This is a genomic window from Chitinophaga sp. 05T412 (genome assembly GCF_056396465.1).
On the sequence record NZ_JBFTLN010000012.1, the window covers coordinates 1 to 57,671 of the forward strand.

Annotated in this window: 45 protein-coding genes (1 of these 45 running past the window's edge); 26 read left to right on the top strand and 19 right to left on the bottom strand. The window is 46.8% G+C overall.

Going from position 1 to position 57,671, the window contains the following annotated elements; all coding sequences use genetic code 11:
• The 3 genes from AC1DFM_RS24075 to AC1DFM_RS24085 form a co-directional block, all read left to right on the top strand.
• Window positions 1–2,529 (top strand): MBG domain-containing protein (locus AC1DFM_RS24075; protein WP_477079319.1); only part of this gene is annotated, 2,529 nt, incomplete at its 5' end.
• A 9-nt stretch (window positions 2,530–2,538) separates the two neighbouring features.
• The gene (locus AC1DFM_RS24080; protein ID WP_477079320.1) at window positions 2,539–3,456 is read left to right on the top strand and encodes a PorP/SprF family type IX secretion system membrane protein; all 918 of its coding nucleotides are present in this window, start codon (window positions 2,539–2,541) and stop codon (window positions 3,454–3,456) included.
• 244 nt (window positions 3,457–3,700) lie between these two features.
• The gene (locus AC1DFM_RS24085) at window positions 3,701–6,832 is read left to right on the top strand and encodes an AsmA family protein (protein ID WP_477079321.1); all 3,132 of its coding nucleotides are present in this window, start codon (window positions 3,701–3,703) and stop codon (window positions 6,830–6,832) included.
• Between the two features lie 6 nt (window positions 6,833–6,838).
• On the opposite strand, the gene AC1DFM_RS24090 is transcribed toward AC1DFM_RS24085, so the two are convergent.
• The 3 genes from AC1DFM_RS24090 to AC1DFM_RS24100 form a co-directional block, all read right to left on the bottom strand.
• A complete protein-coding gene (locus tag AC1DFM_RS24090; RefSeq protein ID WP_477079322.1) occupies window positions 6,839–7,795 on the bottom strand; it encodes an ester cyclase in 957 nt (318 codons plus the stop codon).
• Window positions 7,796–7,866: 71 nt separating this feature from the next.
• Window positions 7,867–8,451, bottom strand: coding sequence for a Crp/Fnr family transcriptional regulator (locus AC1DFM_RS24095; protein ID WP_477079323.1), 585 nt, complete (start codon window positions 8,449–8,451; stop codon window positions 7,867–7,869).
• Window positions 8,452–8,479: 28 nt separating this feature from the next.
• Window positions 8,480–9,652, bottom strand: coding sequence for an epoxide hydrolase family protein (locus AC1DFM_RS24100; protein ID WP_477079324.1), 1,173 nt, complete (start codon window positions 9,650–9,652; stop codon window positions 8,480–8,482).
• 203 nt (window positions 9,653–9,855) lie between these two features.
• Here AC1DFM_RS24100 and AC1DFM_RS24105 point away from each other — a divergent pair, with 203 nt between their 5' ends.
• Window positions 9,856–11,097 (top strand): amidohydrolase family protein, encoded by a 1,242-nt coding sequence (locus AC1DFM_RS24105; RefSeq protein WP_477079325.1) that lies wholly within the window; start codon window positions 9,856–9,858, stop codon window positions 11,095–11,097.
• A 7-nt stretch (window positions 11,098–11,104) separates the two neighbouring features.
• Here AC1DFM_RS24105 and AC1DFM_RS24110 read toward each other — a convergent pair whose 3' ends face one another.
• A complete protein-coding gene (locus AC1DFM_RS24110; protein WP_477079326.1) occupies window positions 11,105–11,860 on the bottom strand; it encodes a LytR/AlgR family response regulator transcription factor in 756 nt (251 codons plus the stop codon).
• On the bottom strand, window positions 11,823–13,670 hold the full coding sequence (locus tag AC1DFM_RS24115; RefSeq protein WP_477079327.1) for a tetratricopeptide repeat-containing sensor histidine kinase: 1,848 nt from the start codon (window positions 13,668–13,670) through the stop codon (window positions 11,823–11,825). The genes AC1DFM_RS24110 and AC1DFM_RS24115 overlap by 38 nt, the downstream gene beginning before the upstream one ends.
• A gap of 143 nt (window positions 13,671–13,813) precedes the next feature.
• Between AC1DFM_RS24115 and AC1DFM_RS24120 the strand changes: the two genes are divergently transcribed.
• The 5 genes from AC1DFM_RS24120 (at window position 13,814) to AC1DFM_RS24140 (ending at window position 21,532) form a co-directional block, all read left to right on the top strand.
• Window positions 13,814–15,037: a vWA domain-containing protein gene (locus AC1DFM_RS24120; protein WP_477079328.1), complete on the top strand. Its 1,224-nt coding sequence runs from the start codon at window positions 13,814–13,816 to the stop codon at window positions 15,035–15,037.
• A 223-nt stretch (window positions 15,038–15,260) separates the two neighbouring features.
• Complete coding sequence (locus AC1DFM_RS24125) at window positions 15,261–15,659, top strand: hypothetical protein (RefSeq protein WP_477079329.1); 399 nt, start codon at window positions 15,261–15,263, stop codon at window positions 15,657–15,659.
• A 176-nt stretch (window positions 15,660–15,835) separates the two neighbouring features.
• Entirely contained in the window at window positions 15,836–16,912 is a 1,077-nt protein-coding gene (locus AC1DFM_RS24130; RefSeq protein WP_477079330.1) for an efflux RND transporter periplasmic adaptor subunit, read from the top strand.
• A 26-nt stretch (window positions 16,913–16,938) separates the two neighbouring features.
• Entirely contained in the window at window positions 16,939–20,106 is a 3,168-nt protein-coding gene (locus AC1DFM_RS24135; RefSeq protein WP_477079331.1) for an efflux RND transporter permease subunit, read from the top strand.
• Window positions 20,099–21,532, top strand: a complete 1,434-nt coding sequence (locus AC1DFM_RS24140; protein ID WP_477079332.1) for a TolC family protein — start codon at window positions 20,099–20,101, stop codon at window positions 21,530–21,532. Before AC1DFM_RS24135 ends, AC1DFM_RS24140 begins: the two co-directional genes overlap by 8 nt.
• Before the next feature lie 109 nt (window positions 21,533–21,641).
• Here the strand turns inward: AC1DFM_RS24140 and AC1DFM_RS24145 are convergent, their stop codons facing one another.
• Window positions 21,642–24,017: an ABC transporter permease gene (locus tag AC1DFM_RS24145; RefSeq protein WP_477079333.1), complete on the bottom strand. Its 2,376-nt coding sequence runs from the start codon at window positions 24,015–24,017 to the stop codon at window positions 21,642–21,644.
• A 160-nt stretch (window positions 24,018–24,177) separates the two neighbouring features.
• Window positions 24,178–25,551 (bottom strand): S41 family peptidase, encoded by a 1,374-nt coding sequence (locus AC1DFM_RS24150; RefSeq protein ID WP_477079334.1) that lies wholly within the window; start codon window positions 25,549–25,551, stop codon window positions 24,178–24,180.
• 150 nt (window positions 25,552–25,701) lie between these two features.
• Here AC1DFM_RS24150 and AC1DFM_RS24155 point away from each other — a divergent pair, with 150 nt between their 5' ends.
• Window positions 25,702–27,090, top strand: a complete 1,389-nt coding sequence (locus AC1DFM_RS24155; RefSeq protein WP_477079335.1) for an aminopeptidase P family protein — start codon at window positions 25,702–25,704, stop codon at window positions 27,088–27,090.
• Window positions 27,091–27,102: 12 nt separating this feature from the next.
• Window positions 27,103–28,410 (top strand): hypothetical protein, encoded by a 1,308-nt coding sequence (locus AC1DFM_RS24160; RefSeq protein WP_477079336.1) that lies wholly within the window; start codon window positions 27,103–27,105, stop codon window positions 28,408–28,410.
• Between the two features lie 185 nt (window positions 28,411–28,595).
• Here AC1DFM_RS24160 and AC1DFM_RS24165 read toward each other — a convergent pair whose 3' ends face one another.
• Window positions 28,596–30,314 (bottom strand): peptide MFS transporter, encoded by a 1,719-nt coding sequence (locus tag AC1DFM_RS24165; protein WP_477079337.1) that lies wholly within the window; start codon window positions 30,312–30,314, stop codon window positions 28,596–28,598.
• 204 nt (window positions 30,315–30,518) lie between these two features.
• On the opposite strand from AC1DFM_RS24165, the gene AC1DFM_RS24170 reads away from it, so the two are divergent.
• Complete coding sequence (locus AC1DFM_RS24170; protein ID WP_477079338.1) at window positions 30,519–31,865, top strand: jacalin-like lectin; 1,347 nt, start codon at window positions 30,519–30,521, stop codon at window positions 31,863–31,865.
• Window positions 31,866–31,934: 69 nt separating this feature from the next.
• Complete coding sequence (locus AC1DFM_RS24175) at window positions 31,935–32,705, top strand: hypothetical protein (protein WP_477079339.1); 771 nt, start codon at window positions 31,935–31,937, stop codon at window positions 32,703–32,705.
• A 68-nt stretch (window positions 32,706–32,773) separates the two neighbouring features.
• On the opposite strand, the gene AC1DFM_RS24180 is transcribed toward AC1DFM_RS24175, so the two are convergent.
• Both AC1DFM_RS24180 and AC1DFM_RS24185 read right to left on the bottom strand, forming a co-directional pair.
• The gene (locus AC1DFM_RS24180) at window positions 32,774–33,220 is read right to left on the bottom strand and encodes a GNAT family N-acetyltransferase (RefSeq protein WP_477079340.1); all 447 of its coding nucleotides are present in this window, start codon (window positions 33,218–33,220) and stop codon (window positions 32,774–32,776) included.
• Between the two features lie 101 nt (window positions 33,221–33,321).
• Entirely contained in the window at window positions 33,322–34,722 is a 1,401-nt protein-coding gene (locus AC1DFM_RS24185; RefSeq protein WP_477079341.1) for a hypothetical protein, read from the bottom strand.
• 257 nt (window positions 34,723–34,979) lie between these two features.
• Between AC1DFM_RS24185 and AC1DFM_RS24190 the strand changes: the two genes are divergently transcribed.
• Window positions 34,980–35,564, top strand: coding sequence for a Crp/Fnr family transcriptional regulator (locus AC1DFM_RS24190; RefSeq protein ID WP_477079342.1), 585 nt, complete (start codon window positions 34,980–34,982; stop codon window positions 35,562–35,564).
• 82 nt (window positions 35,565–35,646) lie between these two features.
• Window positions 35,647–36,195, top strand: coding sequence for a cysteine hydrolase family protein (locus AC1DFM_RS24195; RefSeq protein ID WP_477079343.1), 549 nt, complete (start codon window positions 35,647–35,649; stop codon window positions 36,193–36,195).
• A 55-nt stretch (window positions 36,196–36,250) separates the two neighbouring features.
• Here AC1DFM_RS24195 and AC1DFM_RS24200 read toward each other — a convergent pair whose 3' ends face one another.
• Both AC1DFM_RS24200 and AC1DFM_RS24205 read right to left on the bottom strand, forming a co-directional pair.
• On the bottom strand, window positions 36,251–37,189 hold the full coding sequence (locus AC1DFM_RS24200; RefSeq protein WP_477079344.1) for a hypothetical protein: 939 nt from the start codon (window positions 37,187–37,189) through the stop codon (window positions 36,251–36,253).
• Between the two features lie 77 nt (window positions 37,190–37,266).
• Window positions 37,267–38,103, bottom strand: coding sequence for a hypothetical protein (locus AC1DFM_RS24205; RefSeq protein ID WP_477079345.1), 837 nt, complete (start codon window positions 38,101–38,103; stop codon window positions 37,267–37,269).
• A gap of 120 nt (window positions 38,104–38,223) precedes the next feature.
• Here AC1DFM_RS24205 and AC1DFM_RS24210 point away from each other — a divergent pair, with 120 nt between their 5' ends.
• Entirely contained in the window at window positions 38,224–38,790 is a 567-nt protein-coding gene (locus AC1DFM_RS24210; RefSeq protein ID WP_477079346.1) for a Crp/Fnr family transcriptional regulator, read from the top strand.
• Window positions 38,791–38,858: 68 nt separating this feature from the next.
• A complete protein-coding gene (locus AC1DFM_RS24215) occupies window positions 38,859–39,656 on the top strand; it encodes an alpha/beta fold hydrolase (RefSeq protein ID WP_477079347.1) in 798 nt (265 codons plus the stop codon).
• An 88-nt stretch (window positions 39,657–39,744) separates the two neighbouring features.
• Here the strand turns inward: AC1DFM_RS24215 and AC1DFM_RS24220 are convergent, their stop codons facing one another.
• The 4 genes from AC1DFM_RS24220 to AC1DFM_RS24235 all read right to left on the bottom strand — a co-directional run bounded on the left by AC1DFM_RS24220 (window position 39,745) and on the right by AC1DFM_RS24235 (window position 46,281).
• A complete protein-coding gene (locus AC1DFM_RS24220) occupies window positions 39,745–40,953 on the bottom strand; it encodes a Ca2+-dependent phosphoinositide-specific phospholipase C (protein ID WP_477079348.1) in 1,209 nt (402 codons plus the stop codon).
• 18 nt (window positions 40,954–40,971) lie between these two features.
• A complete protein-coding gene (locus tag AC1DFM_RS24225) occupies window positions 40,972–43,767 on the bottom strand; it encodes a TonB-dependent receptor (RefSeq protein WP_477079349.1) in 2,796 nt (931 codons plus the stop codon).
• 191 nt (window positions 43,768–43,958) lie between these two features.
• Window positions 43,959–45,209 (bottom strand): helix-turn-helix domain-containing protein, encoded by a 1,251-nt coding sequence (locus tag AC1DFM_RS24230; protein ID WP_477079350.1) that lies wholly within the window; start codon window positions 45,207–45,209, stop codon window positions 43,959–43,961.
• Window positions 45,210–45,258: 49 nt separating this feature from the next.
• Window positions 45,259–46,281 carry a serine hydrolase domain-containing protein gene (locus AC1DFM_RS24235; protein ID WP_477079351.1) on the bottom strand — a complete coding sequence of 341 codons (1,023 nt, stop codon included), beginning with the start codon at window positions 46,279–46,281 and terminating at the stop codon, window positions 45,259–45,261.
• Between the two features lie 129 nt (window positions 46,282–46,410).
• Between AC1DFM_RS24235 and AC1DFM_RS24240 the strand changes: the two genes are divergently transcribed.
• Window positions 46,411–47,208 carry an FG-GAP repeat protein gene (locus AC1DFM_RS24240; RefSeq protein WP_477079352.1) on the top strand — a complete coding sequence of 266 codons (798 nt, stop codon included), beginning with the start codon at window positions 46,411–46,413 and terminating at the stop codon, window positions 47,206–47,208.
• Window positions 47,209–47,324: 116 nt separating this feature from the next.
• On the opposite strand, the gene AC1DFM_RS24245 is transcribed toward AC1DFM_RS24240, so the two are convergent.
• A complete protein-coding gene (locus tag AC1DFM_RS24245) occupies window positions 47,325–47,753 on the bottom strand; it encodes a hypothetical protein (protein ID WP_477079353.1) in 429 nt (142 codons plus the stop codon).
• A 283-nt stretch (window positions 47,754–48,036) separates the two neighbouring features.
• On the opposite strand from AC1DFM_RS24245, the gene AC1DFM_RS24250 reads away from it, so the two are divergent.
• Window positions 48,037–48,834: an alpha/beta fold hydrolase gene (locus tag AC1DFM_RS24250; protein WP_477079354.1), complete on the top strand. Its 798-nt coding sequence runs from the start codon at window positions 48,037–48,039 to the stop codon at window positions 48,832–48,834.
• Between the two features lie 12 nt (window positions 48,835–48,846).
• On the opposite strand, the gene AC1DFM_RS24255 is transcribed toward AC1DFM_RS24250, so the two are convergent.
• Window positions 48,847–50,304: a hypothetical protein gene (locus tag AC1DFM_RS24255; RefSeq protein WP_477079355.1), complete on the bottom strand. Its 1,458-nt coding sequence runs from the start codon at window positions 50,302–50,304 to the stop codon at window positions 48,847–48,849.
• 316 nt (window positions 50,305–50,620) lie between these two features.
• Between AC1DFM_RS24255 and AC1DFM_RS24260 the strand changes: the two genes are divergently transcribed.
• Window positions 50,621–50,833, top strand: a complete 213-nt coding sequence (locus tag AC1DFM_RS24260) for a GDCCVxC domain-containing (seleno)protein (RefSeq protein WP_477079356.1) — start codon at window positions 50,621–50,623, stop codon at window positions 50,831–50,833.
• Here the strand turns inward: AC1DFM_RS24260 and AC1DFM_RS24265 are convergent.
• Complete coding sequence (locus AC1DFM_RS24265; protein ID WP_477079357.1) at window positions 50,830–51,519, bottom strand: hypothetical protein; 690 nt, start codon at window positions 51,517–51,519, stop codon at window positions 50,830–50,832. The two genes, AC1DFM_RS24260 and AC1DFM_RS24265, sit on opposite strands and share 4 nt — an antisense overlap.
• 92 nt (window positions 51,520–51,611) lie before the next feature.
• On the opposite strand from AC1DFM_RS24265, the gene AC1DFM_RS24270 reads away from it, so the two are divergent.
• The 6 genes from AC1DFM_RS24270 to AC1DFM_RS24295 all read left to right on the top strand — a co-directional run.
• Entirely contained in the window at window positions 51,612–51,968 is a 357-nt protein-coding gene (locus AC1DFM_RS24270; protein WP_477079358.1) for a VanZ family protein, read from the top strand.
• A 39-nt stretch (window positions 51,969–52,007) separates the two neighbouring features.
• Window positions 52,008–52,136 (top strand): hypothetical protein, encoded by a 129-nt coding sequence (locus tag AC1DFM_RS24275; RefSeq protein WP_477079359.1) that lies wholly within the window; start codon window positions 52,008–52,010, stop codon window positions 52,134–52,136.
• Window positions 52,137–52,280: 144 nt separating this feature from the next.
• Entirely contained in the window at window positions 52,281–52,835 is a 555-nt protein-coding gene (locus AC1DFM_RS24280; RefSeq protein ID WP_477079360.1) for a sigma-70 family RNA polymerase sigma factor, read from the top strand.
• A gap of 68 nt (window positions 52,836–52,903) precedes the next feature.
• The gene (locus AC1DFM_RS24285; RefSeq protein ID WP_477079361.1) at window positions 52,904–53,953 is read left to right on the top strand and encodes a FecR family protein; all 1,050 of its coding nucleotides are present in this window, start codon (window positions 52,904–52,906) and stop codon (window positions 53,951–53,953) included.
• A gap of 83 nt (window positions 53,954–54,036) precedes the next feature.
• Window positions 54,037–57,195 carry a SusC/RagA family TonB-linked outer membrane protein gene (locus tag AC1DFM_RS24290; RefSeq protein ID WP_477079362.1) on the top strand — a complete coding sequence of 1,053 codons (3,159 nt, stop codon included), beginning with the start codon at window positions 54,037–54,039 and terminating at the stop codon, window positions 57,193–57,195.
• 17 nt (window positions 57,196–57,212) lie between these two features.
• A protein-coding gene (locus AC1DFM_RS24295) for a RagB/SusD family nutrient uptake outer membrane protein (protein ID WP_477079363.1) crosses the window boundary here: on the top strand, window positions 57,213–57,671 show its 5' end (the start). 1,143 nt of this gene lie beyond the right edge of the window; 459 of the gene's 1,602 nt are visible here — the first part of the coding sequence; it begins with the start codon at window positions 57,213–57,215; its stop codon lies beyond the right edge, outside the window.

The following is a 57,671-nucleotide window of genomic DNA, read 5'->3' on the forward strand; positions in this document are numbered from 1 at the left end:
ACCAACTACCACTTCCTACTGGTGAATGGTACGTTGACAATAGGACCCGCTACACAAATCATCAACTTCCCGGCGATTAGCACCAAAACATATGGCAACGCACCATTTGCGCTCAACGCCAGCAGCAGCAGCGGTTTGCCGGTGAGCTATCATGTGGTCAGCGGCCCCGCTACCATTAGTGGTAATATGGTAGCCATTACCGGTGTGGGTACTGTAACTATTGCCGCCAACCAGGCAGGCAATAGCAACTATCTTCCTGCCGCACCTGTCACACAAAGCTTCACAGTCAATAAAGCGGTGCTCACGGTGAAGGCAAACAATGTCTCCAAAGTATATCTGCAGCCTAATCCGGCATTGACCTATACCATTACCGGGTTTGTGAATGGAGATAACAACAGTGTAGTCAATGGCGCCGCCAATATCAGCACCCTGGCGGATATCAACAGTACGCCGGGTACTTATCCCATTACAGTTACGGCTGGCAACCTGAGCGCCGCTAATTATATTTTCAGTGTTGTAAATGGTTCGCTGACGGTGACCCGAGCTACGCAAACCATCAACTTTAATCCTATCTCCGGAAAAACATATGGTGATGCACCGTTCGCATTAAATGCTACCAGCAGCAGCGGTTTACCGGTGAGCTTCACGGTTGCTTCCGGACCGGCTACCGTTAGTGGCAATATGCTGACGATCACCGGTGCAGGCAACGTCACTGTTACCGCTACACAGGCCGGCAACGCCAATTACAGCGCAGCTACACCGGTGAATGTTCCTTTCGCTATAGCCACAGCTGCCCTGACCGTAAAAGCGGATAATAAAGAAAGACCAGCCGGCGCTAATAATCCTCCGCTTACTTATATCATCAGCGGATTTGTGAATGGCGATAACAACAGTGTGGTAAGTGGCTCACCGGTGTTGAATACGACCGCCAATACCAGCAGCCCGGCAGGTAACTATCCAATTACAATTACTGCTGGTACGCTGAGCGCTACCAACTATCATTTTGTAGTGGGAGATGGTTTATTGAAAGTGGATCTGGCGACACAAACCATCACCTTCCCTGCTATTGCCGCCAAAACATACGGGGATGCACCATTTACGCTCAATGCCAGCAGTAGCAGCGGTTTACCGGTGACCTACCATGTAGTCAGCGGACCAGCTATTATCAGCGGCAATACGGTAACCCTTACCGGCGCCGGTACGGTGATGATATCTGCCAATCAGGGTGGCAACGGCGCTTATGCACCTGCTACCTCTGTTACACAAAGCTTCACCGTCAACAAAGCAGCGTTAACGATAAAAGCCAGCAATGACACCCGCACCTATACCGGTAACGCCTATACGGGCGGTAACGGTGTAAGCTATAGCGGATTTGTGGGTAGTGATAATGCGGCGAAATTAGGCGGTACACTGGTGTATAGCGGCAGTTCCCAGGGCGCTATCAATACCGGTACGTACATCATTACACCGGGAGGTTTCAGCAGCAACGACTACCTCCTCACGTATACGAATGGTCAGCTTACAATCACCCGTGCCAGCCAGCAAATCACCTTCACGGCGATTGGCAGTAAGAACCAGGGAGATCCTGACTTTACACTGATAGCAACCAGCAGCTCCGGATTACCAATAACCTTTAGCAGCGACAATGCCACTGTGATCAGTGTCAATGGCCAAACCGCACATGTAGGTAATGCCGGTACAGTACATATCAGCGCCGCGCAGGCAGGTAACAATAACTATGATCCGGCAACAACGATTACGCAAACAGTCACCGTAACAGCCTTTACTGCACCGGTTATTACAGCGGGTGGCAGTACCACCTTCTGCGAAGGCAATAGTGTAACCCTGCAGGCCAGCGCCGCGCCAGGATATGAATGGTATAATAATAATGTGAAGATAGCAGGTGCTAACAGCAGCTCACTGACTATCACTGAAAGTGGCATTTATACGGTGAAAGCAATCTACAGTAACAACTTTAGTATGCTATCTGCGCCAATAACCGTTACCGTACATCCGTTACCGGATGGTAATATCACGGTGAGCGGCAATACTACCATCAGCAAAGGTGAAAGTATTATACTGACGGCATCTGGTGGTAACAGCTATGCCTGGTCGCCGGCTGCGGGATTGAATGATCCGGGTATTGCAGCGCCGGTAGCCCGTCCGGCGGTAACCACCACTTACCAGGTGATTATTTCGAGTGTGTTCAACTGCAGCGTTACCAAAGCAATTACCATCACCGTCAACGAAGATTTCAAACTGGAAGCGACCAATATACTCACGCCTAACGGCGATGGTAAAAACGACCTGTGGGTAGTGAAAAATATCGATATGTATCCGCAGAACGAAGTGAAAATATATGATCGTGCGGGACGGATGGTTTATGAGAAACGTGGCTATACGAACAACTGGAATGGAATGGTAAATGGTCATCCACTGGCGGAGGGCACCTATTACTATATCATCACGCTGGGTGATAATAAACCCCAATTCAAAGGATTTATCACCATCATCCACCATGAAAATTAAGTAATGATTATGAAGCAGTACATCCAATACATTTTGTTGCTGAGTGCATTTGCACTCAGCAACTTCTCTGCCGCTGCACAAAGTGTAGGTAACCCGGAGATGCTGGCAGAACCACTGGCCGCACAATATTTTCAGAATCCCTATCTCGCTAACCCTGCCATGGCAGGCATTGATACGGGACTGCATGTAAATCTCGCCTATCGTCATCAGTGGTCTGGTATCAATGGAGCGCCGGAAACCAAGGCGCTTACGGCCGACTATCAACTATTTAAAAGAGTAGGTATCGGCATGAATATATTCAATGATAAAGCGGGCCTGCTTAACAATACGAAAGTGGCTTTCAGTTACGCCTACCATTTACCATTGAGTTTAACCGGCGCCAGTGTGCTGCACTTCGGTTTGTCGGCCGCTTTTATTGCCCGGCGACTGAATACCAAAGATGTCAATGGCGATATCACGGACCCCGATATCAATGCGTATAACCGGCGCGATAATTATTTCGAAGCAGATTTTGGAATGGCCTATACCTTCAGGGGACTCACCGTACAAGCGGCCCTACCCAACCTGGTAAGCCTGGTAAAAAATAATTCGGCCGACCTGGGCATAGACCGCTCTGTGTTCTTTGCCGCTGCAGGATATAAATTCAATACCGGCAGCCAGCTGTCGTCTATTGAACCGAAAGTATGCTTCCGCGGTATTAAGGGATATGACAATATCATAGACGCCGGCGCCAACTTTTGCTTTCTCAATAATCAACTGAATGCCTTTGGAATGTATCACTCCTCCCAGAGCTTTAGCGCCGGTGTAGGCGCCAACTACCGCTCTATAGCCGGCTTACAGCTGATTTATAATTCCCAGACCGCCGGACTTAGTAATTACACCAGCGGAGCATTTGAAATAAACCTCACCGTAAATCTATTCCGATAATTACTAACGTTACCAAATTGTAAAATATCATCTCCCACTCCGGATAACGGCAACGCCTATATGGCGAATACGTCCTGTAAATACTTAACCCCGTACATCCTATTTTAATTATAAGTACCTTCGCAGCAGGGTCATCATTTATTTTTCAGACATAATAATTTCCTCTCATAAGTAAGCCAGATAAGCTTATAAATATATTTTTTATATATAGTGAGATAGTAAAAAAACATACGTTCATTACTCCATGCGCCAGACAAATATGAAAGGACTTATCCTTAAAGTATTAAAAATAGTTTCCATATCGCTTGCTGCTATCATCCTGTTATTATTTTTATTGCCGATACTTTTTCCCACCACCATCTCCAATAAAATAAAAACCTGGACCAACAGCAGTATCACAGGGGACCTTAACTTTTCGAAAGCGAGGCTTTCCTTCTTTAATCACTTTCCCTCCCTCACCTTAACCTTATACGATTTTAGTTTGAAAGGCGCGGCCCCCTTTCAGGCCGATACGCTGATATCCGCCAACGAAGTAGCATTGGGCATTAACTTATCCAGCGTTTTTTCCAGCTCTATTAATATTGATGAAATATACCTGACCAAAGGAAATATACATGTGCTGGTAGATACCGCCGGTCACCCGAACTATAACGTCTACAAATCATCTGATACCACCACTTCCAATAAATCCGACAGCGGCAGCGCCTCTATGCAAATTGCACGCATACAACTGGAACATTGTAACATTATTTATAATGATCAGTCGCTCCCCATGTACCTCCGGGCCAAAGAAGTGAACTACCTCGGAAAAGGAGATCTCAGTAAAGCCGTGTTTGACCTGTATTCTAAGATCAGCATCGGTTCTTTCGATATCAATTACGCCAATACCCAGTATATTTTATCGAAGAAACTGAATGGAGAACTGATCACTAAAATCAATACCAACTCGCTCGACTTCATCTTTGAAAAGAATGATTTAAAGATCAACGAGCTTCCGGTACGTTTCAAAGGAGAATTCGGCTTCCTTAAAAACGGGTATAAAATGGACTTCCGCCTCAGCTCCATGGAATCCGAGCTGCACGCCATTTTTGGCGCCCTGCCACCGGAATACGCCAAGTGGACCGAGCATATGAATATCACCGGCACCGCCGATGTAAATGCGACACTGATCGGGGAATATCTCGCAGAAAACAATACCATGCCGGATCTTACCTTCAACATGAAAGTCAGAAACGGTACCATCACCCACGATAAAGCACCGGCGCCGGTAAAAAACCTGTTCCTCAACTTTCAATCTACACTCGCACACCTGAATACCGATAGCCTCTATGTGAATGTGGATTCTATCTTCTTTAATCTTGATAAAGACTATTTCAGCGCGGTAGTACGCCTGAAAGGCCTGGCTACACCGGATATTTATGCTAAAATGAATACCGATATAGACCTGGAAAAATGGAACCAAACTGTAGGACTGAAAACCATTGATCTGAAAGGGCGCCTCCAGGCACACCTACTGGCGAATGGACGGTATGCCAAAACTGTGGTGTATAAAGGCTTGCAACATCGCCCGGATACCGTGATCAGCAGCATTCCTGTGTTTGATTTTGCCGCCACCCTCCGCAACGGGTACCTTAAATTTGCATCCATGCCGGAAGGGGTAAAAGACATCAGCTTTAACGCCAAAGCCTCCTGTCCGGATGGCCAGTATACACACACTTATTTCAGCATCAACGACCTCAATGCCACCATGCTGAGTAACTATATCAGGGGCTATTTCCAGTTATCGAATGCCCAGCAGCCGCTCATCGACGCCAAACTGGAATCCGTGCTGCACATGAGCGACCTGAAAAAAGTGTACCCGATCGACAGTCTTGATATGACCGGCGATCTGGCCATCAACGTAGTCACCAAAGGCACTTATCTGCCCGCGAAACGACTCTTCCCCGTTACTACCGGACAACTCACCATGAATAACGGTGCCGTACAAACGAAATATTATCCGCATCCGCTGGAGAAAATTAATATAGACGCTTCCGTTACCAATACCACTGGTACGATGCAGTCGCTAAAGGTAGACCTGAAGCCTGTTTCCTTTGAATTTGAAGGGCAACCATTTGTGCTGAAAGCCGATCTGAATAATTTCGATAACCTGCGATATAATATCACCTCCAACGGGGTAATAGATCTGGGACGCATTTACCAGGTATTTGCGATCAAAGGATACGACCTGAAAGGATTTATCAAAACAAACCTGTCGCTTCAGGGTACCCAGGGCGACGCCCTCGCCGGCAGATACAACAGACTCAATAACAGCGGCACCATGGTGGTCAAAAACGTTGCCCTGACTGCCGCCCAGCTGCCATTACCATTCGTGATTAACAACGGTGTTTTCCGTTTCGATCAGGACAAAATGTGGTTTGATCAGTTCAATGCCACCTATGGCAAATCACTGATTAACCTGAACGGATACCTCAGCAATGTAATCGGCTATGCCACTACGAAAGATCAGCCGCTGCGCGGTTCTTTTGACCTGAAAAGCGGATATATACTGGTGGATGAAATGATGGTGAATGGCGTGCCTAACAACAGCCCGGCCGCCCCTGCCTCTTCGGGCGTGGTGATCATCCCTTCCAATTTATCGCTTACGCTCAATGCTGCAGCAGATAAAATTCGCTTCAAAGGAATAGACGTCAGTAATTTCCACGGACAACTGGTGGTAGACAGCAGCCGGCTGAAGCTGAACCAGACCGGGTTTACCATTATTGGCGCACCGGTAGAAATGGATGCCACCTATGTAAGTCTGCAGCCAAAGCGGGCTTCCTTCGACTACCATATCACCGCAAAAGAATTTGATATCAAACGCGCCTACAACGAAATAAAAATTTTCCACGACATGGCGTCCTCCGCTTCCTATGCCAGTGGCGTAGTTGGACTGGATTATCACCTGAGTGGAAAACTGGATGAGAACATGAATCCCGTATATCCGTCGCTGAAAGGTGGTGGGGTATTATCTATCAAAAAAATAAAACTGAAGGGCTTCAAGCTATTCAATGCGGTGAGCAGCAGTACAGGAAAAGGTGACATGAAAGATCCGGATCTTTCTGAAGTGAATATCAAGTCGGAGATTAACAATAACATCCTCACCATCAGCAGAACTAAAATGCGCATCGCCGGCTTCCGGCCACGCTTTGAAGGACAAGTAAGTCTGGATGGCAAGCTAAACCTGAAGGGACGACTGGGGCTGCCACCATTTGGTATTTTTGGTATACCCTTTAACGTTACCGGTACCCAAAACAATCCACAGGTAAAACTGCGCCGCGGTAGTGATAACAAGCTGGAGGAAACAGAAGATCCAGATGAAGAAGATAAAAAATAGGGCGTATTATTTTATTACGCCCAGTTGTTTCATCATGGTCAATTCATCGGTTACCCGCCAGTGTTCAGCAATTTTTCCGTCTACAATTTCTTCCATATTAATTTGATTCACGCTCACCGGTTTGCCGGTGGGCGGCGTACCAAACAGGGTATCCGTTTGCGTGCCGGTCATGATGACCCTGGCTACCACCCTGTTGGGAGTTACCACCATATCCTGGATGGCGTAATGCAAATCCGGAAAGCCTTTCCGGATTGCATTAACAATAGGTTTCAAGCCTGCAGCACCTTTAGGCGGATTAGGTGTAGAGGGCGTATGATTGATATAGTCCGGGCTTAACAAGCTGTCTAACACGTCCACATTTCCTTTGTTCCATACCTCATTAAAATAGCGCTCTACCAGCTGTTTGTTGTGTGTTTCCACCGTGTTGTCAACTGCGGCAGTAGTAGCGGTGGTATTACCACAAGCGGTACAAAGCAACAACAGTACTGCCCCCAGGGCTAACACCGAAGGATTCACCACCGGGCGCTTCCAGATGATATTATCCAGGGCATATTTACCGCTTCCATTTACTACCACGGCAACGGCCAGGCCGATGAACAACAGGTGATATTCGTAGCCTTCTCCTTTCTGGGTGCCGAACCAGTTCATAAAGAAGCCATTTTCTGCATGGGCCACAAAAATAATTCCGATGAACAGCCCTATAATGGCTACCGACCAAAGCCGGGAAGCAAATCCCACGATCAGGGCGATGGCGCCGAAAAATTCAATGAATATTACGGTGAAGGCGACTATCCAGGGTAGATGGAGGGTTCCGGTAAAGAAGCCCATTTCTCCGGCAAAGCCGGGGCCGCCGAACCAACCCAGCATTTTTTGGGCGCCATGAGGGAATAGTATCAGTCCTAATGTGAGCCGTATGATGAGGCCTGTCCAGTCGTTGTTTGTTGCGAAGATGTTCTTTTTCATTTATCTGCCTTTATTTGATGGTACAAAGTAACGGGGCAGAAAAATCAGAAAAATTAAAGTAGTTGAAGAAATCAGGGCTGGCTTAATTTTTTGCGGAGCATACTTAAAAATACGGGAGTGAAACCCAAATACGCGGCTACCTGCTTCTGAGAGATCCGTTGTTCCAGTTGCGGATATTTCTGTATAAAATCAAGGTAGCGTTGTTCTGCAGTATAGGACAGGTTTTGATTGATACGTCGCTGTTGCGCAATGAAGGCATTCTGCAACAGTATCCTGAAAAAGCGCTCAAACTTTGGCACTTTTTCATACAAGCGTTCCAGGTCTTCCTTTGAAATCTGCAACAGCACTGTGTCTTCGAGGGCGTCGATATAATACTCTGAAGGAGTGCCGGTAAAGAAACTAAACAAGTCGCTGGTMCACCAGCCTTCCACACCAAACATCACAATATGTTCCTGGCCACTATCATCAATGGTGTACATACGAATGCAGCCGCTGAGAATGAAATTCTCCGTTTTGCATACGTCTCCCTCCTGCAACAGGAATGCTTTCTTCTTCAGCGTTTTTTGGGTTAGCAGCGAAAAGAAAAAGTCGATCTCTGTTTGCTCGAGATGAATATGCCGGGCCAAGTTGTTAAGCAACAAATCCTCCTGCTTCATATTAACGGTATCGTATGATTTACAAATATCACCCGGTGATGCTGCCATTGCGGAGGTCTCCAAAAAACTGTCTTACATCTTCCGCAATTACGCCGGGTACTTCCCATTCGGGGAAATGACCGCCCTGTTCCATGATGTTCCAGCGTTGTACGTTGTAAGTACGCTCTGCCCATTCTCGTGGGGCCGGCACCGTTACACCATCGTGTAAAGGCATCATAATGGCGGTGGGAACGGATACGCGCGGGGGCTTGCCGGGCTCCAGTACAGTTCCCAGCACCGCCTCTCTGTACGACCGGATCGCAGTGGCACCGGCGCCGGTGAACCAATGCAGGGATATATTGTCGAGCAGTGCATCCCGGCCAAAGTGTTCATCTATTTGTTCGCCACCATGGCCCCAGCGCTGGAATTTCTCAATAAACCAGCTGGCCAGGCCGATGGGAGAATCGGCCAGTGCGGGTGTGAGCGTTTCCGGGCGCAGCGCTTGTATGCGTGCGTACAAGGTTTCGTTGGGCGCCCAGGCAGCCACCTGTTGCTGATAGGCTATTTCTGCTTCGCTAAGATCCGTAGGCATCGGCGACATGAAAGGCATTATTCCTGAACGATGTAATCCGATGATGCGTTCCGGATAGTGAAGCCCCATTTGCTGTTGTACTAAGCCGCCCTGGTCTGAACCACGACAGGCAAAGCGCTCATACCCGAGGCCTTCTGTCATTAGCGGAACGATGAGATCTGCTATTCGTTTAAAGTTCATGCCGTGCTTACGGGGAACGGAACTAAAAGGATAGCCGGGCATAGACATCGCCACCACATCAAAAGAAGGCGTGCCATCGGTGCCGGCGGCCGTCAGTAATGGAATCAGCGGTAACAGCTGCACAAAACTACCTGGCCATCCCTGCATCAGCAGTAACGGAATGGGATTGGGCCCCTCTCCTTTGGCATGAATAAAATGCAGTTGTGTATCGTCTATTGTAGCCTGATAATGATCGAATTGATTCAGCTTGGCTTCCCTTTCCCGCCATTGATAACCTGACAGCCAATATGCCGCCAGATCACGCAGATATTCCCCACTGGTACCATCTTCCCAGGTTGCATCTTCCATAGGTGATACCCAACGGGTATGACGCAGGCGGTAATGCAAATCGATGATGTCTTCTTCCGGAATGTGGATACGCATAGGTTTGATGACGATATCTGTTTTCATAGCTGCTGACCTGGGTTTAAAAATTTCGGTAGATAAAGCTAATATTTATCGCGCATTCTGCCACGCGTTTTTTGTCATAGATTCCGGATGTTTTATAGCTACCACATAACAAACCATCACAACATTGGTTATACCACACCGGTTAGTTGTATCTTAGTCATCATCTTAAAAAATCACTGGTTTTTGTTTATAATTATTATCCGATGAAAAAGCTATTACTTGCGCTATTGCTCCTTCCTCTTACTTTTTATGCCCAAACACGTAATACCGGCCGGCTGGCACTAACAGGAGCCACCATCTATACAGCTCCCGGAGTCAGGCCCATTACGGATGGCGTAGTCGTGATTGAAAACGGGAAAATCACTGCCGTTGGCAACAGGCAACAAACAAAGATACCGGCCGCCGCCACCGTGCTGGATTGCAAAGGAATGGTGTTGATGGCCGGCTTCTGGAACTGCCACGTGCATTTCATGGAGCCGAAATGGAGTCATGCCGACAGCCTGCCAGTGGAACAGTTGAACCGGCAGCTCAATGACATGGTGAACAGTCGCGGTTTTACCCATGTATTTGACCTGGCGGCGCTGGACTATCCTAACCTGCTGGCATTGAAAGCAAGAATCAACAAAGGTGAGGTGAATGGTCCGGCGATGCTTACGGTAGGCGTACCCTTTGTACCCCCAAATGGAAATCCATTTTACATCGAACCATTGAAGCTTCCTGAAATCACTACTCCTGCAGCCGCGGTGACGTATGTCACCCAACAGATTAAGGCTGGTGCAGATGGGATCAAAGTATGGTCAGCGTCTCCGCATGCACACCAAACCGTTCCGATGCCATTGGAAATACTGAAGGCGGCCAGTGCCACCGCTCATCAATTTCACAAACCGGTTTTTGCGCATCCTACTGCGGATACCGGTGTCACTATGGCCGTTGAAGGTGGTGTCGACATCCTGGCGCATCCTTCTCCGGATGGCTACCGCCCCTGGGAGGCAGCGGAGATAAAGCTGTTACAACAACATCACATCGCGGTGATTCCCACTTTAAAGCTTTTCAAATTTGAGCTGGAAAGAAACAAAATTGAGGCGGCTACCAATCCGTTAATGACGACAGCGCTGCAACAAGTGGGCGCTTATGCCAAGGCCGGTGGTGAAATACTGTTTGGCACCGATGTAGGCTATGTACCAGACTATAGCACCGTAGATGAGTTTACCTTGTTGTCCGAAGCAGGACTGAGTTTTGATCAGATACTGACCGCACTAACGACTGCGCCTGCACGAAGATTTGGACAGGCATCCCACAGCGGCCGCATTGCCAAAGGCATGGACGCCGACCTGGTAGTACTGAAAGCCGATCCCCATGCGGATGTCCGTCATTTTTCCGACGTAGTATATACCATTCGTAATGGAAAGATGATGTATGATAGTCGTACCACGACTGATCACTAATGCGCGGCTATTGAAAGGCCTTCAACAGGTTATCTTTATACGCCGGAGATACTTCCACAGCGGTGCCGTCGTTCAGGCTGACATAGCCGCCGGCGCCCTTGTGGTAGGACTGTACAAAATGGATATTAATGATATGTGATTTGTGTACCCGCACAAACGGGAGGGGTAACATCTCTGCAAAATGTTTGAGAAAACGGCAAACCATTTTTTTACTACCATTCGTCAGGTAGACGTCTGTAAAATTGCCGTTTCCTTTGAGGCGAACTATTTCCCCCATCTTCACCACATCAAATCCATCCAGGGTAGGTAAAATCACCTGCTGCATCCCCGGATTATTTTCGCGGGCATTTTCCATGATGATACGGTTCCGGTTCAGCCACTGCTGCTGCTGTAGCTGTTGCTGTACCTTGTTCACCGCAAGTATCAACTCCTCAATGCTGACCGGTTTCAGTAAATAATAAGCTGCACTCTGATTCAGTGCCTTCAATGAATATTCGGAAAAGGCCGTAACAAAAATGGTTTCAAAGGTAAGGTCCTGGCATCCTTCCAATACATCAAAGGCATTCCCGAAAGGCATTTCCACATCCAGGAAAACCAGCTGTGGCTGCAGCTCCTGTATCAGGGCAATGGCTTCCCGGCTATTTTGCGCGGTGCCCACAATGGTTACCTGCGGGCAAAATTTCAGCAGGTAGTTCTGCAAAGCAGCCATGGCGGCGGCTTCATCTTCAACGATAACTGACCTGATTTTTTCTGTTAACATCATGACTATCCATTAAGGGAAGTTGCAGTACGATTCTGGTGCCGGTAGCACCGTTGCCGGTAATTTCATTCATCTCCAGCCGGATGTGGAGATGGTAGATATCGTTGAGTAATTGAATCCGTTCCCGGGTATTGGTGATCCCCCTCGACTGATACGCTTTCTGGTGCACTGTTTTCAGCTTCTGGCTCTCCGTTAGCCCGATACCGTTATCCGTGATGATCACCTGCAACAGCGGCCCTTGTTTCTCAAAAGTCACCTGCAGCAAGCCTTTGGTGGCTTTATAGCGAAGGCCATGCCACACCGCATTTTCGAGATGTGGCTGTATGAGCATATGGGGGATCATGACCGCATCTGTATCCAGGGTGTCGTCGATGTCCATCTCATAAATAAATTTATCACTAAACCGCAGGTGCTCCAGTTCCAGGTAATTTTTCAGCTGTGCTATTTCTATGGACAGTGATACAAAATCTTTGCTGGAATGCTCCATGACGTTGCGCATCAGGCCGGAGTAAGATGTCAGATACTTGTTGGCTTCCACTTCATTGCTTTCCGCAATATATTGATTCACGCTGTTGAGGCTATTGAAAATAAAGTGCGGATTCATTTCCCGGCGCAGGGACTGCAACGCAATTTTTTTATTCTTGATTTTAATAGCGTACAGGGAGCGGACAATGAAAAACAACAACACGGCCATGGCCAACACAGAGGCAATCAGGAAGTAGTTGAGGGTATTTTTATTCCGGATGAGCGCCAGTTGCAGCGCCTTTTCCTTTTCCAGGTCCTTTATCCTTCCTTCCGTAATATCAAAGATACTGGCATCTACCAGTGAGCTATCAGTTCTGATAAGGGTATCCAGGTGGTGGAGGAAATTGTCGTAACGGGCCAGGGCTACGCCATCCATGCGTTGATCGCGGTAGTATTGCGTCAATGCCAATAAGCAGTCTTTTGTTTTGGAGGTATTACCGCTGTTGTAGGCCAGGGTGTAAGCGGCTTCCAGCAAGGGTCCTGCTTTCTCCGGCTGGTTATCCTGGCTATATAACTGGGCCAGCTCCTGTGTTTGATCTATCTGTAATTCTATATTGTGTTGCTCCTTGGCTTTTTCCAACAGCGATTCACTCAAGTGGATGGCGTCTGCTACTTTATTATCGGCCACATATACGCCGACAATTTTCTTGCTGATGGCGCTGATCTCTTTGGTATTGTCACTTTTCTCGATCGCTTTTTYAAAGCTGGCAATGGCTTCTGCCGAATTGTTTTGCAGCAGTTGACTATTCCCCAATTGTTTGTAGGCATCTACGGCTTCTTCTTTCTTGCCTTCCCTTTCAAAGATGGTGGCATTGGACTGGGAGTATTTGGCCTGTGCGCCTGGATTGGTGGCATTTTGCAGGCGATTGACATCGTTGGTATTGATGGTATCCAGTCGTTTATMAATGGTATTACTTGCGGCCGACTGATAACTTTTTATAGCAGATCCAATCTTGTTCTGCATTTCCTGCACTTTTGCCAGCGAACGCGCGGCGGTAGCGGCGGCATCTTTATTACCCAGCCGGTTGTAAATATCTAATGCCTTTTGCAGATAGCTTTCTGCTTTGGCATAATCCCGCTGATCCGCCAATTCTTTGGCCAATGTCTCATAGAATCCGGCTGTTGTCAACTCTCCGTCGTCGCCGGAAAGTGACAATCGCAGGTCCTTCGCCGCTTTTGACTTGCGGGAACCGCCCCCCTTTTTTAACGGATAATCCTGTGCGTCCACCTTTGGCGCCAGCAGCAGTATGCCGAACAAGATTAATATGCCACTACAGTAACGTATCATGGTAATAGATTCCTCCGCAAAATAGTTTTTTTCCGAATGGGCAGGGGCATATTTCACCCATTCAGGACCGTGTTTCACCAAGTGGTGCTCATCGGGCCGGCAAAGACCGTTTATTTTCACCACATCATCTTAAACCAAACAGTATGAAAACAGCATTACTCGCCTGCGCACTGCTGGCATCCGGTTTCGCCTTATGGCGTTATGAAGCCCGGAACCCTATACGGGAAAAGGTCCCCGGTCCGGCCATTCATCCCGTTGTTGTTCCCCAGGACGCTCCTTCCTCCCCTCCTTCTGCCTCTCCTTACGCTTCTCCTTCCGCCGCCGACAATACACATATACAGGTAGCCCTGCTACTGGATACTTCTAATAGTATGGATGGATTAATAGACCAGGCCAAATCACGGCTCTGGAATATTATCAATACCCTCACCACCCTGAGATACAAAGGCAAAGCGCCGGTGATTGAAATTGCATTGTATGAATATGGCAATGATGGTTTGTCAAGTGCACAGGACTATATCCGCCAGGTGACACCATTGACCACCGACCTGGATCTCATCTCCGAAAAACTCTTTTCCCTCCGCACCAATGGCGGTTCTGAATACTGTGGCGCGGTGATCCGGTCTGCCCTGCAATCGCTGCACTGGGGTACGGATGAAGCAGATATGAAACTTATTTATATTGCCGGCAATGAACCCTTTAACCAGGGCGAAATCAGTTATAAGAAATCCATAGCGACTGCCGTGAATAAAAATATTTTCGTGAATACCATTTACTGCGGCGATAAACAAAGCGGTATCGGCGAGCTCTGGAAAGACGGCGCCGACATAGGCCGCGGGCAGTATTTCAATATTGATTCCGACAGAAAAGTAGCCTTCATTAATACCCCCTATGATGCGCAGATTGAAGCCTGCAACGACCGGATCAACAAAACCTATATTGCCTATGGTGCGCATGGCGCCTCCAAAAAAAGTAACCAGCTGATGCAAGACAGTAATGCAAAGTCCCTCTCCTCCGCCAATTCTACAGAGCGTTATGTCAGCAAATCAAAAGCCATCTACAAAAATGAAAGCTGGGACCTGGTAGACCGGGTAGAGCAGGATAAATCCGTATTAAAAAACATGACCAAATCCGAATTGCCCAAAGAGCTGCAGGATAAAACACCCGAAGAGCTGTCTGCCATCATTACATTGAAAAGCCAGGAAAGAGTAAATATTCAGAAAGAAATTGCCACCCTGGCCAAACAACGCGAAAAATTTATCGCGGAAGCTTCTAAAAGTGTAGCCACCACAGATGATCTTGGCGCAGCGATTAACGGGTCCATTATACGGATGGCCAATGCCAAAGGATACCAGGTGGAAAAATAAAATACAAGAAAGCGAGCAGAAAGCAAAAAGCTATTGTAGCGAGTGACTTTTGCGGATATAATATACGCTTAGTTCACCCGCTACAATAGCTTTTTGCTTTCTGCCTTCAGCTTTCTGCTCAATTAAATAATTGTTAATCCTCCCGCAAACGCTCGTCCGTAGCAAATAGTATCCATCGATTTTCTTTTTTTGCTATCAAAGTTTTATTACTTTTGGCACCCTAATGAGAGTAGTTATCTTTTTTCTGTATGTATGTTTTCTCCTCCTAAAGGGGGATGGCTGCGTATTTACAGCTACTCAACACCTTCACCTCTGCCGTATCACCAACGAAAATATTCAAAGGGCGCCACAGCTAAAATCAGATGACAGCAGTCAGCCGGATATGAGTACATTACTCCCCGACCTCGACGACGACATGGATGATATCCTGGTGCGTGATGACGTAGAAGAAGAGGACCCCAGCAACTTTTTTGTCCGCAAATACCGGCTGCTGGCGCGGTTTTGCCTGGCAAACAACCAACTGTTTACATTAAGTTATCTCCATAAGTGTTTTAATGCGCCACCAGACTTCCTGGGGCATCTTCCTAATATTTACATTACACAACGGGTACTTCGACTCTGACCGGTTATTAGCATCGGTTACTCAAAAGTGAGATCATGCCAACCTGATTGGAAGTATATGTCATATACTTTCTGCTACAGTTAAGCCTGGGAGCTATCCCGGCTGCTGATAACCTTTTGCGCCTGCCAGCGCCTGTGCCATACCAGCATACCATCGCTTAATATCCATTTAATATCATGAATAGAATTGTCATGTTCGCGGGCTTATTTGCCCTTCTGAGCTGTAAACAAAAAAAAGAAGAAGTAAAAGAAGAAGCGGAAAAGTATACCGTTACCAGTCCGCTCAAAATTGATACTTCATTTACCAGTGAATATGTTTCACAGATAAAATCCATCCGGAACATTGAAATCCGTGTACAGGAAAAAGGTTATCTGCAAAACATTTATGTAGACGAAGGCCAGTTTGTAAAAGCCGGCCAGCTCCTGTTTAAGATTATGCCTAAAGTATACGAGGCAGAATTGGCGAAAGCACAGGCAGAAACCCGTGCTGCTGAAATAGAATTGCAGAATACCAAAACCCTGGCTGATAAAAACATCGTTTCCAAAAACGAGCAGGCCCTGGCGCAAGCCAAGCTGGATCAGGCCAAAGCGGAAATGTCGCTGGCCCATCTGCACCTGTCGTTCACCGAAATCAGGGCGCCATTCGATGGCACCATCGACCGTATTCCGTTCAAACTGGGAAGCGTAATCGACGAAGGCGGGCTGCTGACCAGCCTTTCCGACAACAGCCAGATGTTTGCCTATTACAACGTGTCTGAGCCGGAATACCTCGACTATCAAACCAATGCCAAAGGACGCGGCGACAATAAAGTAAGCCTGCTTTTGGCTAACAACCAGCCACTCCCCTACAAAGGAGACGTAGAAACCATAGAAAGCGAATTCAATAGCGAAACCGGTAACATCGCTTTCCGTGCAAAATTCCCCAACCCGGAGAAGCTGCTGAGAAATGGAGAAACCGGTAAAGTATTAATGACCATTCCACTTAAAAATGCGCTGGTCATTCCGCAGAAAGCTACCTACGAAATCCAGGATAAAATCTATGTGTTCGTAGTAGGCAACAACAACGTGATACACTCTAAAAACATCACTATCCGCGGCCAGCTGCCGGATTTGTATGTGGTAGAAAGTGGTCTTACTGAAAATGATAAGATACTGCTGGAAGGTGTTCAGAAAGCCAAAGATGATGACAAAATCAACTATGACTACCGGAAACCTGACGACGTTATTGCTCATCTGCGATTAAAAGCAGAGTAGTCATTCATTCTTACTAATCGTATACAATGCTAAAGAAGTTTATACAGCGGCCGGTCCTGTCCATCGTGATCTCGCTCATCATCGTGTTCCTGGGATTGCTGGCCATCAGCCAGTTGCCGGTAACACAATTTCCGTCCATATCGCCGCCTAAAGTGAACGTTACCGCTGAATACCCCGGCGCCAACGGTGAGTTGATGATCAAATCCGTGATTATTCCACTGGAAAGGGCCATCAACGGGGTACCCGGACTTAAATACATTGCCTCCGATGCCGGTAACGACGGGGAAGCCTCCATACAGGTGGTATTCAACCTCGGCACCGATCCGAACCAGGCATCGCTGAACGTACAAAACAGGGTGGCATCCGTGGTGAACAAGCTCCCGCCACTGGTAGTACGCGAAGGGGTAAAGATTACCCGCGAGGAATCCAACATGCTCATGTACATTAACCTGTACAGCGATGATCCCCAGGCGGATCAGAAATTCCTCTTCAACTTCGCCGACATCAACCTGCTGCCGGAACTAAAACGTGTAGACGGTGTAGGCTTCGCGGATATCCTCGGTAACCGCGAATATGCCATGAGGATCTGGCTAAAACCAGACCGCATGCTGGCCTATAAAATCTCCGCGGATGAAGTAATGAAATCATTGGGCGAACAAAGCCTGGAAGCCTCTCCGGGTAAGACCGGTGAAAGCTCCGGTAAAAGATCACAGACCTTTGAATATGTGTTGAAATATCCGGGCCGGTTCACTACCAAAGAAGGATATGAAAATGTGATATTAAGATCCAGCGCCAACGGAGAAATCCTTCGCCTGAAAGATGTGGCTGACATAGAATTCGGCAGCTCCATGTACGATATCTATTCCAACCTGAATGGCAAACCTTCTGCAGCTATTGTACTCAAACAATCCTATGGTAGTAATGCCAGCCAGGTGATCAAGGATATCAAGGCCAAGATGAAAGAGATCAAAGCCAGCTCCTTCCCCAAAGGCATGAACTATGAAATCAGCTACGACGTATCCAAGTTCCTGGATGCCTCTATGGAGAAAGTAATACATACCTTACTCGAAGCCTTTGTGCTGGTAGGTTTGGTGGTATTCCTCTTCCTGGGCGACTGGCGCTCTACCCTGATTCCTGCCATGGCCGTACCGGTATCATTGATTGGTACGTTTGTATTCATGCAGTTCCTGGGTATCACCCTCAACCTCATTACGCTGTTTGCCCTGGTGTTGGCCATCGGGGTGGTAGTGGATGATGCCATTGTGGTGATTGAAGCCGTACACGCCAAGATGGAGGAACAGCACCTGTCGGCCCTCAAAGCTACGAAGAAAGCCATGCATGAAATTGCCGGCGCTATTGTGGCCATCACATTTTTGATGGCAGCTGTATTTGTACCGGTAGCGTTTATGTCGGGCCCCGTGGGTATCTTCTACCGGCAGTTTTCCATTACCATGGCAACCGCTATTATTCTCTCCGGTGTGGTGGCACTAACGCTGACGCCTGCACTCTGCGCCATGATCCTGAAAAATAATCATGGTAAGCCGAAGAAGAAAAATGTGCTGGACAAATTCCTGGATGGTTTCAACAATAACTTTAACCGGGCTTCCAACAAATACATACAAATACTGGGGACCATCGTTAACCGGAGGATGGTGACCTGGGGAGTGTTGGTGGCTTTCTGCGCCGGCATCTGGTTCATGAATAAAACCGTGCCTTCCGGGTTTATCCCGAATGAAGACCAGGGGATGTTCTACGCCATTGTTCAGACGCCTCCCGGATCTTCGCTGGAAAGAACCAACCAGGTGGCCGAGAAGCTGCAGAAAATTGCAGAGGGTATTGAAGGCGTACAATCCGTTTCCTCGCTGGCAGGATATGAAATCCTCACAGAAGGAACCGGCTCCAACTCCGGTACCTGTTTGATTAACCTGAAAAGCTGGGAAGAAAGAAAACATTCTGTTCAGGAAATCATCACAGAGCTGGAAGAAAAATCTAAAGATATTACCGGCGCTACTATCGAATTTTTCCAACCACCTGCTGTACCCGGTTACGGTGCTGCTGGCGGATTTGAGCTGCGTTTGCTGGATAAATTAGGGAGCGGTGATTATAAAAAGATGGAAACCGTGAGCCGGGATTTTGTAAAAGAATTGAACAAACGTCCCGAACTGGCCTCTGTGTTTACCTTTTATAGCGCCAGCTTCCCGCAGTATATGCTGCGCATCGATAACGACCTTGCCCAACAAAAAGGCGTGAGCATTGACAATGCCATGAATACGCTGTCGACCTTGATAGGTAGTAACTATGAAATCAGCTTTATCAAATTCGATCGTCAATACAAGGTGATTGTACAGGCATCGCCGCAGTACAGGGCGTTGCCGGAAGATATCCTGAAACTGTATGTAAAAAATGAGCGGGATGAAATGGTGCCCTTCTCTGCTTTCATGAAAATGGAAAAGGTGTACGGGCTCTCAGAGATCACGCGGCATAACATGTACAATGCGTCGGAGATCAGTGGATCTGCCGCACCTGGCTACAGTAGCGGGGAGGCGATTAAAGTGATCAATGAAGTAGCACAGAAAACGTTGCCCAGAGGCTACGGTATTGACTGGGCAGGTATCTCAAAAGATGAAGTGGCGCAGGGTAACCAGGCCATTTATATCTTCCTGATCTGCTTAGGCTTTGTATACCTTATCCTGGCGGCGCAATATGAAAGTTTCATACTCCCGTTGGCGGTAGTGTTGTCGTTGCCTCCCGGTATTTTCGGGGCATTTTTCCTGCTGAAATTATTAGGTCTGGAAAACAACATCTATGCGCAGGTAGCGATGGTGATGCTGATTGGTTTGCTCGGAAAAAATGCGGTGTTGATCGTAGAGTTTGCGGTGCAGAAACACCGGTCGGGCGTATCCGTGCTGAAAGCAGCTATGGAAGGGTCCAAAGTGAGGTTCCGTCCTATTTTGATGACCTCCTTCGCCTTTATTGCCGGGTTGATTCCATTGGTCATTGCTACCGGACCTGGTAAAATTGGTAACCGGACCATTGGTACTGCTGCGGCAGGCGGGATGTTGTTCGGAACGGTTTTCGGCGTGCTGGTGATACCCGGACTGTACTACATCTTCGGCAGGATTGCTGAAAGATATGCACTTGTTAAAAATGAGGAAGAGAATCCATTAACTGAAGAAATTGATCACAATGTATAAATTCAGGATACACAGCGGCATTGGCCTGTTGAGCGCCTGCCTGGCAGTGGCCAGCTGTAAGGTGCCTGCGCTCCTGCAATCTGCCGGAAACAAGGCGGTTCCGGTATCCTATGGCAATGGCCAGGATAGCGCCAACATATCGGACTTACAATGGCGTCATTTCTTTACAGATCCATATCTGGTCAGCCTGATTGATACAGCGCTGAATAACAACCAGGAGTTGCAGGCGACTTTACAGGAAGTGGAAATTGCCCGCAACGATATCCGCTCAAAGAAAGCGGCGCTTCTTCCCACCGTAGGCCTCAGAGCGGGAGCCGGCGTTGAGAAGGTAGGCCAGTATACCAGCCAGGGTGCTGGTGATGCTTCTACCGAAATTGAACCCGGCAAAGAAGTACCAGACCCATTGATGGACTATAGCATAGGCGCCTATGCTACCTGGGAAGCCGATATCTGGAAGAAATTACACAACGCTAAAAAGGCGGCTGTTACCCGATATTTATCGACCATTGAAGGTAAAAACTTTGTGCTCACCAGCCTGATTGCAGAAGTAGCGAATTCCTACTATGAACTGCTGGCGCTGGACAATCAACTCGCCATCGTTCAACAGAACATTACGCTGCAGCAAAACGCGCTGGAGCTGGTGAAAGTACAGAAAGAAGCTGCCCGGGTGACGGAGTTGGCGGTACAAAAATTTCAGGCAGAAGTATTGAAATCACAAAGCCTGGAATTTGATATCCTGCAGAACATCAAGGAAACAGAGAACAGGATCAACTTCTTGCTGGGTCGCTATCCGCAGGAAATTGCCCGCGATAAAAGTAATTTCCTGGAAGCATTGCCACCAGCAGTGCGTACGGGTATTCCGTCACAACTGCTGGCCAACCGTAGTGATATCAAACAGGCAGAACTTAACCTGGAAGCGGCCAAACTGGATGTTAAAGTAGCCAGGGCGGAGTTCTATCCTTCCTTTGGTATTTCAGCGGCACTGGGATTACAGGCCTTTAAGCCTTCTTACCTGGTGAAGTTGCCGGCCTCCCTACTTTATTCGCTGGCAGGCGATCTGGCGGCGCCGTTGATTAACCGCAATGCTATCAAAGCAGAATTCAGCAATGCGAACGCGAGACAACTGCAAGCCATGTATAATTATCAGCGCACCATTCTGAATGCTTATTTCGAAGTATCCAATCAGTTGTCTAACATTAGCAATCTTGATAAAAGCTATACGCTGAAATCAAAGCAGGTGGAGGCATTGACTAAATCAATCGATATTTCCAATGACCTGTTTAAGTCAGCCAGGGCCGACTATTTCGAGGTACTGATGACGCAGCGGGATGCACTGGAATCTAAGCTCGAACTGATAGAAACGAAGAAACAACAACTCAACGCGGTCGTAAATATTTATAAAGACCTCGGTGGAGGATGGAAATAAATTACGAATTACGAATTACGAATTACGGATTTGTGAGAAGATTATAGCGATTTTACTCGCGTTTACAATCTTCTCACAAATCCGTAATTCGTAATTCGTAATTTATTTCTTATTCTTCTTTCAAACACAGCAACGGATTCACCATCGCGGCTTTTACCGCCTGCATTCCTATAGTAAGCCACGCGGTAAGTAACGCCAGCACACCTGCTATCACGAAATACCAGATGGTTAAATGGATATGATACACAAAACTATCCAGCCAATTTTTGCTGATGAGATAACTTAATGGTAAGGCAATGGAGATGGCTACCAACACCAGTTTCGTAAAATCGCCGGTGAGTAACAGGATAATATTCAGCACGCCGGAACCATGAATTTTCCGGACGCCAATTTCTTTCATGCGCCGTTGCGCCGTGAATGCCGCTAACCCCAATAATCCCAGACAGGAAATGAGAATGGCCAGACCGGCGAAATATTGCGACAACCGCTGTATGCGTCTTTCTCCTACATACTGCGCCTGGTAATCCGCATCCAGGAATTGATAATCGAATGAGTAGCCGGGGTTCATGTCCCGAAAAATCTTTCCTACATCGCCTACTACGTTTTTTTCTTTACCGGCGGCCACTTTGATCATGATGTTGGTGGTTTTCCGTGGCGCTATCTTGAAAAATAAAGGTTGTACTTCTTCATGTAAACTCTGAAAGTTGAAGTTGCCCGCTACACCAATGATCTGCCTTTCCTTTCCCCAGAGATTAATGGTTTGTCCTACGGGATTTTTCAGTTTCATCACCCGCACCGCTGCCTCATTAAAGATGATGGCATTGCTATCAGTGGGATAATCCCGGGAAAAGGCACGTCCTTCTTTCATGGGGATGCCCAGCGTTTCAATCATGTCGTAGTTCACGGTAACATTCTCAAACTTCACCAGCTCCTGGTCACTCTTTCCCTTCCAGCTGAGCCCTACGGTAGTGCTATGTGTGCCTACAATCACGTCTTCCATGCTGGAGGCCTTTATCACACCCGGTACATTTCTCACCTGCTCCAGGAAAGACTCCAGGTGATCATTGAGCGCCCCTTCTTTTTGGAAATAGATGATGTTATCCTTGTTGAATCCTAACTGTCGCGACTGTACGTAGGCCACTTGTTTATATACGACCAATACCGCCACCAGCAATACAATAGACACAGTAAACTGGAATACCACCAGCCCTTTGCGCGCCCATAATTCTCCGATGGAAGCATTTACTTTGCCTTTTAATATTTTTACCGGGTCAAATCCGGAGAGATAAAGCGCCGGATAAGCGCCCGCCACTACACCCGTAAACAGCGTAATGCCCAATAGTGAAAGCACGATGGCCGGATCGGGGCGTAACACGATCTGCTTTTGCATCATCTCATTAAACCCGGGTAATACAATCAGCATGAATAAAATGGCCAGCCATAAAGCCAGAAAACTAACCAGCAACGACTCGCCCATATATTGTATCATCAATCCTTTGCGACTGGCGCCAATCGCCTTTTTTACACCTACTTCTTTTAACCGGGTGGTAGCTTTAGCTGTGGAGAGATTGGTGAAGTTAATGCAGGCAATCGCCAATACCAGCAAAGCGATCACGGCAAACAATTTTACATATCCTATTCTTCCGCCTGCCTGTTTTCCGTTTTCGTAATTCCCATACAGATAGCCATCCGCATAGGGTCTGGTGAAAAGGGTACGATAGTCATTTCCATTGCCATGTTGTTGCAACAGGTGCGCAATCTTTGTATTAAAACCGGCGATGTCTGTTCCCTTCTTCAGTACCACAAAGGCGTTGCAGCCGTAGTTACCCCAGCTCAGGGCATCGGGATTCATTTCTTTAAACACCTCAAACGGCAATACGAAATCAAATTGTGCAGAAGAATTACCTGGTACATCCTTAAATACCCCGGATACAATCGCCTGACTGGTGCGGCCTTCCAACTGCCACTCCATGGTTTTACCCACCACATTATCAGTGRTCGCAAATAGCCGGTGCGCCAGGCTTTCAGAGATCACGATATTATTTTTTGTGGCCAGTACCTGGTTTTTATTGCCAGCAATTAAATCATAGGAGAATACATTGAAATAATCTTTCCCGGCAAATTGTCCTACGGCTTTTAGCTTTTCGTTATTGTTGGCCGCGACCAGCAATCCGGGAAACCAATTAGTGGGGGTTACAGGTACCGCATAGGCTACTTCCGGCAGGTTGGCCGGTAAACTCTCTGCCAGCAGCGCTGCCGTGCCATCTGTGGTCATGATATCGCCGCTATGCTGTTGATTTTCCATGAGCTGATACAACTCCGGATTGTTCCGGTGGAACCGGTCTACTTTTAACTCATCCTGTACCCACAGAAAAATCAGTAAGGCGCAGGCCATACCGGTAGACAATCCCAGCAGATTAATTAAAAAAGTGCCTTTGTGCCGTTTGGCATTTCTATAGATCAGTAAGAAGTATTGTTGAAGCATACGTATCAATTTCAGCTGATAGCACCATGTGCTTTAGCGGATGCGTCCAAGAGGATGCCATTATTTTAACCTTCTATAAATCAATGATATTAATATTCCTGCCGGCGGAAATATGTTCGCTTATGAACAGCCGATCTGCGAATGTGAACAAGCACACCTTTTAATTACCGGAAGCTAAGTGTAGTATCATTTGTAACGCAGGGTCTCTTTCCCATACCCTGGCCCGCAAATCCCCGCTGATGAACATATCCGGCTGTACCGGGCCATTTTTCACCCGGTGACAATCCGCACCGTGACTAAACGAAGTAGTAGATTGTATCCGTATTTTACTGTTGGGCATCACGATAGCAAAAGCTTCCCCAAAGTCCTGTGTATCTTCACCGGTAGGCTCTCCTACGAGGGTGCCAATATGATAGGTTTTGACTACATCCGCCAGCGCCATGGCACTGGAGAAGGTGAAAGGACCAGTGATAAACGCAACCTTTCCTTTGAATTTTTCATTCACTACAAATTTGTTGGCTTCCGGTTCACAGTTGCTGCCACTCTCCCATACGGAACCATTCGGTTCTTTCAGATAGGCAGCGGTGGTGTCGCCATCTGCTATCAGGTAGTCTTTATACGCCTGGCTGATCTTCCAGCTTTTATTCCCCCAGCTATATTTTTTATCAGTAAGATAACTTAGTAAAACATCGCCCAACAGGGTATTGCCTCCACTGTTTTGTCTTAGGTCGATGGCGACCACTTTGAGGTTTTCTTTGCGAAAGCGCTGAAAACAGGTGTCCAGGAAAGCGCCGAAGGTTTTTACATCACCGCTCAGGCTTCGCACATCAATGTATCCTAAAGCGCCTTCCATTATTTCACTGGTATAAGGTTGAACGATATGCGGCAAAGTAGCTGCCAGGGCTTTTTTAAAGGTAACGCCGGCGGACAGGGTTACTTCCCGCGATGTTCCGGTGGAATCTTCATAACCGAGTACAAATGGCGGCTGTATGCCATGCAGGAACAGAAAGTAAGGCATCAGGCGACAAGCTGCTTCGGCTTTGAACGCAGGAATACCCGCCACACCACGTTGTATCTGCTCAAATAATTGGCTGAACTTTTTCCCGTTGATGGTGATGATTTCCGTGCCCACGGGGATGCGCAGATCTTTCGCCAGCAATAGCGGTGCATAGATCTGATGCTTGTCTTGTACAATTTTATACGGAAAGAATTGTTCCTTTTTAAATTCGTCCATAAACGCGGCCTGTACCAGGCTGGGCGTGCTATGTGCATCTTTCGTTAATGCGGTAATCTGGTAGCAGCACAGCACAAAGTCGCGGATATTAATGCTATCCCCGATAGCACCTTTCAACTTCTTTACCTGGCGATCATAAGCACTTTGTGAGATGTACATAAAAGGCGCATAATGCGACGCCTGCATGGTACGAATATAGTAATCGATATCTTCCAGCGCCTTTTCGCGGGAAAGCATGGATTGGGCATCACTGTGGCTAACTCGCAACAGGAGGATCAGGGATAAAAAAAATCTTTTCATGTAGTGGCGGTCAGGTATCTAATATAAGAAACGCCGCTGATAAACAGGGCGTCCAATTTTGCAATAATTAACTATCTGTCTGCTCTTTTTAACCTGCTGACGTATCACATCTGTTTGTTAATTACTTTTAAGCCGCACAAATAAACAGGTATGTTTTCACAGGAAACTTATAGCAGCAGGAGAAAGTGGCTGCAATCAGCCATCGGACAGGGTATTATTTTATTGCCGGGTAATGACGACAGCGGCATGAACTACAAAGATAACATCTATCCTTTCCGGCAGGACAGCTGCTTTTTATATTATGGGGGCATTGATCGTCCGGGGCTTACATTGATAATAGATGTAGATAATAACCGGGAGATATTATTCGGCGATGAAGCCACCATCGAAGAGATCATGTGGGCGGGGCCGATTCACTCCCTGGCCTCTCAGGCCGCTGCAGTGGGATTGACCGATATCCGCCCATCATCCGAGTTACCTGATTTCTTATGGCGCTATGTTAACCAGCAGCAGGCGATCCATTTCCTGCCGCCATACCGGGGCGAAGCTACGCTGAAACTAAGCAGCTGGCTGGGTATTCCCGGTGGTGAAATACCACGGCGTGCATCCGTTAAGTTGATCAGAGCTATCGTGAGTCAACGGTCCGTTAAAACGGCGGAAGAAATAGGGCAAATTGAGGAGGCGGTAAACACCACCATCGACATGCAACTAAAAGCCATGGAGCTGGCAGCAGCAGGCGTCACCGAAACTGAAATAGCAGGGCGACTGCAAGCGGTAGCCATCGCCGCAGGCGGTAATATTTCTTTCCCTGTTATTCTTACGGTCAACGGGCAATTCCTGCACAACCATCCCCACCCTACGCCTTTGCAAAAAGGACAACTGGTGCTGTGCGACTGCGGCGCAGAAAACCCCATGCGCTATGCCGGCGATCTGACCCGTACTCATCCCGTAGACAAAAAATTCACCACCCAACAAAGAGAGATTTACGATATTGTGCATCATGCTTACCAAACCGCTGCTGATGCCGTGAAGCCAGGTATACGCTTTAAAGACATACACCTGCTGGCCTGTGAACAACTGGCTGCCGGTCTCATTGAACTGGGGCTCATGAAAGGCAACGCCAAAGAAGCCGTTGCCGCGGGTGCACATACCCTCTTCTTCCCCTGCGGCCTCGGACATATGCTGGGCCTGGATATTCATGATATGGAGAATTTGGGAGAAGCCTACGTAGGTTATACCGATACCCTCGAAAAAAGTACCGCCTTTGGATTAAAATCTTTGCGACTGGGACGAGAGCTGGAAGAAGGATTTGTATTCACTATTGAGCCGGGCATTTACTTTAATCCGTTACTGACGGATGCATGGCAGGCCGCCGGTAAGCATACCCATTTTATCAATTACGAGCGAGTGGCAAATTACCGCAATTTCGGCGGCGTGCGTGTAGAAGACAACTTCCTCGTTACCGCCACCGGCAGCCGTATGTTGGGCCGTCCGTTTGCCAGCACCGCCACCGACATTGAAAACCTGCTCCAGTCATAAATTTCCGTTAGCATGAAAAACAAACTATTCCTGTTCCTCTCTGTGGTGGTATTAGGCGCCTGTCAGGAACACAAAACGGCCGACAACAGCGACCAGCAACTATCTGTGCTCGCCGAAAAGTATGTACGGCTCGGACTCAATATCGGACAATACGATACCGACTTTGTGGATGCCTACTATGGCCCGGATTCGTTGAAACCAACCAGCCGGCAACCCATCTTTCCAAAAGATAGTTTCCTTCAGGCGGTAGATACCCTGAAAGCAGCGCTACAACAAGTGGCTACCGAAACAAAAAATGATACTGTCCGTGTCCGTGCGGATTGGATGATGCATCAACTCACTGCTTTCAGCCGTCGCATTAAAATATTTTCCGGCGAGTTCAGCACCTTTGATGCCGAATCCAAAGAGTTGTTTGATGCCGTAGCTCCTGCTTACCCGGAAAGTTATTATCAGTCGCTCATCGCCAAACTGGATAGCCTCCTTCCCGGCAAAGGCCCGGTAGCAGATCGTTTCCAACAACTGGCTAACCACTTTATCATCTCCCCCAACAAACTGGATACTGTTTTTAAAACAGCCATTGCAGAAGCGCGTAAACGTACCTTGCAGCATTACCAGCTGCCTGCCGATGAATCCTTTACACTGGAATATGTATCCGGCAAACCCTGGATGGGTTATAACTGGTACAAAGGCCACTATACCAGCCTGATTCAAATCAGCGCCGACCTGAAAATCTTCATCGAAAAAGCCATTGACCTGGCTTGTCATGAAGGCTATCCGGGGCATCATGTGTATAATATGCTGCTGGAAAAGAACCTGTACCACGACAAAGGCTGGGTGGAAATATCGCTGTATCCATTATTCAGTCCACAGTCGCTGATTGCGGAAGGCAGCGCCAACTTCGGCATTGAAATGGCTTTCCCCGGCGATGAAAAAACCACCTTTACCAAAAATGTATTGCTGCCACTTGCAGGCGTAGATACTACCGGCATCACCACCTATATCAACGCACTGGCTATCAAAGGCGCGCTCAATTACGCCCGCAATGAAGTGGGAAGAGGATTGATCAATGGTACCATGTCCGATTCCACTGCCCTTCGCTGGCTATTGGACTATACCCTGCTCAATAAAGAAGCCGCAGATAAAGGACTGCTCTTTGTGAAGAAAAACCGCAGCTATATCATCAACTATAACTACGGACAAGACCTGATCAAAAATTATATTGCCGCCGTACCGGAAGAAAAAAGATGGGAACGTTTCGGGCATTTGCTGAGTAACGAAATTACCCCCAGCAGCCTGCTGAAGGCGGATAGTGCTAAATAATAGTGAATGAAAGGAGCGGATATTTGTCTTTGTACAGGATTAAACTGATTAGATTGATTTTTGTTTTTAAGATTTTGGAAGATAGATAGCGTATTGCTTATCCATCTTTCAAAATCTTATTTAATCAAAAAAATATAATCAGTCTAATCAGTTTAATCCTGTACAAAGACAAATATCCGCTTCGATCACTTCCGCACTATTATCAATGATGAAAGCCACTTCGACATCCCCAGCAGCAAGGCCCCGGCAATACCTACCACTATAACGAACAGCAGGAAGAAATCATAAGCGTTCCGGATCGCATACCCACCCAGGGCGATGACACGGCCAGGCTCCGGATACAATGTACTCAATACACCCGCTAGTTTGTTAGCCGCCGCAGTAGCCAGGAACCATACCGCCATCAACAGAGAAGAAAATTTCAGCGGAGATAGTTTATTGACCAGCGACAATCCTATGGGAGATAAACAAAGTTCTCCGAAAGAATGCAACGCATACATGCCGGTAATCCAGATAATGCTCACCTTTGTTCCCGGTCCGGCTTCTTTTACCCCGAATACAATCCATAAATATCCCAGCGACAACAACAACAACCCAATGCCCATTTTCACCGGGGCAGCAGGTTCATATTTACCCATGCGCGGCCATAGCCACGCAAAGAATGGAGCAAATAATACAATGTAAATAGAGCCCAGCGACAGGAAAAGACTAGGCGGCACATCTTCCAGGGCCAACACCTTTTCTCCGCTCACCAGGAAGTAGCCGTTCAACCCGATGATGCCAAAAAAGAATAACCACAGTAACGCATATACGGTGTTACGCAATACCTGGTCCGCTTCAGCGGACAACTGCCGGCGGGCCTTCTGATACAGCAAATAAGTTCCATACACCAGGAAAACACTGAGCAGCTGTATACTCCATATAGGAATGCGCCATCCCAGGTGCCGGTTGGTTTGTTCATCTGCAAAAAAAGTAAGCGAGGCGCCCGCCTGTTCAAAGGCCGCCCAAAAGAAGATCACGAAAAAAGAGATAATGAAGATCACTTTAATCCGTTGCTTCTCCAGCCAGGTAAGCGATTGGTCCCGGAAGATAATCACCGCAATCAGCACTACGGCTGCCAGTAGCAGGTACGACAGGTAATTGACCACTTCCGCATCCAGGTATAATAGCCCGATCATCACCAGAGAGATCACCACAAGGCCTCCAATCATGACTAATGGCTGTAATAGCCTTGTAACCGTTTTTTCCGGTGTAAGACCCAGCACCTTCCCTTCCGGACTCACCACATACCGGTGATGAAATATGGCCTGCACAATCACGCTGATGATCATACTCACGCCTCCGATCAGGAACGCCCATTTGAAATCGGCCGGATTGCCGGTATCGCCGGCCAGTCCGCAGATGATAGGTCCCAATGCCCCGCCGGTATTAATGCCCATATAAAAGATGGTATACGCAGTGTCTTTTCTGTTATCTCCATCGGGATACAGTTGTCCCACTAAGGAAGAAATGTTCGGCTTAAAGAAGCCGTTACCCGCAATCATACAACCCAGTCCACTGAAAAACAGCAACAGGGATGGCTGCTGCGCGTGTTGAAATAAAGAAGCGCTGACAAAAAGAATCAACTCCCCTACCGCCATCACAATACCACCGGTAATAATAGAGCGGCGATTCCCCCAGTAACGGTCGGCCATGTAGCCGCCCAGCAAGGGTGTCAGGTAAATCAGGCCGGTGTAGCTACCATACAGGTTGGCGGCAAATACTTTGCTGAACAACAATGCTTTGGTCATAAACAGGATCAATACGGCGCGCATACCGTAGTAGTTGAAGCGCTCCCACATTTCTGTGGCAAAGAGAATATACAGCCCTTTAGGATGGGATGTTGGCAGGGAGTTGTGGGACATAACGTTTCATTTTCGGCATCCCATGATTGCAGGACGCCCTTCCCAAATATGCGCTGCTTTGGCAGATATCTGTTTGCAGTAATTACCCCGATATACGTTCATATTAACCCAGTGTTATTTTTACAGATACGGGAATTTTCACGGGTACGCCAACCAGGACTACCCATTATATTTGTCTTGCTATCACTGCAAACCCTATTTTTTATGACAGCTCCTCTCATTCCCTCAAAAAGCGTCAATGCCTGGATATATCTGGACGAAGACGAACCCAAAGGCACCGGTTACACCACCCTCAACAGCAGCTACCAATCCCTCGTCAACAACAACGTGTATAAAAATACAGACATGCTGATGGTCTGTTTTTTTGCCGTATTCCTGGACCCTGGCGGCTACTATACCATCGACATCGGCAATGCCACCACCGTGCATCCGGATGGCTCCACCACTGCACAATATCTGCAGTATGTAATACAGGATGCCCGCGCACAAAACCCTGACGTAAAAATTCTGGCCACTGTGAACTACAACACCGACACGTTGGCGCAGATATTTTCGTCCGACTCCAGCCAATGGCCAACAGACGTGGCTAATTTCGCCGCCAATGTGACCAATTATCTCGTTCTAAACCAAATGAACGGGCTGGACATCGACTGGGAAGGCAGTTTCTCTACTGCCATCACGCCGCAGCAGTTCAGCATGCTGTTCAATGCCATCCGGCAGGCCTTCGATGCCACTACCGGCTCCTACCTGTACCTAAGTTTCTCGCCAGCCAACGTAGGTAACCTGGACGTTGCTACCATGAATGCCTGCTTTGATATCGTGAACCTGCAATTGTACTCCGGCTTTACCTTCGTGAGTGACTTTGTAGATATTGGCATCAATCCTTTGCTAATGGCGTATGGCGCCAAATTTGAGTCGAATTACCAAACCGCCAACAACGCCTGGGAGCAGGCGCAGGCAGGTTTTAAGTTCAAGGGCAATCAATATGTATACAATAATATTACCCAGTGGCGGCTCAATTCCAATAACTATGAATATGAACAGAGCCAGCAAATACTACTGTATCAATTCGCCTATGGCGTCTTCTCTTCTTCCTTTAACGACGGCACCATTGTGAGCAATGCAGGCAACCCACCGATTACCACACTCGCTATCAACAGTGGCGAAGTACTCGACGCTCTGCAGGCCACTAACACCTGGATCACCAACGGCAACGCCAATGTGCTGGGCCTGTTGCAGCACGGCGGCAATGGCGGCCATAGCCAAACGATTAACCTGGCATCAGGGGAACTTATTACGGAAATATCCGGCTACAGCGGCGTTTGGTTTGGCTGGCAGGTCACGGCACAGGTCACGGTTAAAACCAGCCTGGGAAAGGTGTATGGCCCATTTGGCACCATGAATAATGTGTCTTCCTCCACCCCGTTCAATTATACCGCACCCAATGGTCAAAGCATTGTGGCCTTCATTGGCCAAACCATTCAAGTGCCCGTAGCCGGCGGCGGAACCACCATGGTGGTAGCGGCGCCCTTGACCGTCAGCTTTGGATAAGCCAATGGAGGACTGTTGATTGTGACAATTATTTTCTATATTCGTCACCATCAGCAATCAATCTATTATATGAAAGGATACGCTTTAGTACTCGCATTATTCGTTTCGGTCTCCGGCTTTGCCCAGAATACGATCAACAACTACAAGTATGTACTGGTACCAGAAAAATTCAATTTTTCCAGGGAAGTAAATCAGTATGGATTAAACACATTGGCCAAATCACTCCTGGAAGAAAAAGGATTTGCCACTTATATTGATAATACAGAAATACCCAAAGAAGTTGCTGCCAATCGTTGCAATGCGCTGACTACCGAAGTAGTGCAGAAAAAAGGATTGTTTGTGACGAATCTCACGCTGATCCTGAAAGACTGCATGGGTAACATCGTTTTCAAAAGTAAAGAAGGCAAGAGCCGTGAGAAAGAATTTGCTACGTCTTATAACCTTGCATTAAGAGATGCCTTCACCTCACTGAATGATGTACCTTATGCATATAACGGCACCGTTAATGAAAGGGTGCAATCGACTGTAGTGGCGGCCGCACCAGCACCAGCACCGGTACCGACAACTGCCCCGGCAGTGGCTCCCGCTACTACACCAGCTGTAGCAGAAGTAAAGGAAGCTGCAGGCACCTTGTATGCGCAGGCAACCGCCAATGGTTATCAGCTCATTGATACTTCGCCTAAAATTGTATTGACGCTGTTAAAAACTTCCGCACCGGATTGTTTCATCGCCGACAATGCTGCCGGTCATGGTATTGTGCTGAAAAAGAATGGCGACTGGCATTTCGAGTATTACAAAGATGGCAAGCTGATTTCTGAAAAGCTGCTGATTAAATTCTAAGCCTTACCGCATTCCATACGTCGATAGCTTATCTGCGCTGATCATAGCAGCAGGTAAGCTATCTGCTTTTAAAGCGACTGACGATTTATCCAATCTTCCTTTGTGAGCTCAAACTTAATTTCCTTTTCCCCATGCCAGCCTGCCTCCTTCCAGCCCGTCATCCGGTAAAAAGCAGCGGCCCTTGTACCCGGACTGGTACCTAACCAGATATAGCCCTTCCCGTTAGTAAAGAACCAATCGAGCATTAAGCGCTGGAGTTCTTTTCCGATGCCCCTTCCTTCATATCCTGGCAGCAGAAACAGTGCCCATACATTATCTTCCAACATATCCACTATAGCAAAACCAACAATGCGTTCACCGGCCTCACATACCCATCCCTGGCCTCTTTCGGTTAAGAAGGAGATATAGTCGGCTGTTGTTATCAGATTAGGGTTAGATAACCTGTTTTCGGTAACGGCCGTTCTAACGGCGTGTATTTGGGGAATGTCTTCGATGGTAGCTACTCTGAAGTGCATTGTGTTATACTTATAGCTTCGAAAATACGATTAAAAAAGGAAGCCGCCCTTTTAGAGGCGGCTTCTTTACATCTCACGTCAAATTATTTGTGGCCGCTGGCTTAGTGCCAGAACCGGCTGTTGGTATTATGTCTTCTGAATTTTCTGACTGCCTCGAAGTTCTTGGTGAGCTKGGAAGTCCGTTGTGGATTTTTCGCGGCTTCGTAAGCGCCGACTGATTTAAACGCCATCACCATGTCATAGTCCATGCCTACCTGTCCCTGATCGAATGGTACATTGCCGTAATTATTCCGGAACCATAGTTTCCATTTTGGACTACCAGGAGTGTATACAAACAGCGTATCGTTCGGGAAAGGACCAGGCAACAGGAAGGATACAAAGGTATCCTGTGCAGGGCTGTGGCAGCTCATACAAGAGGATAAGGCCAGGTTGTTGTATTTCTTACCGGTGTTAATATCAAATGCCTCCTGGGCTACTGCACCATCATTGGGGCCACTCAGGCGGCCACCCCAACCCAATGTTTCCCGGCTGTATTCAGGCGCCAGTTTGTTGATGATGGTTTCTTTCAGTGCAGGATAAGGCGGTTGCTGCGGACTGTTTACATCCGGATCATTGCCCCACATGGCGCCCAGTGGCACCATTTTATCCCAGAAAGATTTAGCAGGTTTGAGTTTGTCGTACACAAAGGTAGAATACACCCATCCGGTTTGCGGAGAAGTAGCACTATCCTTCACAATAATATCCATCTGGAAGAAGCTGACCTTCCGCATCTGGTATCCTAAGCGGGGATCAGCCCTGGTGGGAATAGTGTCGAAGACATTAAACGTTTGTGCACCGTCCATTGGTGACCAGTCCGGGCCATTCACATTGGAAAATGCCAGCTTCACCACCACACTGCCTTCTTTAAACTGTGCGGCATCATTCATCAGGTTCACCTTCTGACCTGTTTTGCCCCAGATTTGTCCAACAGTATAAGCAGAAATAGAATCATACAACACTAATGCATAGCCCGCTTCTGCTTCTTTCAATGTTTTAAACATATTGGCCGGATTACCATTTCCCAGGTAAGCACCCAGGATCGCTTCCCGCTGTGATCCCAGCCAGGGTTCATTGAACCAGCCGTATTTAGCGGATGTCCAGGTAGCATTGCTGGTAAAGAAAGGTATTACACGGGCAGCAATATAATTTTTCAGAGAATCCATATATGGAAATACATTCGAAGAGTCGATCGGATGCCCGTTCAATGCACGGCGCCAGGGCGGATCTACAAGTGGTGTGAAGCTGGTTGGATAATCATGACTGAGCACAAATAACGGGTCAGCATACTGTTGTTTGGTGGGTACGGAGTCCCGGTGATTCTGGAATGCGCCGTCTGCAAAAGAAACATTCATCTCCGACGTGGCATCCGTGTCTTTTTTGTTGTTGCTTGCGCAGTTATAAGCGAATACCACCAGGCCAAACAGGGTAAACACAAGACCGGTAACGCTGTACTTTTTTTTCATAGCATGTAGAATTTTGGTTAAAGCAATAATGAGTGAGATGTAAAAAGTTATTTTGAGAATGGGGGAATAAACTTGCTTGCAGATCCGTTCGTATCACACGACATCTAAATATAGGTAAAAAAAACAAATTATCCGCATTTTAATAGTTAGCAATGCCAATCACATCTCCCTAAACCTCCTGACTACGGGCCATTCCCGGCATCAGATAAAAAGCCCTACCTTTCCACCGCAACTCCAGTATTTGGCAAAAATATATTATGACGGATTTTGATTTACTCAAACAGCATATCGGGCATTACATTCCCATCACTGATGCGGAATTTGAACAGTTTACCGCGCTTTTCCATCAGCGAAAAATAAAGAAGAAAGATTATCTGCTGCGGGAAGGCGAGATTTGCAAATACGAGGCTTTTGTTACCAAAGGCTGCTTTCGCATTTACTATTCTGATGATAAAGGAGATGCACAAATCCTGTACTTCGCGGTAGAGAGCTGGTGGGCAACGGACATCGACAGCTTTACCAATCAACGCCCCTCCCTGCTTAATATTGAGGCATTGGAAGATAGTGAAGTACTGCTGATCAACAAAGCGGATAAAGATACATTGTACGAAACCGTTCCTACAGTAGAAAAGATGTTTCGTATCATGAACCAAAAATCACTGGTCACCTTCCAGCGTCGGGTCATTTCTTCTTTAGGGAAAACAGCCGATAAACGTTACCTGGAATTTATTGAAAAATACCCGGCGCTGGAGCAACGCCTTAGCCAGCAACAATTAGCGGCTTACCTGGGTATCTCACATGAATTTTTAAGTAAGATCCGGAAAAAGTTATCCGGTAAGTAAATAACCATGCACATTTTTTGAACTAGTTCAAATTTCAGGGAGCAGCCGTGGTCTACTTTTGAGGTCTAAAATGACAACAAACATGAACTCAGCACTGCTCATCATTGACGTACAAAATGACTATTTCGAAGGGGGCGCCCATGTCCTCGTAAACGCAGCAGCCGCCGGCCAACAGGCGCAACAGGCCTTACAAAGCGCCAGACAGCAACAAATGCCCGTGATTCACATCCAACACCTGGCCGTGAACGAAGGCGCCGATTTCTTTCTGCCAGATACGCATGGTGCAGCCATCAACGCTCACGTGGCTCCCTTGCCGGGCGAAACGATCATCACCAAAAATTATCCCAACAGCTTCAGAGACACTTCCCTGCTGGCACATCTGCAGGAGCAAGGAATCACGCAACTGTATATCTGCGGCATGATGACGGATGTTTGTGTGGATGCTACCGTGCGGGCAGCCATGGACCTGGGCTTTACTACTACCGTCATCGGTGACGCCTGCGCTACCCGCGACCGGGAACTCTATGACACACCCGTAAAGGCGGCCACTGTGAATCAGGCGTACCTGGCGGGTATGACAGCGCTGAATGGATTGTATGCCCGGGTGATTACCGCCGCGGAGTTTGTGTAAAGCAACAGGCCTCCGGAACCAACATGATTCCGGAGGCCTGTTATGATATCAAACATTATTTCTTAGGCGCATGCACCGCTTCTATCGTAGCTTTTATTTGCGCACGAAAAGGTTCATATGATTTTGCCGTACTTAATTTCTGCAGATAACCAGCTACCACAGCGCCTGTTTTAGTATCGCCATGTTGTGCTACAAAGGAAGTATACTCCTGCCTGTTTTCCGGCACCAGTGATTTAAGATCTTCCTGTCTGTCGAAAGCCGGTGTATTATCTTCTCCAAACAAATAATCGATGCAATACCATTCATACAACTCCTTCGCAGCAGGCGCCAGTGCGCTATTCGGATAAGTATCCAGGAATTTTTCCCAGTTGAGGGCCCTGATACCGATCAGCGAAAACGGCACCGCTAATCCCGCATCTGCGCTGTATAACACGGTATCTTCATCCGCTTTCAGCTGCAGGAAGGCGGTATAATCCGGCGGCAGCGAGGATTTAAACAAATGTGTATAGAAATCGGGCACCGCACGCAGATCCGTATAACCCTCTCCTATTTCCCAGGGTTCTATACCGGCAGTGGCGAGTAGTTTGATGCGTGCAACCACCTGTGGAGGCGGTACGGTAATTCCTTTTTCAGGGATATAATATTCCACGTATTTATCCAGCCAGGGCGATTCATTGTGCATCAGTCCTGCAATTGCGGTATCTACATACATAGATAACGACTGGTACATTTTCACGGCGGTAGCGGTATCCATACCCGCCAATTGCCTGCTGATGGCTTCTCTTCTGCGGACTAACTCCGCAATGTAAGCTTCCGTTGGCAATGTATCGGGAACGACGGCTTTGCTAACCACCGGAGAATCTGTGTGAACAGCAACGATGCTGTCTTGCTGGCTTCCGGCTTTCTGGCCGTTTTCATGGCAACTGCCAAGCATCATGATGGGGATCACGAATACCGGCATCCATCGCTGGAACTTCATAGATATGTTACTCATAGTAAAAAATGGAATTAACGTCACGTCTATACGAAAACGCAAGATAATGCAAACGGCGATATTCCGGTAAATGGCGGTTAAAATAAACTGCCTTGTATTACCGCCGGCGCCATGGTAGGCGGAAATACTCCCACAATGGTAAACGGCTGCTTTGAGCTGGCATGTACATTTTGTGTAGTCCCCAGAAAGAAGTGCAGATCTGTATTCCGGGCATATTCCTGCAGGTATTTCTTTCTTACCTCATGAATGGCTTTCTGTTCTTTATCCGGGCCATTGAACTTTTTCAGGCTTTTCCAGTATAAAGATGCCAGCTGCCAATCTTCTATCGGTAAGGTTATTTCCTTGTTTTCCTGGTCCATAAACCGGTAGGAAAATGTATACGGCAGTTTTTGCATGGCCTCAAACGGGTCCTCGGGTTGTTCAAACACCTGTCCGTAATTGGTTTCCGCCAATAGTTTGGATCGTCGCTCCTGGCTCCACTCCCGCTCTGTTTCCTCTACTTCAAATCCCAATATGCGGGTAGGTTTGAATACTACCAGAGAAGTATAAAATGCTTCGTGTTTGGATTCTACCACGAGGGTAGACAGGTTACGATAAATATTTTTCAGGACAATCGCTTTACGATCGCTCCAGTGGTCTGCTTCACCCAGGTGACCGATCTTTTTTACCGGTGCATCCGGTACTACGGGGCTAAAACTTTCCAATCGGAAATCCCGGTTACTCCGCATCAGATCAAATTCTACCCAATCGTATAGCTGATATTGTTCGTCGTAAGTTTTCTTTGTAAAAGGAATGGGGTATATCCTGATAAAGGTTCCATCTTCCCTAAAACCTCCCAGGCTCAACTRCTCATTATAATGGGAAGATAATGTAGGGTATGCTTTAACAGTAATCAACACTTTCGTCAACGGCATGCGCAAGAGATTTAAAACATCCGGCAAAACTAGGTTAATCGTTGAAAATAAAAAAGTTAGCGCAGGTGAATATTATTTTTCACCCTGTTCTTCCCTATATTTGGAGCTGGCGCTTTTGTTATGGAACGTATTCAGTACTTCAGGCAATTTCATCCTATCAGTGACGCAGATTATGCCCTGCTCGCAGAACAGCTGCAATCCCGTTCGTTTAAGAAAGGGGATACTATCACCGTGCCTGGTCAGATACAACGCGATCTTTATTTCGTGAATAATGGCGTACAGATGGCTTATTTCGACAATGGTGATAAAACCTATGTGATCAGTTTCAGCTACCCGCCTAACCTTTGCGCTATTGCGGAATCCTTTTCATTCCAGGTGCCTTCCAAATACTATCTCACTTGTTTGACCGATAGTGATGTTGAATATATTTCCTATGAACAGTTGCAACAGCTGGTGGATCGGTCGCAACAAATAGAGCGGCTGTTTCGTCGCATGACAGAAGCTATGTTTGCCGGAATGATAGACCTACATATTCACCTGCGTGCACTCACTATTGAGGAACGCTATAAAGCGTTTTGCCAGAAAACCCCGCAGCTGCTGCATTTGGTGCCGCATAAATATATTGCCTCTTATCTCGGTATTGATCCGACTAACTTCAGTAAGCTGTTTAATCAGGTGAAATTCTGACATTGGTCTACACCAAGAATGGTTTGCAGTTGGCTTGCGACCTTTATAGCTACGCAAACAATTCTGCTATGACTACCAATCACTATGCCCATGTCAACGGACTGGATATGTACTACGAAATACATGGAACGGGGCAGCCATTACTGTTACTACCCGGCGCTGTATCCGGCACCGGTACCGCCTTTGGGGCACTTATTCCGTTGCTGTCGGCGCACCGGCAGGTAATTGCGGTGGAATTTCAGGGCTATGGCCATACTGCCGATATTCCGGATCGTCCGCTTTCTTTTGAGCAATTTGCCGCAGACGTAATCGCCCTGTTGCAGGCGCTACACATCGAACAGACTGACATCTTCGGATACAGCACCGGCGCTGGTGTAGCGTTGCTGGTGGCCATGCAACAACCTGCGTTGGTGCGTAAGCTGATCCTCGCTTCCGTTACCTGGAACAGCGATGGACGGCATCCCGGCCTCCGCGATCTGGAGCAACTGCTCACCGCGGAAGCGATGCAGGGCACGCCGTATGAAGCAGAATACTTAAGCACTGCTCCGAGGCCACAGGACTGGCCTTTACATCTGGCTAAAGTCACTACATTCAATCAACAGCCGCAGAACTGGCCAGCTGAGGAGATCCGGAAAATAACATCGCCGGCATTGATCATTGCCGGTGATGCAGATATTGTGCGTCCCGGGCATGTGACCGAATTATTCAGATTATTGGGTGGTGGCGGCATTGGAGAGTTTGGCCTGGCCGCTTCTCAGCTGGCGATATTGCCGGGCACCATGCATACTGCGCTGACACAAAAAACGGATTTGCTCATGGCGATGATCCCGGCGTTTCTGGATACCAACATGGCCACAGATGAATAACCGCTCCTTCTGTCAACCCTTGCCATCAAACACAAAAGCGTTGCACGGATCTACCGTGCAACGCTGCTATTTTTAAGCGGCGAATCGCCTACTTACTACTATTTACCGGGTTAGGGCGCACCTCACCGCCACCGGGCAGTTGCACAAAATAACTGGTTCCATAGGCATTTCCCGGACGAAAAAAGTCAGTGGAAATAACCTGAGCGCCACTCTCAAAAGTAGCTTTGGCGCGCGTTTGGTCGTTCACTTTCGCCTCGTAAGTATCAATATCCGCACGGGATCTTACCATATAGCCATCTTTTACGTATTGCTTGATTTCCTGTTGCCTTAAGATCGCATTGTCCAACAGGAAAAATGCCGCGTAGCTATCTTTCTCAGTTGACTGCACAAACATGATACGCTTTTCAAGATTAGGTCTGTTTTCTACGTATGGCGTGCGTAATTCCATGCCCGCAGCAGAAGGCAGTAACAGGAAAATAAATTTACCTCTGGCCGTCTTTACTGTAGGCCAATTTTTGGCTAGCACAGCTTCTTTCAGGGTAGCGTAATTGCCACGTACATCATCTGGTGTAATCAATTTATCTCTTCCCAGCACGCTCACCACTTCTTCATCCAGGTCATCGAAAGCCTTTGCTGTAAAGGGTAACACCTCGGCTGAATTGGGGAATAAAGGAATACCTTTGTCTTTGGCTTCTACCATAATGGAAATAGGCAAATGATCAGGATGTTTGTCGGACCAATCCTTGAGCGCACGCAATGCCAGTTTCAGCGTAGGATAATGTGAGCGAAAATCAAAATCCGCCATATGCAATACCTTGAATCCTGGCTTATCCAGGTCGGTACTGTCGAAAGGAAGCAGGCTCTTTACGCCCTTTTCCATCAATGCCCGATAGGAAGCCGGATGATTAAAGCGATTGCCGGTAGGGTCATAGTACACGTCTATTTCGAGACTGCGGATACCTGCATCCAGCTGCACATCAAAAGATGGATGATTATAACTTAACCCCTCACTGAGTTTCGTCAAATTGGGATGATATTCCTGGTAAGCTGCAGCCTGTTCTTTAGTGATGTTCTTCGTCATCTGCTGCATCATTTTTTCAGCAATCGGATCTGCCCAGGCCAGCAGTGTAGGATCTACCGGACGCGCATAACTATTGTGGGTGCCCAATACCTGTATTTGATTGATCTTAAGACCATCGACAGAAGAGGCGCCTTGTTTTGTTTTTTGTGCATAAGCGCCACTGGTGGCCAATACCGCTGCTGCTACCGCGGTCCATTTTGTTATCTTTTTTTTCATTTCGTATATACTTGAAAGTTAGAAAAGTTTTATGCTGGCGCCTACTTGTCCACGGATAGAAAACCAACTGGCTTCTTCGGCCCTGTTGTAGGTACCATGATAATATCTGACAGGTGCATTGGTGAGGTTATTTAATTCCGCAAATACTCTGACTTTGGGCGTGATACTATAGGAAGACGAAAAGTCAACGGTGAAGTTTTCAGCATACCAGCGATAGTGATCCGGACCTGCCGCCTGGCGGATCACATCCAGGTACTTTCCTTTGTAATTGCCGGCTACTCTTGCGGTAAATTTGCCATACTCATACAGGATAGATGCATTAAAAACATGCTTTGCCTGTTTAGGTATCACGCTTTCATCTTCTACTTTTTGTCCGCCTGTAAAGCGTGGTATTTTTACTTTTGAATCCGTAAAGGTGTAGTTCAGATCAACACCAAAGCCTTTCCAGAAACCCGGCAGATTGGTAAACCGTTTGGAGAATCCGGCTTCCAGCCCACCCAGCCAGGCTTTCTGCATGTTTATAGGTTCGCTGACCCGGTATAATATGCCATTGATATCCTGTGAAGATTCGTTGGTATAGATCAGGTCCGTTAGTTTTTTATAGAATGCACCAAAGGTGATAGATCCTACGCCACCAAAATAGTGCTCTGCCATCACATCGAAGTTATTGGCGAAAGTGGGCTTCAGGTCAGCGTTACCGCGGGTGATAATACGATTGGTTTCATCTACTGTAGTAGCGGGATTGAGATTATTGAAATCAGCACGTGCAAACGTCCGGGTATAAGCCAGCCGGATAATGTCATTGCTGGTAGCATTTAATTTAAGGTGTAACATCGGCAGGAAAGCATTGTAGCTATTATCCTGTGTCAATGGTGCTACGGTACTGCGTCCCGCTTTTGTCACCACCTTATTTCCGTTAAAGGTTACCTTACTGTACTCATTGCGGATGCCGCCTATAATGGTGATTTTATCGGATACTTTATATTCCCCCATGGCATATACGGCATATACATTTTCTTTTCCTGTAAAGTATCTGCCCGCGCCGGAAGCGTTGGTAGCGGAATCTACTTCCACTGGAAACAGGCTGTATTTAGCAATTCCAGCGGGCGTGATGAGTTCCTTTACCTGGTCAATTGGCATCTGGTCGATCATCACATTTTTATAAGGAGCATGGATGGCGGTCAGAAATCCACCGTTATAAGGGAATGGCTCCGTACCTATTTGTGTGAGGGTAGGCGCCTTACCGGTGATACCGGCCATGTATATACTGAGCGGTGTTTCTACCAGCTTGTCTTTAAAAATGACCTTACCTCCGAATTTCAATTTCAGTTTTTCGCTGGGATGGTAGTTCAGATTGATCCCAAAGCGTTTGTTAGCTTCCCAGTTGGTACTTCTCACCATCACTACCTGCGATAATCTCATCGCGTCCGGGCTGATAGGCGTCGTAGCTGATAAGTGCGGCAATACCTCATCGATCTTATCACCTATACCATTGGGGGCATCCATCGCCAGATATTTCTTACCATCAGTCAAGCCTTCATAGGTGGCTTTTTGAGAGAAGAAGGCCATCGGATAGGAACCCGGATCTCCAAACTTAAACCGCGACTTATCGATACTCGCTGCCCAGTCGAGGTTGAATGTACCAGACAAAGTAGACTGGCCACTTAATTCTGCCGAATACAAATTCGTATTGTATTTGGCAGATCGGGTAGTAATAGTGGAAACACCCGTATTGAAATAGAAGTAATTCTCTCTCACCATCTGTACATCCTGGTATTCTGTATAAATGCCTTTGGCCTGAATCTTATGGCGGTCGTTGAATTTATATTCGATGCCACCATTTAATCCTGTAGTGCGGCGGGCGGCGAGATAATCCCGTAGTTGCAGATCTGTAATGGAATACGACTGCTTGCTATCGGGGTTGGAGAAATCATAATTGACATTATACCGATCGGTGCCACTGGTACGTTTCCATACTACTGCAGAAAAGAGATAACCCAGTTTGCCTTTGGCAATGCGGTCGCCATATACTATCGACGCATTGTAAGATCCTTTATCTGATTGCGCATTATATCCTCCTGCTGCGTTGATGTTTAATATCCGCTGCTGTGGCGCGGCTCTGGTAATGAAGTTAATGGAGCCTCCAATAGCGTCACCTTCTATATCCGGAGTGAGGGCTTTTGAGAGTTGTACATATTCAATCAGCTCTGAGGGAAAAATATCCATTTGAACGCGCCGGTCCGTGTAATCCAGGCTGGCAGAGGGTAATCGGTTGCCATTTAATAAAGTGGCGCTCCATTGTATAGGTGTTCCTCTTACGGATACATACCTGCCTTCTCCTCCGTCGCGTTCAATAGAAACCGCCTGAATTCTTTGTACAGCTTCTGCTGCATTGCGGTCCGGCAGCTTTCCGATGGCGTCAGCCGCCAATACTTCCATGATACCAATAGCGTTTTTCTTGATGCTAATGGCTTTTACTTGCGAACCAGCAGTGGCTCCGTTGACGATCACTTCTCCCAAAACACCCGCCGCAGGCGCTAATTCAATATCTCCGATATTGTTCAGCCCTGTTTTCACATCGAGATCGAGTGTTTTGCTGGTGTAGCCGAGGTAACGAAAAGTCAGTGTAACCTTTCCCGTGTGTTTGAGTACCAGGGTAAATCTTCCGTTAAGATCAGTTTGTGCACCCAGGCTTCCGGCAGTAACAGTAGCTCCGGGAAGTAACTCGCCCTTTGATACTGTTACCCCGGTAATCTGTTGCGCCGTAGCAAATACTGGTGCAAGAAAGCATACGAGTAAAAGAATCCTATTCATTGTGCATTTTTAATTTGCACAAAGATGAAAGGAGACGCAGGCTTAATCGTCCTTCCCGATAAATACGTACGTCCATATAAATCAGACTAGTAGCACTTTATCCGAAACGATTAAAAAACAACCAGTTACGTCAGATTAAGGATTTGTTAAGCAGCCACTTAACAGTTGTACACTGTTTAAAAAACACCTTTTTACGAGAGAACATCTACAGAAGTACTACCATTTTTCAGCCAGGTAGAAGGGGTAATACCAGTTGTTTTTTTGAAATACTGGTTGAAGGAGGACTTGGAATTAAATCCCGCATCAAAGGCGATAGATAAAATATTAGGTACCTTATGATGCGCCCTCGATTTTTCCATTTCTACTATTACGTGTTGAATCCGGTATTCATTGATATATTGATAAAAAGACTTTCCCAGGTATTTATTAAGTGACTCCGACAGATGATGTCGTGGTACATTGATCAATACCGCCAGGCCATCCAGCGATAAATCGGCGTCCGTATACAACTTTTCATTCCCCATCTGATGATTGACTTTCTCTATAATATCGGCCTGCAGCACATCCGGCAAAGAAGACTTCTTTTGCTTATTTTCTGAAACGAATGCTGCTTCAGCGGTGATGCTTACACTATTCATCGGCGCTGGTGGCAATTCTGGACTATTCTTTAAAACAGGAGGAACAAAATTCTTTTGCTCCTCCACCGGAACTGGTTCAGACAATAATAGATGACCATGGGAGATATCTATCATGCGGATATTATATATGGTAAGGATTTTCACCCGGCCGATGGCCAGACAAATAGCCAACAGCGTCGTATAGCTGACTGTTCTGATCCAGAGATGTGCGTCTGTTGCTGAAATTTCATTTGGAAATGCACTGTTACCTAATGAAATCAGGATGCTGATAGCAATAGCGCTGATAAATATGGTCGCTATAAGGCGGATGAGCTGTTTCTCAGAAAATGATAGCCCTCGTAATTGCTGCGATATATTTAACGATTTGACACCAAAAAAAACATATGAAATGGTACAGGCCCAACCCACCGTTTTATTATACAGGCCAATATAAGCAGGGGTTTTCCCTCCATGGGTAATGATATACCCTGCAATCGCGAAATAGGCGATAGCAGCCAATCCTGCCGGAACAAACAAAGCAACAACCTTTATAGCCGGCATCCTGCCGTATTCCTGAAACTGCTTGGCATATAACCATAACAGCGGTGCATATAATAACACAATGAAGGTGCTATAGCCTTTATGAATTTCTGCATCCGGAAATGCTTTATTCATCACAAAGCAACCTGTCAGATGTATAAATATGCAGGCCAGCAACCAGCTTAATATACGATCATTATGCACTGGCTTTTTAGTAGCAAAAACGAGAGAAATTCCCAATACAATCAATGCCTGAAAGGCACCTAACAGACTAATATAGTTCAAACCAAATTCTTTAATAGTGTTAATCCCTGTGTCCCGTTCTGCAAAACTACTATTTCAACATTAAGGAATTATTAAGTCGCCCCTGTTGTATCCAATCAAAAATCATTGGAAATATTTCTCCCATAAAAACATCCGATTGCCGGATGGCATTGCGGTCATCTACCGCCTGATTCACGGATATCACCGCATCCAGGCCAGGGATCAGGATCAGGAATTGCCCGCCCCAACCCATTCCATAGGTGATATTTTCTCCCTTGCAAGTTTTATGATAAAAAAATAGTCCGTAAGTGGTATTCCTAAGTCCCCAGGGGGCCGGGTAGGTTTTCGGGGGATGAAGTAACGCCTGGGTCCATTGCGTGGCGACAAGCTGTTGGCCGTTGTATCGACCACTATCCAGTATCAGCCGGCCAATTTTATTCATGTCTGCAGTGCGTATGCGTACGCTTAGTAAGCCGCTGCCATCATTAAAGCCATCTTTCATCACGGGCCATTCTACGTGTTCAATGCCGAGTGGTGTAAAAAGATATTGGCGGGCAAAATCCAGCGTACGTTGCCCGGTGGCTTTGGTGAGTATAACGGATATCAAATGAGAAGCCGCATTGTTGTAGTGCAGTTCACTGCCGGGATCAGATAACAATGGTTGCTGCCATACATAATCTGATGGATCAGGCAATCCCAGGTAAACGTTCAGTTGGTCCAGGTTCTCATGCCAAAGGCCGGAGGCCTGATTCATGATATCCGCAATAGTGATTTGTTGCTTGCGTTTATCCGGATCATTTTTCAATGCCGGCAGTATATCGCAGAGCTTTGTATTGATGGAAGGGATAAAACCTTTGTCGATGGCAATACCTACCAATACCGCATCCAGGCTTTTGGTGAGGGATTGATGATTACGCAGGTCGTCTATCTTTTGTCCGTTGAAGGCTTTTGTGTATATGACCTGGTCCTTTACAGCTACTACCAGTGAGTAAATCCCGCGATTGTTACCGATAGCCGAAGCGGTATCAAAGGGAGCCTGTGATTTTACGGAGATAGCGGTGGTGGTCAGCAATAAGAAGAAGATAATTCTCATAACAGCTGTTATTCGTTCTTCATGGGTTACCTGATTGGATGTGATAAGTTAAACAATTTTTCTGTAAGAAGGACCACCAGGGAAAGGGTTTCCTGACAATGATGTATATTTATATACGTGTGTCCCTATATGAAAAATGTACTGTTTCCGCTGCTATGTATCCTGATGGCCTGTCATTCCCGGCCCTCCGGAATAATCATCCAATCGCACAATAGCGCTGACAGCCCGCAGGTTGTGACAACAGCCTTGACACATGATTCCGTTGTGTCAACACTTTCCATTCCTTCTTACAATGTACCTGATTCTCTACAGATAGTGCTGGCATGGCTGGAACGGGATAGCCTATCAGCCAGGTCTGTTGCGGTAGACCAATATTCAGTTGCAGTAATTCGCTGGCATCAGGACAAATTAGCGGTTTGTTCAGATCACGACGGGCTTAGCTTTGTTCTCCAAAAGTCAGGCAAACAATGGCGCATTTCCCATACACTATCCATGACCCAAATCTGGGAGATCAGTGCTACAGATATTAACGGCGACGGATATATGGATATATTGTTAAACGATTTTCCAACTATACATAGCAATAGTTTCTGTACTCCTTTACTATCTGACGCCACCGGTAAATTATCGCTCCGTGAAGATTGTACGATGATGAATATGCGCTATCACCGCAGCACCCGGACTATCCGGACAGAAGTGCTCGGAGGCGTACTCTCTCCTGTTTCAAAAGAGGAATATAAGTGGCTGAATGATTCACTACAGCTCATAAGAGGCGTCGAGCTTATACCTGATGGTAATACCCGTCAGCCAATGTATGATCTTAATTTTTATCATTTCGCACATGACAAAGAAGTGATAGACATGCACCTGCGCGGGCCAAAAGTGGATCAAATTTATTATAAGGCTTTCTGGCCTATTATGGAGTAACCGGGCCGACTTCATTACAATTACATAACTAACCCGGAAAATAGCAAATGGGGCTTTTTTATGAAGCCCCATTTGCAGTATATACGTTCCCGTTATCTCTCCTTCCTGATATTCCATTACCTGCATGGTCCCGCAACATCCGTATTTCTTCCGGTTTGCAGGCTTTGCGCCAGGGCACGACACACCATTTGCTGAACATACGCTTGTCTGTCAGAGGTAGAGGCTGTGGCCAGATTCCCCTGCACCTGCGTATATGCAAGCACATTATTACTATTCATATCACTAATGACTACTGACCAGATACGTCCACCATCGGCAGTAACCCCGTCTACCCGCAGTTCCACGGTCCCACTAGTGATTCTAAAAAGTGGAGTTCGCCATATATCAGGAAATGATAATTGAGCAATGGCACTTTGCGCATCCTGCCTATTTTGATCAGAGCCGTTCCCTGCGTTCTGAATAGATCCGGTATCGTTAATTGTGATCTTACAATTGGGATCATTGAGCAGCTCTGCTGCGGCGGTGGGTTGCAATTCTTCCTTCATAATTGTGATTTTTATTGGTTATTAAATGAGGGTATCCGGTGCTTTGAGGTGTTGCTTACCGAGGGTATGAACACTAATAACCCATTCGGGTAAGAAAAAGTTTACCTGGCGCATAATTTTTTAATCCCCGTTAAGCGATGTGTTAGTCAACAGAAAAGTTTTTACCMGGTTGTTATACGTTTGTGGTTCTTCGTACATTGGGATCTGGCCTACGTATAACATCGTTGTATATGCGATGATGATAAGTTGATTATCTTTATTCATCATCCGGAAAAAGTAAAAAATGTTCAACTGGGAAAGTGCCTATTGCGATACCAATCATATCCGTTTACATTATACCCGCACTGGTGGCAACAAGCCGCCACTACTGCTGCTGCATGGCCTTATGACAAACGGCCTTTGCTGGGCCAACCTGGCCCGGGCACTGGAAACAGATTATGACGTTATCATGCCGGATGCCAGAGGACATGGCCAGTCTGGCAAACCTGATCAGGGATATCAATACGAAGATCATGCAAATGACATCATTGACTTCATACAAACATTACAGCTTCCTGCTCCTATCCTTCTAGGACACTCCATGGGCGGAATGACGGCAGCCGTAGTAGACAGTCGTGCTCCTTCCTTACTCCGTGCCGTCATCCTGGCAGACCCCACCTTTTTGTCTCCGGTGGTTCAGCAGGAAGTATACGAAAGTGATGTAGCCGCACAACATCAAAAAGTACTGGATCAATCGCTGGAAGAGCTGATAACAGCGGGACGAACGCGACACCCTCACCGGTCATCGGAAATGATTGAGCTATATGCAAAAGCCCGCCTGCAAACCAGCATGGCTGCTTTCGAAGTACTCCGGCCACCGAACCCCGATTACCGGCAATTGATCTGTCAGATAAATATACCGGCCTTACTGTTATTCGGCGACAAAGGGGTGGTGTCTGTTGAAATGGCGGAAGCGTTGCAGCAGATGAATCCCCTGCTACAAACGGAACTACTCCGGGATGCAGGACATAGTTTGCATATGGATCAGCCAGAACAGTTTGTGAGGGCGGTGAAAGGATTTTTGAATTTGATAGCGCGTTAATGGCGGCGCATGTCAAAAATCACCGGTAAAAGATTTTTCATATAAAATAGGCGTTCCATCGTTCAACCTACCTGTGATAACAATTTTAAAAGGCTTCGATGGAGCTGGAAATTGAAAATGAGACGTTCTCACATCACTGTTCCAGAGCCATGTGATTGCATCCGGCTGTGACCAGGTTAGCGATTTCGTGTATCCATTAATGTTTAAAGTGTTTGACAACCCATCTTTTGACACTACATCATCTTTATGCCGTGTATAGAGGCAGATGGCAGGACATGGCGGATGGAGGTCTTTATAAATCTTTGCGTAAGCAAAATCGGCCAGCGGCATGAAGGTTACTGATGTGAAATCCCTCAACTGTTCATCAACATACACATCAATATGCTTACATGCCATTAAGGTACCACCTACCCAGTTGGGAGGTAATTCACGGGCTAAATAATCCATTACATAATAGATGCCGCCTGGATTTATGGGATCTCTCAGATCGAAAGTAAACTGCTCAGTGGCTTTGAACTCGTCCTTTACAACATACTTCTTGTCCAAAGCCAGATGTCTGTCGTGCCACCTGGCCTTTACCTCCACTGCTTTTAAAGTTTTAAACCGGCTGCCAGAAAGAATTCTCTCCTCAATGGTTGCTTTAGGCAATTCGACAGAAAGATGGACCGTATCCTTTCTAAATCCGGCTAAAGGCGGTTTAAACGCGGGGAACGAATCACGGAGCAATTCAAGGCGAAAATTGTCCCTCAATGGTTTCTCATTTTTAAAGAGTTGATAGTGCAATTGTGCCGGGCCATAAAAATAAAGATCCTGAAACGTGACGAATCCGCTATCAAGCGATAGATAAGTTTTCAGGCTATTGGCCGAATCATGCTGAACATACATGTGTACATCCAGGTCACTGTTTTTTTTATTTGCAGACCCAAGCAATTTTGCGTGAAATATCAGGCCGGCGGTATCCCATCTCTTCGGAAACTCAGGCATCGGAAATGTGGACGCCGCCGCAGATCCAACATCATCTATAGCGGTGACAGCAATACAATAACTGAAATCCTGCTGTGACGCCACGTTTACGGTATATTGTTGCTGATCCTTTACCACGGAAATCAAATTGGTGTGGGTGTTCGGTGAGGGTATTGGAGGACTTTGCTTTACGACAACATTCTGGTCTTTTCCATCCAAAACGTTTATAGGAATAATAGCTTCCCTGGTACCATTCAACGTATATCCCCTTAACCAATAATTGCCCGGCTTCACAGGTATCGTGATCTGCCCTGCGCAAGCGTGTTCCTTAACAGGGAAGATCTTTCTTTCTAACAGCACTGATTTTTGATCAATTAATTCCAGATAAAAATTACTGCTAACGCGGGAGCTGTCCGTTAAAATAAAGGACCTGAACCAAATCGTATCAGCTACAAAACAGACTTTCTTATCTGTCTGCATAAAAACGCTCTCTTCCTGCGCATTCACTGAAATTGTAACGGCTGTCAAAATAAATACAAATAGCGTTCTCAACATGTGGGTAATGGATTAGCGTCTAATGGAATTTCCCAGATATTATAATCATTTAACTATAATAGCTAATTGAAATACGCAATCCCTTGTTATTGAGATGTGATCCAATTGTTAATACGAAATCTGTAACATTTTAATTCTGAAGGTGTAGTATCAATTTGATTATATGCCGATCAAACTACAGGAACAGTGATATTTTCATTTTAACTTCGGGACCGGGAACGCCTACACATCCGTGCAAAAGCGCCATCATTCATCAAAACCGAACTTTATGCCGGCTAACATCCAATTAAAATCAGTGCTTACCTGCCCCTACTGTGGGCATCAAAAGGAGGAAATAATGCCGGTAGATGCCTGCCAGTATTTCTATGAATGCGGGCACTGCCATCAACGGATACAGCCGAAGACAGGTGATTGCTGTGTATATTGTAGTTACGGTACGGTGAAATGCCCGCCTATGCAGCTGGGGAATTGCTGTCATTAATAGCCGTGAGGTAGCCTGATGAACAACGTCGTCCAGCAGATGGCGATCAACACCACGCCGGATATCATCATCCACCAGCCCTGGTGTCGCGTTTTTTCGGAGAATGCCAGTATACGGGAACCATCCGGCAGTGTTTTTTTAGTCAACCAAACAAATGCACCCATAAAAACGCCCAGGAAAGAAAACACCGGTGTATAAGGAATCGGTGCAAACAATATCAGTGGAGAAAGGAATCCTATCAACGTCCAGATAGCCGGCAGCTCTTGCGGCCGGGAAAGTGCCTGCATGCGGCCATCCCCTACTTGCGCCAGTTGTTCGGGGGAATAGGAAACACCCTGCCTTTCCAGGAGTTTTAACGCCAACGCATAATCGAAATCGCCCCACTCATCTTTTTTCATGATCACCTCTTTCAACTCTTCAGTAGAAAAGGATAACAGGTAGTAGTCGGGTTCCACGTCTTCGGGAGCCACGCTGATCAGGCTTTTCAGAAGCGCATCGGCACGGGAAAAGTCAGCGGCAGCAATTTTCACCAGGTGTCCCTGATCAAAATTCTGTCCAACATATACTTTATCCAATATCACTTCCTCTTCGTATTGAGCCGGAATATGATGTTCGTGCAGGAGTGTTATTATTTCGGCGGCTTGTGCTGCAGTATGAAATCTCTTAAAGGTCAGTAATGCTTCCATAGATATATATAGGGCCATGAAGATACGGCTTCATATGAAAATTCCAATACCCGGGTTAGCGCGCTTTGGTAGCATATCCGTACTTTTGCCGCATGAAACGCTCCTATTTCTACCTTTCCCTGCTGATTATTATCGCCGCTTTTACACTGTATGAAGAATTAAGTTTCCGGCGGTATCTGTTTCACAACCACTTTAATATTATTGCCGGTAGTTTACCCAATTTCCTCTCGGCCCTATTGTTCACATTTGCTGTTGTTATTGTTAGAAAGCAATATACCAATAGTGAAGCGCTAAAAACCAGTATAGCAGCGGTGAGCGGGTTGATACTGTATGAAGTGGCGCAGATATGGATACCGGGCAGGGTGTTCGACAGCTATGATATAATTGCCTCTATAGCCGGTGGAGTGGTCGCGTATGGTCTTATATGCGGCGTTAACAAACTGACTTAACGCCGATATCCGTACTTTTGCGCCATGAAAACGATGAATATGTTAACCGGAAAGAACGATGTGACACTGAAAAACATCGAACAACGTGACCTTGCAGACATGGCAATACTCGCTAACGATCCCAGTATAGCGGCCCATCTACGTGATAGCTTTCCATCGCCTTATTAACCAGCCACATTAAATTTTAAAAATCAAAAGGGCCATGGCGCCCTTTTTTCAATATAACGTATTCATATATACGGAGCTACTCCCCGCATTTCTAGGAATTTCCATTTTTATTTATTTAAATTGCTATAGTAAAATTGCCACGTTTTGAATACTATTGCTGCTTTGAAACAGGGTAACCTTTTGGTATTTAATGAAGTCTACTATACCTGGCACAAAAGGATTTACTATTTTATTCTTCAGAAAACCAGGTCATCCTTCATTGCCGAAGAGGTGACGCAGCTTACTTTTATCAAATGCTGGAATCACCGGGAAAACCTGGCTGACGAACTCGATATCCAGCTACAGTTGTTCCGCATTGCCCGTACTACCCTCATCGATTTACTCCGCAAAGAAACTGTTTACAAGGAAAAAGTGATCCATGTAATAGATAAATATACCCTGCCCGTAGATGACCTGTGGGGAAAGCTGGCTGAAAAGGAACTACAGGCCAAAGTGGCCAATGCACTGAAAGAAATGCCCCCCATGCGTCGCAAGGTATTTGAAATGAGCCGTTATAAAGGGATGAGCTACCAGCAAATTGCGCACGAACTTTCCTTGTCGTCCAGAACAGTGGAAACACATATTTTCCAGGCCCTGAAGCAGCTAAAGCACTACCTGGGTTTCCTGATCTCGCTCCTGGCGTGGTTTGGCCGGTTTTAATTTTTTTTTGCATCGGACTACGTAGTTAGTGCTTTACAAACGTATTACTTATCTATCAGCCGTATATTATGATGATAAATGATGAATTACTGAAACGGTTTTTCAGCAATAAATGCACACCGGAAGAAGCCCGTGAGGTTGGCAACTACCTGCAGGAACATCCTGAACTGACAGAAAAATATCTGCCGGTAACCGAATTTCTGCAACAAACAAACGAGGGTCATCTCCCTGAAACTGTTTCTCAACAATGGCTGAAAAATATTCATCTCCAAACAGTATCCCGTAACAGGCGGCAACTATGGATAAAACGGCTGGCCATTGCCGCAGTTGCCACCGGAATACTGGCAGGTGGCGCCCTGTTCCTGGTGAACCGTAAGCAGCCGCAAATGGCAAACAATACGCCCATGATAGTAGCCATTCCACCAGAACAACAACAGCTCACTATCAATAACGGCACTAAGACCATGACCGTTGTATTACCGGACGGCTCTGTAGTACAACTGCTGCCGGCAGCCACCATGGTTTATTACAAGGAATTCAAAGTAAACAGACATATATATCTTACCGGAGAAGCGGATTTTACGGTAGCTGCTGATAAATTACATCCCTTTGCCGTACATAGCAGCGAACTAACCACGACTGCATTAGGTACCTTTTTTCATGTGAAAGCCATCCCAGGAGAAGATATGATTACCGTAAGACTCAACAACGGGAAAGTATTGGTAGAAGGGGCGGTCAATAAAACCAAAGTCATCAACGATGTGGTACTGACACCGGGTAAAGAACTCAGGTATTACCGCAATTCCGGAAAAGCGGTGGTAGCTGACTTTAATACCGCGGCCACAAATGTACTAGTAAAAGCCGGCAATAACGGTACCGGTTATACGAAACCTGACTGGTATAAGTTTAATAATCAACCAATGTCACAGGTATTGGAACAGTTGAGTAATTACTACGGCATAAGCATCTATTATTATCCTTCCGATGTAATGGAGATTTATTTCGATGGTAAATTTGAAAAAACAGACTCACTGGAAAAAATCCTGACTGATTTAACGCTTCCTAATAATCTCCAGCTGATCAGAAACGATAGCGGATTTATTATTAAGAAGAAATAATTCACCAATATAGTTCTATTCCACAGTCGGCGTCAGTGGCGTCGAGGGCTTGCTATGCCCTGTACTAAAAAAACGTTCCAGTTATGAAGATGTTCTATCAACCAAAATGGCGGCTTTTCCTGCTGCTAGTCATGCTGATATCAGGCGTATCCCTGGCCGCCCAGGCACAAAGCCGCATGCAGGTGACCGGCACCGTGCGCACAGATCAGGGCGAACTACTCCCCAATGCCTCTGTAGTAGCACTCAATGAAAAAACGAAGTATACTGCCGGCGTCATGACGGACAGTAACGGTGTGTTCCGCTTCTCCGGATTACCACCCGAAGGGAAATACGTTTTCAGCGTATCGTATGTGGGCTTTGAACCCCAACAGCTGAACAATGTCATCCTGAAGCCTGGCGGTACCCTCACCTTCTCTATACGCCTCGTTAAAACGGTATCGGCGTTGAACGATATCGTGGTAATCGGCTATGGTACTGCCCGGAAGAAAGATTTGGTAGGGGCTTTCAATGTAGTGAATGTGAAAGAAGCCGGCGCCGTTAACGCCACCAACCCATCGCAATTACTTATTGGTAAAGCGGCTGGCGTACAGGTACTGCAAAGCAGTGGCGTAGTAGGCGCCGATGCCCAGATCATTATCAGAGGTACCGGTAGCTTTACTGATATCAATCCCCTGTACATCATAGACGGTATCCAGGGCAGCAAAGGCCTTTTTAATAGCATTAGTCCACAGGACATTGAAAACATCACCGTCCTGAAAGACGCCTCTTCTACCGCTATCTATGGCTCTGCAGCGGCCAATGGCGTGGTGATTGTCACCACTAAAAAAGGTAAAACCGGTCCTCCCCGCGTCAGCTTTACCACGCAATGGGGTATGGCTAAGGCCTGGAAACAACTACATCTGCTCAATACCGATCAATATGTAGCAGCATTACAGGATCTGGCCGCAACAAAGAATGCCACCCTACCCGCCAAATTCAATACTCCCGGTATGTTAAAGGACAGTACCAACTGGCAGGATGCCATTTTCCGCAACGCCATGGTGTCTGAAAATGACCTGAACCTCAGCGGCGGCGGGGAACGGGTGAACTATAGCATCTCCGCCACCTACATCGATCAACAGGCCATTTTAACCGATGCCTCCAGCAAAAGATTTCAGGCACGTGTAGGACTTGAAGAAACATTAGGTCGCTTTAAGTTTACGCAAAATGTGATCGTTCGTCAATATGTAGGCAAAGGCAACTATGGCAATATCATTAATGCCATACAATATGCTCCCTATAAACCCGTACTGGACCCGTCTATCCAGGGCGGATACTCTATCGTTTCCAATATCGACGACTACAGCAATGCCATCAATCCGCTGCAGGAAATTGCCATGAAAAGTCAGACCGCCAAATCACTGGCTTTCTTCCCGCAATTATCCGGTGAAGTACGGATCATCGATGGATTGAAATTTCGCTCACAATTCGCGGCAGAAGTGAATTCCGGCCGGACCAGCAGCTATCAGCAACAATACCAGGCCTCTAACTTCCTGAACCAGGCACGCCAATCGAATCTTGTTTTTTCAGAGAACTCCTACTACATGGTGGAGAACTACCTGTCGTACGACAAACTAATCGGCAAACACCAACTGGCAGCCATCGCGGGACAAAGCTATATTGATCCCGGACGCACCAACGGTTCTTCTATCAGAGGTACCGGTCAGCCTAACGATAACCTCCCTGATGTAGTAGTTGCTTCTTCGCAATCTGTGACCAATACTTATTCCAACTATGCACGCCCTTCTGTAATCTCTTACTATGCGCGGTTGAACTATACTTACGACGATAAATATATTCTGACTACCAGCTATCGCAGAGATGGCGCTTCCAACTTTGGTCCCAATAACCGGTATGGCAACTTCGCTGCCGGCGGTTTATCATGGCGCTTTTCAGAAGAAAACTTCATAAAAAACAGTCTGCCATTTTTATCAGATGGAAAGCTAAGCGCCAGCTGGGGACAAACCGGCAACAACAATATTCCTAACTTCCTGAACACGGCAAAAACCTATCAGGGTACGCCCGGAGGCGCGCTGGTATATTCATTCGGCAGTAACGAAACCTTTGTATCCGGTACCACACTGGTGACTTTAAGCAACCCGGATTTAAAATGGGAACAAACCACACAAACGGATATCGGCATCGACCTGGCATTCCTGAAAAACCGCCTCGCTGTGGAAGCGGATTGGTATGATCGTAAAAGTGCCGGTTTGCTGGTGACCACTTTATTACCCGCCAGTATTGGGGTGAGTCCTACCGGTACGCAGCCCAGGAAAACAGTCAATGCTGCAGACGCGCGCAACAAAGGCTTTGAGCTGACTATTGGATACCACGATAAAATCAACAAGAACTTCAGCTTTAACATCAGCGTGAACGGATCGGTAAACCACAACGAAGTATTATCCTTAGGCGATCAGTTCTCCGCACCTATACAGGCGGGCGCCTTTACACCAGTACCTACTACTACGTATACTGCTGCCGGTTATGCGATTGGTTCTTTCTACGGTTACCGTATGGACCATGTGGCAAAAGATGCCGCAGAGATTACCACACTCAACGAAGCCGCTGCTAAAAAAACAGGCAACCCGAATGCAAAGTACCAGGATGGCTTGTTACCGGGAGATTTTATTTATAAAGATATTGATGGCGATGGCGTGGTAACTGCAAAAGACCAGGAAATATTAGGCAATGCCATCCCTAAATATGTATACGGTATCAACGCGGGTATCACCTATAAAAATTTTGATCTGAACCTGGTACTGTCCGGTGTAAGTGGTTCAAAACTGTTGAACGGCCTGAAATTAAATACCAGCTTCATGTCTACCGGACATAATGCTACCACGGATATCCTCGACAGATGGCGTAAGCCTGGCGATGTAGCGGCGCTGCCCCGCATAGGCCAGAATGTAACCGGTAATGGTAACCTCCGTCCGTCCGACTTCTGGCTGGAAGATGGCAGCTACCTGCGTTTACGCAACATTACCATTGGATACAATGCGCCTGCTGCGATGTTAAGCACCGTGACAAAAAACACCCTTAAATCGCTGCGCATTTATATTGCGGCGCAAAACTTACTCACCCTTACCCGTTACACCGGTTATGATCCGGAAATAGCGGGCGACTACATTTTTGCACGCGGTATTGATCAGGGACAAGTACCACAGCCAAGAACTTTCATGGCTGGTCTTCAACTAGGGTTTTAATTTTTAAAAGTGATTTTATGAAGAAGCATATACGTCAACTACTATTCATCACCGGTATGATGGCCATTTCCACAGGATGTAAGAAATCACGTCTTGACCTGGTGGATCAAAGCGCCTACGCATACGAGACCTACTTCACCAATATCTCCGCGCTGAACCAGGCTACCGTAGCCAGTTACGCTACGCTGTTACATCCGGGATTATGGGCACGCGAGTACTATTTCATTTTTGACCTGATGGGGCATGAAGCCAAGCGCGCCAGCTTTTTGCTCGGCCCTGAACAGGAATTGGGCGATTATACTTTTGGTACCAACAACTCAGACCTGGGTAGTTTATGGGGTTCTCTTTACCGCATGATTTTCAGATGCAACCTGGTAATAGACCGGGCAGCAGCCTGGAATCCCACGGCCACAGCAGATCGCGCCAAACTGAATCAGTACCTCGCCGAAGTGAAGTTCCTGCGGGCTTATGCTTAC

Bases quoted from the DNA above. Each gene is read 5' to 3' on its own strand.
- AC1DFM_RS24250 (WP_477079354.1), top strand. From the start codon at position 48,037: ATGTTCAACTGGGAAAGTGCCTATTGCGATACCAATCATATCCGTTTA.
- AC1DFM_RS24140 (WP_477079332.1), top strand. From the start codon at position 20,099: ATGTATAAATTCAGGATACACAGCGGCATTGGCCTGTTGAGCGCCTGC.
- AC1DFM_RS24275 (WP_477079359.1), top strand. From the start codon at position 52,008: ATGTTAACCGGAAAGAACGATGTGACACTGAAAAACATCGAACAACGT.
- AC1DFM_RS24180 (WP_477079340.1), bottom strand. From the start codon at position 33,220: ATGCACTTCAGAGTAGCTACCATCGAAGACATTCCCCAAATACACGCC.
- AC1DFM_RS24265 (WP_477079357.1), bottom strand. From the start codon at position 51,519: ATGGAAGCATTACTGACCTTTAAGAGATTTCATACTGCAGCACAAGCC.
- AC1DFM_RS24270 (WP_477079358.1), top strand. From the start codon at position 51,612: ATGAAACGCTCCTATTTCTACCTTTCCCTGCTGATTATTATCGCCGCT.
- AC1DFM_RS24225 (WP_477079349.1), bottom strand. From the start codon at position 43,767: ATGAATAGGATTCTTTTACTCGTATGCTTTCTTGCACCAGTATTTGCT.
- AC1DFM_RS24190 (WP_477079342.1), top strand. From the start codon at position 34,980: ATGACGGATTTTGATTTACTCAAACAGCATATCGGGCATTACATTCCC.
- AC1DFM_RS24090 (WP_477079322.1), bottom strand. From the start codon at position 7,795: ATGAAAAAGAACATCTTCGCAACAAACAACGACTGGACAGGCCTCATC.
- AC1DFM_RS24105 (WP_477079325.1), top strand. From the start codon at position 9,856: ATGAAAAAGCTATTACTTGCGCTATTGCTCCTTCCTCTTACTTTTTAT.
- AC1DFM_RS24195 (WP_477079343.1), top strand. From the start codon at position 35,647: ATGAACTCAGCACTGCTCATCATTGACGTACAAAATGACTATTTCGAA.
- AC1DFM_RS24125 (WP_477079329.1), top strand. From the start codon at position 15,261: ATGAGAGTAGTTATCTTTTTTCTGTATGTATGTTTTCTCCTCCTAAAG.
- AC1DFM_RS24285 (WP_477079361.1), top strand. From the start codon at position 52,904: ATGATGATAAATGATGAATTACTGAAACGGTTTTTCAGCAATAAATGC.
- AC1DFM_RS24220 (WP_477079348.1), bottom strand. From the start codon at position 40,953: ATGAAAAAAAAGATAACAAAATGGACCGCGGTAGCAGCAGCGGTATTG.
- AC1DFM_RS24100 (WP_477079324.1), bottom strand. From the start codon at position 9,652: ATGAAAACAGATATCGTCATCAAACCTATGCGTATCCACATTCCGGAA.
- AC1DFM_RS24245 (WP_477079353.1), bottom strand. From the start codon at position 47,753: ATGAAGGAAGAATTGCAACCCACCGCCGCAGCAGAGCTGCTCAATGAT.
- AC1DFM_RS24130 (WP_477079330.1), top strand. From the start codon at position 15,836: ATGAATAGAATTGTCATGTTCGCGGGCTTATTTGCCCTTCTGAGCTGT.
- AC1DFM_RS24290 (WP_477079362.1), top strand. From the start codon at position 54,037: ATGAAGATGTTCTATCAACCAAAATGGCGGCTTTTCCTGCTGCTAGTC.
- AC1DFM_RS24110 (WP_477079326.1), bottom strand. From the start codon at position 11,860: ATGATGTTAACAGAAAAAATCAGGTCAGTTATCGTTGAAGATGAAGCC.
- AC1DFM_RS24175 (WP_477079339.1), top strand. From the start codon at position 31,935: ATGAAAGGATACGCTTTAGTACTCGCATTATTCGTTTCGGTCTCCGGC.
- AC1DFM_RS24170 (WP_477079338.1), top strand. From the start codon at position 30,519: ATGACAGCTCCTCTCATTCCCTCAAAAAGCGTCAATGCCTGGATATAT.
- AC1DFM_RS24165 (WP_477079337.1), bottom strand. From the start codon at position 30,314: ATGTCCCACAACTCCCTGCCAACATCCCATCCTAAAGGGCTGTATATT.
- AC1DFM_RS24120 (WP_477079328.1), top strand. From the start codon at position 13,814: ATGAAAACAGCATTACTCGCCTGCGCACTGCTGGCATCCGGTTTCGCC.
- AC1DFM_RS24260 (WP_477079356.1), top strand. From the start codon at position 50,621: ATGCCGGCTAACATCCAATTAAAATCAGTGCTTACCTGCCCCTACTGT.
- AC1DFM_RS24215 (WP_477079347.1), top strand. From the start codon at position 38,859: ATGACTACCAATCACTATGCCCATGTCAACGGACTGGATATGTACTAC.
- AC1DFM_RS24160 (WP_477079336.1), top strand. From the start codon at position 27,103: ATGAAAAACAAACTATTCCTGTTCCTCTCTGTGGTGGTATTAGGCGCC.
- AC1DFM_RS24155 (WP_477079335.1), top strand. From the start codon at position 25,702: ATGTTTTCACAGGAAACTTATAGCAGCAGGAGAAAGTGGCTGCAATCA.
- AC1DFM_RS24210 (WP_477079346.1), top strand. From the start codon at position 38,224: ATGGAACGTATTCAGTACTTCAGGCAATTTCATCCTATCAGTGACGCA.
- AC1DFM_RS24150 (WP_477079334.1), bottom strand. From the start codon at position 25,551: ATGAAAAGATTTTTTTTATCCCTGATCCTCCTGTTGCGAGTTAGCCAC.
- AC1DFM_RS24085 (WP_477079321.1), top strand. From the start codon at position 3,701: ATGCGCCAGACAAATATGAAAGGACTTATCCTTAAAGTATTAAAAATA.
- AC1DFM_RS24240 (WP_477079352.1), top strand. From the start codon at position 46,411: ATGAAAAATGTACTGTTTCCGCTGCTATGTATCCTGATGGCCTGTCAT.
- AC1DFM_RS24235 (WP_477079351.1), bottom strand. From the start codon at position 46,281: ATGAGAATTATCTTCTTCTTATTGCTGACCACCACCGCTATCTCCGTA.
- AC1DFM_RS24200 (WP_477079344.1), bottom strand. From the start codon at position 37,189: ATGAGTAACATATCTATGAAGTTCCAGCGATGGATGCCGGTATTCGTG.
- AC1DFM_RS24080 (WP_477079320.1), top strand. From the start codon at position 2,539: ATGAAGCAGTACATCCAATACATTTTGTTGCTGAGTGCATTTGCACTC.
- AC1DFM_RS24135 (WP_477079331.1), top strand. From the start codon at position 16,939: ATGCTAAAGAAGTTTATACAGCGGCCGGTCCTGTCCATCGTGATCTCG.